Here is a 56,478-nt window from a genome sequence, read left to right as displayed (position 1 = left end):
CAGGAAGCGGATCGATGCCGCCGGGCTGCCCGCGCGGGGGGCCGAGCGTGCCCGGGTGCCGGGGTTGGTGCGGGAGGCGGTGCCGGGTCCCGGCGGGGGTGTGATCCGGTTCGGCCGGTCCGATCTGCGGATCACGGTCGCGGTGAACGGCGCGGTCTTCTGGGGCTGGGACGGGGCCGGTCCCGAGCCGTCCTACGCACTCGGGGAGCGCTGTCCGGAGCCGGACCCGCGGGCGGTTCTCGAACCCGACACGGACGGCGGCTGGCGGGTGGTCGCGGAGCGGGTGAAGGTCAGCGTCTCGCGGCACGGCGCGGTGGAGGTGTGCACCCCGGGCGGGGCGATGCTGCGGCGGGATCTGCCGCCCCGCTGGTGGGAGCCGGCGGACGGGGGGCCGGCGCGGTGGGTGCAGCGGTCGGAGGTAGCCGCCGACGCCCGGTTCTTCGGTCTGGGAGGGCGGGCTTCGGGTCCTCGGCTGCGTGACGGCACGTACCGGCTGTGGAACACGGATCCCGGGCGTCCCTTCGGGCCGGGCGACGATCCGCTCTACGTCACGATGCCGGTGCAGCTGGTGGTGGCGGACTCGGCCACGCACCTGGTGTTCCACGACACCTCGTGGGACGGCACGGTGACCCTCAGGGAGGGTGAGGAGGGCGCTGGTTCGGGCCATGACCGGACCGGGCGGAGCGAGGTGCGGATGGACGGCGGTCCGCTGCGTTGCTGGGTGATGGCGGGCACGCCCGCGCGCGTGCTGCACACCTGGGCCTCACTGACGGGTGCTCCGGCGCTGCCGCCCGCCTGGGCGCTCGGGCATCACCACGCGCGCTGGGGGTTCGGCGGCGAGCAGGAGGTCCGGCGGATCGTCGGCGGCTACCAGGAACGCGGTCTGCCGCTGGACGCCGTCCACCTGGACATCGACCACTTCGACGCGCACCAGGTGTTCACCGTCGACCACGAGGCCTTCCCGAAGCTGCCGACGCTGGCGGAGGAGCTGCGGCGGGACGGGATCCGGCTGGTGTCGATCGTCGATCCGGCGGTGAAGGCCGCGCCGGGCAACGCGGTCTACGACAGCGGGACGGAAGTGGACGCGTTCGTCCGCGATCCCGCGGGGCGGCTGGTGGAGGGCGTGGTGTGGCCCGGCGAGGCGGTCTATCCGGACTTCACGCACGCGCGTGTGCGCAAGTGGTGGGGCGGACTGTACGAGGAGCGTCTGGCTCAGGGCTTCGCCGGGTTCTGGCACGACATGAACGAGCCGACGTCCTTCACGGCCTTCGGGGAGTCCACGCTGCCGCGCGCGTCACGGCATGCCCTGGAGGGGCGGGGCGGCGATCACCGGGAGGCGCACAACGTCTACGCGCTGTGCATGGCGCGGGCGGCCTGGGAGGGGTTGCGCGAACTGGCGCCCCAGGAGCGGCCGTTCCTGTTCTCCCGGGCCGGCTGGGCGGGCATGCAGCGGTACGGGGGTGCCTGGTCCGGTGACGTCGCCACCGGCTGGCCGGGGCTGCGGGCGTCCCTGTCGCTCGTCCTGGGGCTCGGGCTGTGCGGGGTGCCGTACTCCGGGCCGGACGTCGGCGGTTTCGACGGCAGTCCGTCGCCCGAGCTGTTCCTGCGCTGGTTCCAGCTGGGCGCCTACCTGCCGCTGTTCCGCACGCACGCGAGCATGCGGGCGGGGCGCAGGGAGCCGTGGGAGTTCGGGGCCGAGGTGCTCGAGCACGCGCGCGTGGCGCTCGTGGAGCGGCGGCGCCTGCTGCCGTACTTCATGACACTGGCGCATCTGGCCCGGCGTACCGGCGCGCCGTACGTGCGGCCCCTGTGGTGGGGTGCGCCGGAGGACCGGGCGCTGCGTGACTGCGAGGACGCGTTCCTGCTGGGCGACTCCCTGCTGGTCGCTCCGGTGCTGGATCCGGGGGCGGACCGGCGTGCGGTGCAGCTGCCTCGGGGCCGCTGGTACGACACGCTGACGGAGCGGGCGTACGAGGGGCCGGGGCAGGTGCTCGTGGACGCCCCGTTGTCGCGGATCCCGGTGCTCGCGCGCGCGGGTGCCGTGCTTCCCGTTCGGGACGAGGACGGCGGGATACGGCTGGAGGTGTGGGCTCCCGCGCGGGGACGGTCCGGGGGCGGGATGTTCGTGCCGGACGCGGGCGACGGCCGGGACGAGCCGGAGGTCGAGCGTTTCGTCGCCCGCTGGGAGGGCCGGCGGGTGGTGGTGAGGCGGCAGGGGGACAGTGGCGTGAGCGAGGCGCCCTATCCGGTGCGTGTCCGGGGGCTGGAGTGAGCCGGAGGGCTCAGTAGCGGCCCTCGAACCAGGCGCGTACGGCCACGCTGTGCAGGGGGAAGGCGAGTTCCTCGGGCCTGCGCAGCAGGTGCCATCCCTCCGTCTCGTCCGTGGCGTCGGAGGGCGGGAGTCCCTCGGCCGGGCGCTCCGGGAGGAGTCCGAACAGCAGCAGGTGCCCGTCGGGTGAGCTCATGGCGTCGACGAGCCGTACGTCCCGTACGGCGGCGTCGATGCCGGTCTCCTCCTTGAGTTCGCGCACGACCGCGTGGCGCCAGTCCTCGCGGTCGTCCACGTAGCCGCCGGGCAGCGCGGTGCCTCCGCGGGCGGGGGCGACGGTCCGGGTGATGACGACCAGGGCGGTGCCCTTGGTGTCGTACACGGGCTGGAGGGCGATCGCCACCGGCAGGGGGTTGCGGTAGGCGACATGGCCGCAGGCCGGGCAGGTGCGCGGCCAGCCGGAGACTCCCGCTCCGTAGGGCGTTCCGCAACTCGAACAATGCGAGTCAGGAGCGGAGTTGGCGATTGGGTGCTGATTTTCGGACACGCGCGGACTTTATCCGATCACAGGAGCGACGTCTCACGGTCACGGGAACGCCTCGTTCCGGAAGTGAACCGGCGCGGGCGGCGGGACGGGGTCGCCGTCCGCGGCCCGGGCGCGGCCTGCCCAATCGCGACGAGCCGTGGCACACTTCTGACGTTCCGTCAGATCCCTTGCCCTGGAGGAGTTTTGTCGCGTACACGCACACCTGTGGTCGAGGGCTGGTTCACGGGCGAGGGTGAGGGGTTCCGGCTCCTGGGCACCCGATGCGCGGCCTGCGCCTCGGTCTTCTTCCCTCGCGAGGACGCCCACTGCCGCAATCCCGGGTGCGCCGGCGGCGACCTGGAGGAGGTACCGCTCTCCCCGCGCGGGCGGATCTGGTCGTACACCGACAGCCGTTACCGCCCGCCGTCACCCTATGTGAGCGATCCGGAACGTCCGTGGGTGCCGTACGCGTTGATCGCCGTGGAGCTGGAGTCCGAGCGGATCGTGGTGCTGGGCCAGGCGGTCGCCGGGATCACCGTCGCCGACCTAGCGGTGGGCATGGAGGTCGAGGTCGTCCCCGGAGTGCTGGGCGAGGACCCGGAGGCGGCCTGTGCCACCTGGCACTGGCGGCCGGTGGAGGTGACGGCATGACGGCGGACGTGGCGGTCCTCGGCGCGGGCATGCACCCCTGGGGCAAGTGGGGGCGCGGCTTCGTCGAGTACGGGGCGGCGGCGGCCCGTGCGGCCCTCGCGGACGCGGGTCTGCGCTGGCAGGACGTCGGCTCCATAGTGGGCGCGGACACGGTGCGTGGCGGGTATCCCGGCTATGTCGCGGGCGCGACCTTCGCCAAGGCGCTGGGCTGGCAGGGGGCGCGCGTCACGAGCGTCTACGCGGCGTGCGCGTCCGGGGCACAGGCCATCGCCGCGGCGCGGGCACAGATCCTCGCGGAACTCGCCGACGTGGTGCTCGTGGTGGGTGCGGACGCGGCGCCCAAGGGCTTCTTCCGCCCCGCGGGCGGAGACCGCCCCGACGACCCCGACTGGCTGCGCTTCCGGCTGCTGGGCGCGACCAACCCCACGTACTTCGGGCTGTACGCGCGCCGGCGGATGGCCGTGTTCGGGGACACTCCGGAGGACTTCGCGCTGGTCAAGGTGAAGAACGCGGCCCAGGGCGCGCTGAATCCGTACGCCCGCTACCGGGATCGGGTCACCGCCGAGCAGGTCGCCGCCTCCCAGGTGGTCGCCGATCCGCTGCGGCTGCTGGACATCTGCGCGACCTCCGACGGCGGAGCCGCGCTCGTGCTGTCCAGCCTGGAGTTCGCGCGCCGGCACGGAACCGCCCGGCCGGTACGGATCCGTGCGGTGTCCACGGTCACCCCGCGCTATCCCAACACGGTGCTGGACCTCCCGGACATCGCCACGGACTCGGCGGTCGCGGTCGGCCCCGCGGCGGAGTCCTTCCGGGCGTCGATCGCGCGGGCAGCCTACGAGGAGGCGGGCGTCGGCCCCGAGGAGCTCTCTCTCGCGGAGGTGTACGACCTGTCCACCGCACTGGAGTTGCAGTGGTACGAGGATCTCGGCCTGTGCGCCGAGGGGGAGGCGGCCAAGCTGCTGCGCGAGGGGGCGACGGCCCTCGGCGGCCGCGTACCCGTCAACGCCAGCGGCGGGCTAGCCTCCTTCGGAGAGGCGGTGCCCGCCCAGGCGATCGCCCAGGTCTGCGAGCTGACCTGGCAGTTGAGGGACGCGGCCGGCGACCGCCAGGTGGCACGCGCGCGCGTGGGGATCACGGCCAACCAGGGGCTGTTCGGTCACGGCTCGTCCGTGATAGCGGTGCGCTGACGGGGCGGGTGTGACAGCAGGGTTCGCACACACAGTGTGATCACCCCGAAATGGTGCGTGAACGTCTTATGAACTGCCCCAGGGCGTACGCCGATGGCGCCATCATGCTCCCGTGCGCTCCTGGACGGATGCTCTCCGTTTCGCCTTCCAGCCCGTGGTCAATCTGACGACCGGCGGGATCGCCGCACTGGAGATCCTCGCCCGCCCCGAGACCGGTGACATCCTCGCCGAAGCCCGCCGCAACCCGGAACTGGACGGCAGGCTCGCCGTGCTGGCCCTGCGCGCGGCGGCCCGCCAGGAGACCCTGCTGCCGCTGCACATCAACGTGTTCGCGGCCACGCTCGCCGACCTCGGCGGCATCGGCGCGCTGCCCGGAGCCATCCGCGAAGCCGGACGGATGCCCTGGGAGGTGACCCTGGACGTCGTGCCGCCGTACACGCACGTGCCGCACCGGGCCCTGCTGGAGGCGGTGGCGACGCTGCGCGGCCAGGGGTTCCGGATCAGCGCCGACGGCATCGGCGACGGGGACGTGCCGCTGCGGCTGCTCACCGACCTCTCCCCCGACCTGATCAAGCTGGACGCCTCGCTGCTCGGCCGGCCGGCCGCGGTCCGGGCGATGCGGACCCTGTGCGAGGAACTGGGCGCCCTGCTGGCCGTCGAGGGCGTGGAGACCGAGAGCCAGTACGCGGCCGCGTTCTCCGCCGGGGCCCGGCTGGCGCAGGGCGAGCTCTTCGCGCCCCCGGCCAGGATCCCGGTGGCGGACGTGTACGTGCCGCCGCGTCTGGCCGCCGCCGCGCCCCCGCCGCACTCCGGGCCCTCCGTGCGGGAGTTCATCCGGCCCGCCGCACTGCTGCCGGTCACCGCTTCGGCGTTGCAGGTGCGGGCGCTGCTGACCGGCTCCCCCGAGGTGTCCGGTGTCCTCCTGGTGGACCAGGCGGGCGCGCCCGTCCGCTCGGTGCACCGCTCCCGCTTCCTGCTGTCGATGTCCGGCCGCTACGGGCACGCCCTGTACGCCGACCGCCCGGCGTTCAAGCTGGGCGACGCGCCACGCACGGTCGGCGTCGACGCGACCGCGTGGGAGGTGCTGGACGTGGTGGCCGTCGGCGGTCCGGACCGCACCTCGGACGACGTGGCGGTGGTCGACCGGCTCGGACGCTGCGTGGGCGTCGTACGCCTCGCCGACCTGGTACGGGCCCTCGCCGAGACCCGCGTCGAGGAGGCGGCCGGGCTCAATCCGCTGACCCGGCTGCCCGGTTCGGACGCGATCACCGGGGAGACCGACCGGTGGATCGCGGAAGGCCGGGTGTTCGCCCTGAGCTGGCTGGACATCGACCACTTCAAACAGGTCAACGACGGCGCCGGGTTCGCGGCCGGCGACGAACTGATCCGCGCGGTGGGACAGGCGCTCCAGCAGGCCGTCGCCGGGCACGCGCGCGTGGGGCACATCGGCGGGGACGACTTCCTGGTGCTCGCCGACGAGGAGGGGCTGGGCCGGCTGGTGACCGACGTGCTCGACGCGCCCTGGTCCGCGGGCGGCCGTCCCGTCACGCTGTCCCTGGCCACGGTGGTGTGCGGCCCCGGCGGTGTGGCCGACCACAGGGAGGCGGCCGCCTCCCTGGCACCGCTCAAGAAGGCGGCCAAGGCCCTGCGGGGGGCGAGCTGGGTGCTGGGGCGGGCGGGACTGCCCGGGTACGAGATCCGGCGCGGCTCGGGCGCCTGTCCGGCGCAGGCCGGCTACGCGACGGCGGAGCCGTGAGGAGCGCCTCCCGGCAACTCGCCTGTCATCGTTCCCGTCGGCGACCTTGACGCTCCCTGGGTGCCGGTGAAAACTTCCGGTGTCGGTCGACATCGCCGTACATTCTCGGCGTAATCAGGCACTGCGCCACGGGCCGCTCCTGTCCTCGTGCCCGCTCCCCCATGGGCGATTCGGCTGCTACGGCACGCTCGTCACTGACGCCGGGCGGGGCGCGGGACCTTCCCTGCCTTCGGCTGACGTCGGCAAGGGAACCGTTCCCGCTCTTTGCGCCGGGGTAGACCCTCCGGCCAGCGCCCTAGGAGCCGCCATGAGCAACGGAGACATATTCGTCGGCGAAGTCATCGGCACGGCCATCCTCATCCTCTTCGGCGCCGGTGTGTGCGCCGCCGTCACCCTCAGACACTCCAAGGCGAGAGCGGCGGGCTGGGTGGTGATCGCGTTCGGCTGGGGGTTCGGCGTCCTGGCCGGCGCCTACACCGCCGCTCCCCTCTCCGGGGGCCAGCTCAACCCCGCGGTCACCATCGGCATCGCCGTGGACACCGGCGAGTGGGGCAAGGTCTGGGTCTACCTGCTCGGCCAGTTCGTCGGAGCGGTCCTGGGCGCCGTCCTCACGTACCTGGTCTACCTGGCCCAGTTCCAGGCCAACCTGCCCGACCAGGACACCGGGGAGGAGCCGACTCCCACGCTCGGCATCTTCTCCACCATCCCCGAGATCCGGAACCCGGTGGCCAACCTCGTCACCGAGATCATCGCGACGATCGCGCTGGTCCTGCCGATCCTCGCGTTCGGGCTGACCAAGGGGCTCGGCGAGTCCGGCACCACCGTACTGATCGTCTCACTGCTCGTCGTCGGCATCGGGCTGTCCCTGGGCGGGCCCACCGGCTATGCGATCAACCCGACGCGCGACCTGGGCCCCCGGATCGTGCACACCTTCCTGCCGATCCCGAACAAGGGCACCTCCGACTGGGGTTACGCCTGGATCCCGGTCGTCGGCCCCCTGATCGGCGGGGCGCTCGCGGGCCTCATCTACAACGTGGCCTTCTGAAACGGCCTTCCGCATCACGGACGTCGCGTCACGGACGTCGAACCGCGGACGCCGAACCGCGGCCCCCCGATCCCACGCAGCCTCCGGACCCACGCAGCCTTCCGATCCCACGCAGCCTTCCGACCCAGCGACCAAGGGGTAGCCATGCCGGACACCGCCGAGAGGTACGTCGCCGCAATCGACCAGGGCACCACGTCGAGCCGCTGCATCATCTTCGACCACGCCGGCGCGATCGTCGCCGTGGACCAGCGCGAGCACCGCCAGATCTTCCCCAAGCCGGGCTGGGTGGAGCACGACGCCACCGAGATCTGGTCCAAGGTGCAGGCCGTGGTCGCCGGGGCGCTCGCCGGCGCGGGGCTGCGCGCGGACCAGCTGAGCGCGCTCGGCATCACCAACCAGCGCGAGACGACGGTCCTGTGGGACCGCGCCACCGGCAAGCCCGTGCACAACGCGATCGTCTGGCAGGACACCCGTACCGCGGCCCTGTGCAACGAACTCGGCGGCCGCGACGGCCAGGACCGCTTCCGCGACCAGACCGGGCTACCCCTGGCCAGCTACTTCTCCGGTCCCAAGGCGGCCTGGCTGCTGGACAACGTGCCCGGGCTCCGGGACCGCGCCGAGCGCGGCGAGATCGCCTTCGGCACCATCGACTCCTGGCTGATCTGGAACCTCACCGGCGGCACCGAGGGGGGCCGTCACGTCACCGACGTCACCAACGCCGGCCGGACCATGCTGATGAACCTGGAGACCCTCCAGTGGGACCGCTCCATCCTGTCCGCGATGAACATCCCCGAGGCGGTGCTGCCCGAGATCAGGTCCTCCGCCGAGGTGTACGGCACCGCCGTCGGCCAGCTCGCCGGAGTGCCGGTGGCCTCCGCGCTGGGCGACCAGCAGGCGGCGGTCTTCGGACAGGCCTGCTACGACGTCGGCACGGCGAAGAACACCTACGGGACGGGCAGTTTCCTGCTGCTCAACACCGGCGACCGGCCGGTGCCGTCCAAGAACGGACTGCTGACGACGATGGGCTACAAGATCGGCGGTGAGGCGCCGGTGTACTGCCTGGAGGGCTCCATCGCCATCACGGGCGCGCTCGTCCAGTGGTTCCGGGACCAGCTCGGCATCATCCGGTCCGCCGACGAGATCGAGACCCTGGCCGCGAGCGTCGACGACAACGGCGGCGCCTACATCGTGCCCGCCTTCTCCGGCCTGTTCGCGCCCTACTGGCGCTCGGACGCGCGCGGGGTCGTCACCGGCCTCACCCGGTACGTCACCAAGGGACACCTGGCGCGAGCGGTCCTGGAGGCGACCAGCTGGCAGACGCGGGAGGTCGTGGACGCCATGTACCAGGACTCCGGGGTACAGATCACGACCCTGAAGGTGGACGGCGGCATGACCCGGAACAACCTCCTGATGCAGCACCAGGCCGACGTCCTCGGGGTGCCGGTCATCCGGCCCCGGGTCTCCGAGACGACCTGTCTGGGCGCCGCCTACGCGGCCGGTCTCGCCACCGGCGTGTGGAACGACCTGGACGAGCTCAAGTCGCACTGGCAGAGGGACGCGGAGTGGACGCCCGCCATGGAGGCGCCGGTGCGTGAGCGGGAGTACGCGAACTGGCGCAAGGCCGTGGAGAAGAGCTTCGGCTGGCTGGAGGACGGCGAGTAGCCGGCCGCCCCGACCACGGCCCGTACCCCGGTCGGCGGGGGTGCGGGCCGTGCCGGCCGTGCCGGCCGTCAGGTGGTGACGGTCTGGCGCCGGCCCGCGGCGTACGCCATCGCGTGCTGGACCACGCCGATGAGCACCTGCTTGACCGACTCGCGGTCCCGGGCGTCGCACAGCAGGACCGGTACGTCCGCGTCGAGGTCGAGGGCCTTGCGGACGTCCTCGGCCGGGTACCGGTCGGCGTCCTCGAAGCAGTTGACGCCGACCAGGAACGGTATGGAGCGCCGCTCGAAGTAGTCGACGGCCGCGAAGCAGTCCTCCAGGCGGCGCGTGTCGGCGAGCACGACGGCGCCCAGAGCGCCCTCGGACAGTTCGTCCCACATGAACCAGAACCGCTCCTGCCCGGGCGTCCCGAACAGGTACAGCACCAGGTCCTCGCGCAGGGTGATACGGCCGAAGTCCATGGCGACGGTGGTGGTGTGCTTGGCCTCGACACCGTTGGTGTCGTCGACCGGCCGTCCGGCCTCGGTCAGCACCTCCTCGGTACGCAGCGGCCTGATCTCGCTCACCGCGCCGACCATGGTCGTCTTGCCCACGCCGAAGCCGCCGGCCACGAGGATCTTGAGCGTGACGGGCTCGATCGGGGGCTTGCCGCGCTCAGATCGCCCGAAGATCATCGGTCTCTTCTCCTGCTCGATCAAGGTCGTTCTTGACGGGGGTCACTCTGGATAAGGTCACTTTGTGTGGCGTCAGTCTGTGTGCGGGGACTCTGTGTGGGGTCATTCTGTGTGCGGTCGCTCTGTGTGGGGATCGTTCTCGACGGGGTCGGGGGACGGGTGTCCGTATCCGCCGCCGCCCGGGGTCTCGATGACGAGTACGTCGTCGGCGCCGACGTCCGTGGTGTCACTGCCGCCCAGTTCGGTGACCGTGCCGTCGGCCCGCTCCACCCGGTTGGCGCCCAGGGCGCCGGGCGCGCCGCCGGCCATGCCGTACGGCGGGACGCGGCGGTGCTGCGACAGGGTGGACACGGTCATGGGCTCCAGGAAGCGGATGCGGCGCACCGCGCCGTCCCCGCCGCGCCGGCGGCCCGCTCCGCCACTGCCCCGCCGTACGGCGAACTCGTCCAGGCGCACGGGCAGTCGCCACTCCAGGACCTCCGGATCGGTGAGCCGGGAGTTGGTCATGTGGGTCTGGACGACGTCCGCGCCGGGGAAGCAGTCGCCCGCTCCGGATCCGGAGGCGACCGTCTCGTAGTACTGGTGACGATCGTTGCCGAAGGTGACGTTGTTCATGGTGCCTGACCCCTCGGCCTGGACGCCGAGCGCCGCGTAGAGGGCACCGGTGATGGCCTGGGAGGTCTCGACGTTGCCCGCGACGACGGCGGCCGGCGGCTCCGGGGCGAGCATGGATCCGCGCGGTACGACGATGTCCAGGGGGCGCAGGCATCCGTCGTTGAGCGGGATGTCGTCGGCGACCAGGGTGCGGAAGACGTACAGCACGGCCGCGGCGACGACGGCGGACGGAGCGTTGAAGTTGCTGTCCAGCTGCGCCGACGTGCCCGTGAAGTCGACGGTCGCGCGCCGGTTGTCGCGGTCCAGGCGCACGCGTACGCGGATGACGGCGCCGGAGTCGGTCTCGTAGGCGTACGCGCCGTCCTCCAGGGCGTCGATGACGCGGCGGACCGCCTCCTCGGCGTTGTCCTGGACGTGCCGCATGTAGGCCTGGACGACGTCGAGGCCGAACTCGGCGATCATGCGTCCGACTTCGTCGACTCCCTTGCGGTTGGCGGCGATCTGGGCGCGCAGGTCGGCGAGGTTGGTGCGGATGTTGCGGGAGGGGTAGGGGGCCTCGGCGAGCAGCCGACGGGTCTCGTCCTCGCGGAACCGGCCGTTCTCGGCGAGCAGCCAGTTGTCGAAGAGGACGCCCTCCTCGTCGATGGTGCTGCTGTCGGCGGGCATCGAGCCGGGGGCGATGCCGCCGATCTCGGCGTGGTGGCCGCGGGAGGCCACGTAGAAGAGGATCCGCTCACCCTGCGTGTCGAAGACGGGGGTGATCACGGTGACGTCGGGCAGGTGCGTGCCCCCGTGGTACGGGTCGTTGACGGCGTAGGTGTCACCTGGGTTCATCGAGGCGCCGCGGCGGCGGACGACCTCTTTCACGCTGGTCCCCATGGAGCCCAGGTGGACGGGGATGTGCGGGGCGTTGGCCACCAGGTTCCCGTCCGGGTCGAACAGCGCGCAGGAGAAGTCCAGGCGTTCCTTGATGTTGACGGACTGGGCCGTCGACTCCAGCCGGGCGCCCATCTGTTCGGCGATCGACATGAACAGGCTGTTGAAGACCTCCAGCAGGACCGGATCGACTTCCGTGTCGAGATCGGAACTCTGCGTGACCGTCGCGCGTTCCATGACCAGATGCCCGTCGTCGGTGGCCGCGGCCCGCCAGCCGTCGTCCACGACCGTCGTGGCGCCGGCCTCGGTGATGATCGCGGGGCCGGTGACGGACTCGCCGGGGGGAAGCCCCTCGCGGCGGTGGAGGGGCACGTCGTGCCAGGCGCCGCCGGTGTGCAGGCGGACGGTTTCCGGAGCGGTGGGACGGCCCTCGTACGGGGCGAGGGCGGAGAGATCGGGGGGACGGGTGATTCCGGTGGCTTCCACGGAGAGCGCCTCGACGACGACCGGGCGGTCGAGCGTGAAGGAGTACGTGGCGCGATGACGTTCTTCGAAGGCGTGTCTCATCTCGTCGGGCTCGGTGAGTTCGACGGTGAGGGTGGTGTCGGTGCCGTCGTAGCGGAGCTGGGCGCGGCGGGTGACGTCGATACGGTCCTCCGGGACGTCCTCGGCGAGGAGTTCGGAGCGGGCCGCGGCCTCCAGGCCGTCCGCGGTCTCGCGGACGCCGGGCATGGCTTCGGCGGTCAGGGGTGCCTCGACGGACTGTTCGCGCATGGCGGTGGTGTCGGCGAGACCGATGCCGAGCGCGGACAGGAGGCCGGCCATGGGCGGCACCAGGACGGTGCGGATGCCCAGGGAGTCGGCGACCATGCACGCGTGCTGTCCGCCGGCGCCGCCGAAGGTGGTGAGGGCGTAGCGGGTGACGTCGTGGCCCTTCTGGACGGAGATCCGCTTCACGGCGTTGGCGATGTTGGCGACGGCGATGCTCAGGTAGCCCTCGGCGACCTGTTCGGGGGTCCGGTCGTCGCCGGTCCGGTCGCGGATCTCCCGCGCGAGGCCGGTGAAGTGCTCCCCGACGACACCGGCGTCGAGAGGCCGGTCGCCGTCGGGGCCGAACACGTGGGGGAAGTGGGCGGGCTGGATCCGGCCGAGCATGACGTTGGCGTCGGTGACGGTGAGCGGGCCGCCGCCCCGGTAGCAGGCGGGGCCGGGCTCGGCGCCCGCGGAGTCGGGCCCGACGCGGTAGCGGGAGCCGTCGAAGTGCAGCACCGAACCGCCGCCCGCGGCGACGGTGTGGATGTCCAGCATGGGGGCGCGCAGTCGCACGCCGGCGATCTGGGTGGTGAAGACCCGTTCGTACTCGCCGGCGAAATGGGATACGTCGGTGGATGTGCCGCCCATGTCGAAGCCGATGACCCGGTCGAACCCGGCGAGCTGGGACATCCGGGCCATGCCGACGATCCCACCGGCCGGCCCGGAGAGGACGGCGTCCTTGCCGCGGAACTGCCCGGCCTCGGCGAGCCCGCCGTTGGACTGCATGAACATCAGCCGGACGCCTTCGAGCTCGTCGGCGACGTGGCGGACGTAGCGGCGCAGGACCGGCGACAGGTAGGCGTCGACCACGGCGGTGTCGCCGCGCGGCACCAGCTTCATCAGCGGGCTGACCTCGCTGGACAGCGAGATCTGCGGGAAGCCGGTGCGGGCGGCCAGCTCACCGATCGCCTGTTCGTGGGCCGGGTGGAGGTGGCTGTGCATGCAGACCACGGCGACGGCGCGGATCCCGTCGTCGTAGGCCTCCTGGAGCGGGCCCGCCAGGGCGTCCAGGTCGGGTGCGCGCAGGACGGTGCCGTCGGCCGCGATGCGCTCGTCGGCCTCGACGACCCGTTCGTAGAGCAGCTCGGGAAGCTCGATGCGACGGGCGAAGATGCCGGGGCGGTTCTGGTAGGCGATGCGCAGGGCGTCGCGGAAGCCGCGGGTGATGACGAGCAGGGTGCGCTCGCCCTTGCGTTCCAGCAGCGCGTTGGTGGCGACCGTGGTGCCCATCCGGACGGTGTCGACCCGGTCGGCCGGTCCTTCGAGCAGTTCCCGCACGCCTGCCACCGCGGCGTCGGCGTACCGCGCGGGACGGTCGGAGAGAAGTTTGTGGGTGAGCAGCCGCCCGTCCGGCCGCCGCGCGACGACGTCGGTGAACGTACCGCCGCGGTCGACCCAGAACTGCCAGCCTGTCACGTCACCACTCCGTATCCGCGCCGGTCACAGCGCCCGGAGGCCGTTGATCACGTCGCGCAGGATACTCTCGTCCACCAGCTCGGCCGGGGGAACCGGCCGGTTGACGTGCACGAGTTCGCCGGCGACGAGGTCGCCGACGAGGACCCGGACCACTCCGATGGGCAGATCGAGTCCGGAAGCCAGCTCGGCGACCGACTGCGGGGTGTCTCGGCAGAGCTCGACGATGTCCACGTGCTCCGGGGACAGCATCCGGTCGTCCTCGGGGTCGTCCGCGTGCGGCTCCGTGACGACCACCGCGATCAGATCGAGGCGGTGCTGGGCCGCGCTGGTGGTGCGGCCCCGCGTCATGGCGTACGGACGGACGACCGGTCCGGCCTCGTCGTCGAACCAGTGACTTCTTCCCTGACCGTCTCCGCTCATGTCATCCCACTACCCGCCCGAGGGCAGATCGGTGCGTGGAGCGGACACCAGATGTGCGCCGACCCGCTTGACCAGGAGCGTCATCTCGTACGCGACCTGGCCGACGTCGGAGTCGGCGTCGGAGAGGACGGCCAGGCAGCTGCCGTCGCCGGCCGCGGTGACGAACAGGAAGGCGTCGTCGAGCTCGACCACGGTCTGCCGGACGCTGCCCGCCTCGAAGTGGCGGCCCACCCCCTTGGCGAGGCTGTGGAAGCCCGAGGCCACGGCCGCCAGGTGCTCGCCGTCCTCCCTTGTCAGGTCCTTGGAGACGCCGGTGGCCAGGCCGTCTCCGGAGAGCACGACGGCCTTGCGGATGCTGGCCACCCGGTCGACCAGGTCGTCCAGGAGCCAGTTCAGCTCGCTCTTGATCGTCGCCGTGTGGCCGGTCGCCTTCGGATCGGTCATCGACCGTCCCCCTTAGTCGTTCCTTGTGCTGTCCCGTCCCCGGACCCGTCGCCCGCGGTGTTCTCCGCCCGGCCGCGCTGCCAGCCGCGCTGGAGCGAGGCCATGCGGCTGCGGACCTCGTCGGCGTCACGCTCGACGGGTTCCGGCTCGTGCCCGGCGGGCCGGGCGGGTTCCTGTCGCAGCTGCGGGGCCAGGTTGGCCTGCCGTACCCGCCGGGGCAGCGGCCGGGCGCCGGGTGCGGCGTCCGGGGGTGTGCTGCCGAGGGGCGGGACGGAGTCTTCGGGGCCGCGGCCCGGGCTGGTCGCCGGGCGGCGGGTACGGCGGGGCAGGGCGGGCGGTCCGGCGGGTTCGGCCGGGCCGCCGGCCTCGGGCGCCGTGCGCGGCTCGTCGCGGTCGGCCGGGCCGGGGCGCCGTGAGCGCTGCTCGGTGACGGGCCTGCCGTGCGAGCTGACCAGCTTGGGGGTGCTCCGGCGGGGCGGTGCCACCGGGGCGACGGGACGCTCGTCGCGGAGGCCGTCCGCGGGGTCCGGGGCGGGCTGATGCAGCTCGCTCACGACGGGAGTGATGTCGTCGTCGGCGCGGGCCAGGGAGCGGTGGGGGCGGAACAGACCGCCGCGCTCGCTCTCCTCGTCGGTGAGGGCGCCCGGGTAGCCGTCGAGCGCGTCCAGGTCGACGGGGGCCTCCAGCTCGACCGGTCGGCCGGGGAGGGCGGTCGGCAGCCCGGGGCGCTGCGCCGACCTCGGGGTCAGCGTGGTGGCGCCGCTCTCCTCGGGTCCTGTCTCGGCCGCGGGCCCGGTGCGGTCGAGGCGGAAGCCCACCCCGTTGGTGTCGGGGACGTCGTCGGTCAGCAGCAGGTCGGGGATGAAGACGACGGCGGTGGTGCCTCCGTAGGGGGACGGCTGGAGCGAGACGCGGACGTTCTGGCGCTGCGCGAGGCGGCTGACCACGAACAGGCCGAGCCGGTCGGTGTCGGAGAGCTCGAACTCGGGGGTTTCGGCGAGCCGCAGGTTGGCGTCGAGCAGTGCCTCGGCGGCCATGCCGAGACCGCGGTCGTGGATCTCCAGGGTGAACCCGTTGGCGACCCGCTCGCCGAGGACCTGGACGGCGGTGTGCGGCGGCGAGAAGACCGTGGAGTTCTCGAGGAGTTCGGCCACGAGGTGGGTGAGGTCGGCGACGGCGGGGCCGGTGACGGCGACCCGGGGCAGCCGGCGGACCTCGATCCGTTCGTAGTCCTCGACCTCGGCGACCGCGGCTCGCACCACGTCCATCAGCCGGACGGGTCGGCGCCACTGCCGCGAGGGGGCGGCGCCGGAGAGGATCACCAGGCCCTCGGCGTGCCTGCGCATGCGCGTGGTGAGGTGGTCGAGGCGGAAGAGGTCGGCGAGTTCGTCGGTGTCCTCGGTCCTGCGCTCCATGGTGTCGAGCAGGGTGAGCTGCTTGTGCAGCAGTACCTGGCTGCGGCGGGCGAGGTTGACGAAGACCTCGGAGACGCCGGAGCGCAGTTCGGCCTGCTTGACGGCGGCCTCGACGGCGGCGCGCTGCAGGGTGTTGAGGGCCTGGCCGACCTCGCCGATCTCGTTCCTGTCGTACTCCAGGCGCGGGACCTCGGTCTCCACGTCGACCTGTTCGCCCGCGGACAGCCGGCGCATCACGCTCGGCAGCCGGATCCCGGAGGCCTCGTGGGCATCCTGGCGCAGCAGCCGCAGGTCCCGGATGAGGCTTCGGCCGACCCGGACCGACACCACCAGCGAGAAGAGCACCGCTACCAGTCCGAGGACGCCGACGACGGCGGCCTGGACGATCACGCCGACGGCGACGGGCCGGATGCGGTCCTGGTAGCGGTCACCGACCTGGTCGTCGAGGGTGCGCAGTTCGTCGAGCACGGTGCCGGCGGAGGTGTCCCAGCTCTGGGCGCTGACGTCGCTCGGCACATCGGATCCGGCGTCGGTCACGGACTTCTCCGCGGTCCGCAGCGGGGCGGTGGTGGCGTTCTTCCAGAAGCGGTCGAAGCGGTCGCGTTCCGAGGACGGCAGCAGCGGCAGGCTGATGTCGTACAGCAGGGTGCGCTGGGCGACGAGGTCCGAGATCTCCCGGGTCTCGGTGCGGGAGATCCGTCCGACCACGAGGGCGGAGCCGAGCAGGGCGTCCTCGCGGGAGAGGAGTTCGCGGGCCCGGGTGATGTTGACGAGGGCGCGGCCCTGCTTGTCCATGTCCACGTCGTCCGTCCCGCCGAGGGAGGCGAGCAGCGTGTAGCAGGGGTCGACCACGCGGTTGTAGAGGTCGAGGGCCTGGGCGCGGCTGACGGTGCCCTGTTCGACGCTGTGGCGCAGGGCGTCGATGCCCTCGAACGCGTCGAGCACGGCGGTGAGCCGTTCGGCGTCGTCGGCGCTCAGGCCCTCGCGGGCGCTCTGCTCACGGGCGTTCTTCCGCAGTTCGGCGACGGCGCCGTCGGTTGCGGTGCGGGTGCGGTGCAGGGCGGCGAGCGCGTCGGCCGCGCGTGGGTCGGCGAGGTAGACGAGGGTCTGCCGGCGTTCCTGCTGGAGGACCCGGGCCGTGTCCTCGGTCGGGTAGCCGATCTCCTCGACGACGTGCGACACGTGGAACATCCGGGTGACCTCGCGCCCCGTGAGCACGGCCGCGAAGCCCCAGACGGCGGTCAGGGACACCAGCGGCACGAGAAGCAGCGCCACGATCTTCCGGCGGATCGACTTCCCGCGAAAGCGCATGGCCTCCCCCAGCTCGACCCCCACCGGCCGGGGGTACACGTGTACGTCAACAAACGGCGCGAGCCTACTACCGCCACAGGGATAACTCGAAGGCGCGTCCGGACGGCGAACCTCCGCCCCGGGGCCGGGACATGGGGGAGGTCCGGGGAGAGATGTCCGGGCATTGCGGGAGATTGCCACCGCGATCGCGTCGACTTCGCGTCTGTGAGGGCGCGAACGGCACGAAGGATCAGTTGGCCGGAAATTTTCACCGACGGGGAATCATCCGGTGGGTTCGTTCGTCCTTGTTGGTGGGAGATGGATGCGAAATCGGCCACAGGATCCGTATCCCGCATCCGGGCGGCGTAATACAGCGCAAGCCGGGCAGCCAATGGGGAGCCGGGGTCGTCGGACACCGGCACGAGGGGGTCTGTCGGCGGTGGGGAGTGACACCTTGATGGGGACGGCTCAGCGGCGTTCTGCGCCCGAGGACGGCACGGCGGAGCGCGCGAAGGCGCGTCCGGGGTCCGGGGAACCGGACGGCGGCCTCACGCCGCGTCCGCGCGGCGGCGACGAGCAACCGCTCACCTCACGGACGCGCACGCAACAGCAGGCGCAGTACCGGCCGTTGTGGATCGAGGAGCCGGCCAAGCGGTATCGGATGCCGGATCCGGTGCGCAGGTCGGCGGTGCGGGCACTGATCATCATCGCCGTCACGCTGATCCAGGCCATGGTGGCGTTCTTCTGCACGATGGCGGAGTCCTGGCTGGCATTCCCGATGGTGATCAGCAGCGTGGTGAGCACGGTGGCGGCCACCTGGGGCGCGGTGGACGTCCTGGTGACCCGCCAGGTGTGGAACCAGCGTTACGGCGTGGTCTCCGAACCGAGCAGTACGGCACGCGCGTTGCGTCGCGAGAAGCGTGCGGCCCGGCGGCGGCAGCGCGCCGCCGAGCGCGAACAGGAGCGGATACGGCGGCGGGGTGGCAGCGCCGGGCAGCTGTCCCACCCCTGAGACCGGGGCTTCAGTCCGACGGCTTCTTGTACATGCGGGTCGCCGTGATCTCACTGTGCCCGGCCTCCTCCGCCTGCTGCTGCGGCAGCCCGGGGCGCAGGTGCTCCTCCACGCTGATGTACTTCAGCCCGGCCCTGAGGTCGGCGTCGTTCCGCAATCGGATGACCAGCGGGAACTCGGCCAGCGCGGTGGTGTCGAAGAGTCCGGTCGTGTAGAGCAGCTGCACACCCAACGCGTCCGACACGGCCCGCTGGAGCTCCAGCAGGTAGGTCGCGTTGGCCCGGCCGATGGGGTTGTCGAGGAAGAGCGTCCCCGCGTGGCGGTGCTTGTCGCGCCCGCGGTCGTTGGACCGTAGCGCGGCCATGGTGCAGTACAGGGCGATGGCGGCGGTGAGCAGCTGTCCGCCGGAGAACACGTCCCCCATCTGTCCGACCGGCACCCGCTCGGCGCGCAGCACGGCGTCCGGCTTGAGGATCTCGACGGCCACCCCCTTGGGCTGCAGGGCCGCCGCGACTCCCCTGAGCAGCAGGGACATTCCGTCCCGCCGCAGATCGGAGTTCTTCTTCACGGCGGCCCGGGTCGCCTCGTCGACGACCTCGCCGAGCCGCTCGGAGAGTGTGGCCTGGTCGGGCTCCTCGAAGCGGATCCGGAGGAACTCCTGTCCGGACCACTCGCCGAGGCCGTCGGGGAGCCGGGACAGCCGCTGGGCGGACCGCAGGGTCGCGAGGGCCGACTCGACGAGCCCCCGCAGCCGGTCCACGATCGAGTCGCGGTTGCGCTCCAGCTGGGCCAGTTCGTCGGTCAGTACCCGCAGCCGGGGTGCGAAGGCGTCCGCCCACTTCTGGGCGTGCTCGGGCAGCGCCGAGGCGGGCAGCTCCCGGATCTGCTGCCGGGCCGGCGTGCGGACCGCCTCGTACCGGGTGGAGTTGGCGTGCCGCACCAGCACGTCGCTCGCCTCGCGTACGGCGGACTCCGCGGCGGAGAGGTCTCCGGCGCAGCCGCGCAGCGACCGGCGGGCCTCGGCGGCGGACTGCCGGGCCTCCTCCAGGGAGCCGGGGTAGGGCTCGGGCTCCTCCTGCTCCTCGTCGGCGGCGTGTTCGCGCAGCAGGTCGCGGAGCATGGCGGCGATCTCGTCGAAGCCGCCGGCCGCGTCCTCGGCCGCGCGGTGGGCGTCCTGGAGCTCGGCGTGCGCCTCGCGGGCCTGGTTCAGGGCCTCGACGCGGGTGGCGAGTTCGGCGGTCGCGGTGCGCAGCAGGGCCTGCGCGTGCTCGGCGTCGCGCGGCCGGAGTTCCTCGGGCAGCTCGGTGTGCGCCTCGCCGTCCTCGGGGGCGTGCCGTTCGGCCTCGCCGCGCAGCCGGCCGAGTTGCTCGCTGGCGGTGGACATGCGGGTCTCCAGGAGCTGCACCAGCTCTTCCGCGCGGGCGGCGGCGGCCTGCCGGGACGGTCCGTCGGAGCCGTCGGGCGCCTGGAGCAGCTGCTCCGCCCGGGTGCGGACCTTGTTGGTGAGCCGTTCCAGCTCGGCGAGGGCGGCGCTCTCGTCGCTCTCCGAACGGGCCTGCTCGGCACGGAGGTCGGCGCCGACGCCGACCTTCTCGTACACCTGCGAGGCGGCCCGGTAGGCCTCCCGCAGTGCGGGCAGTGAGGACTTCGGGGTGTCCTCGTCGGCTTCCGGTACGTCGTCGGGGGCGCCGGCGATCTCGGCGCGTTCGGCGCGCAGCGCGCGAGCGGTGCGGCGGGCGTCGTCGGCGGCGCGCTGGGCCCCGCGGCGGTCCTCGTCCGCGACGCGGGCGCGCTCCAGGCAGGACTGGGCGCGGACCTCCGACTCGGCGGCCTCGTCGGCGAGTTCGCGGAGCTTGACCTGCCAGCCGGCCCGCTCGCGCAGCCGGAACGCGAGCCCGGCGAGGGCGTCGGCGGCGCGCCGCGCCTTCTGGGCGGCCTCCTGCCGTTCGTCGCGCACCCGGGCGGTCTCGGCGGCCGTCTCCTCGGTCTCGGCCCGAACGGTCCGTGCCTCGGTCAGTTCGGTCTCGGACTCCTCGGCGAAGGCGCGGGCCTCCCGCGCGGCCCGGGCCAGTTCGACGAGCCGTCCGGCCGGGCAGCCGGTGCGCCAGGAGGCGAGCCGCGCGGCCAGCTCACGGTCCTTGCCGAGCCGGGCGGCCAGGCCGCGGATCTCGTCGTCCCGTTCGGTGGCCCGGGCGCGCAGTGCCTGCCGTTCCTCGTCGGCGGCGTGCTCGTCGTGCATGGCCGGGTTCGGCGGGACGAGGAACACGTCGCCCGCGCCGGCGCCGGTGGCCGGGGTCGGTGCGAGCAGGGCGGCGGCCGTACCGACGGCGACGGCGGAGCGCGGCAGCAGGGCCGCCTCGCCGAGCGCCTCGCGGGCACGGGCGTGGGTGTCCGGGTCGGTGATGACGACGCCGTCGACGAGTTCGGGGCGGGCGGCGAGCACGCGCGCGTGGTCGGCCGGGTCGACGGCCTGGGCGAGATAGCGCCAGCCGGGCAGGGCGGGGATGCCGTGCTCTCCGAGGTACTCCACGGTGGCGAGCACGTCGGGGCCGGGCGGCAGCAGTCCGCCGTCGCCGAGGGCGCCGAGGATCCGGGAGTCGTCGGCGGCAGCGGTGCGCAGTTCGAACAGGTGCCGTTCGGCGGAGCCGACGGCGTCGTCGAGCAGTTCACGCAACTCGTCGGCGAACCGGTCGAGTTCCTCCGCGCCGAGGGCCTCGTCGGTGCCCTCGCCCCGCGGTCGCGGAATGGTCGTACGGGAGCCGGTGAGACCCAGCAGTTCGGCGAGCCGGTCCTCCGCCGCCAGGGCCTCGGCCAGGCGCTTCTCGGCGTCGTGGGTCCGCTCGGCGGCGGTCGCCGCGTCGGCCGCGCGCGCGGCCGTGAGCTCGGCGCGGGACTCGGCGGAGGCCGCCTCGCGGGCGAGCTCGGACGCCTTTCGGGAGGCCTCGCGTGCGGTGTCCCAGGCGGCCACGGCGGACTTCTCGGCGTCGCTGGCCGCGAGGGCGGCGCGGGCCGGGTCGGCGTCCGGGGCGCTGTCGTCGAGCCAGCCCGCGCGGACCGCCTCGGCGGTCTCCTGCTCGACCTCGCCGAGGCGCTGGCGCAGATGCCCGACCTCGCTGCGGGCGCGCTGGGCCTCGGTCGCGGCCGAGGTGGAGTCCCGGTAGGCCGCGTCGCTGACCTCCTGGAGGGCGGCGGACCGCTCCTCCTCCTCGTTGGCGAGTCGCTCGGCGCTCTGGGCGGCCATGTGCAGGGCCCGGACGAGATCGACGGCTGCCCTGGCGCGGGCGGCGAGCGCGGGGGCCGCGTCCCGCTCGGCCTCCTGGATGGCGGTGGCCACGCGTGCGACGCGGTCGGCGGCGGCCCGGTGGCGCAGCACGGCCTCGGCCGCCTGCCAGGCCGAGTGCAGGGTGCGGGCGTCGGCCAGCTCGCGCTTCTGCGCGGCGGCGGACTTCTCGCCCACGGCCAGGGCCAGTGAGGCGTGCCGGTAGGCGAGTTCGGCGGCGATCAGCGCGCTGCGCTCGCGGGCGCCCTCCGAGTGCGTGACGGCGTAGGCGGCGGCCGTGACGCGCTGGGCGAGGTCGGCGGCGCGTACGCGCTCCTGCACGCCCCGCGCGGAGAGCCGACGCGCGAGGGTACGGGTGCGGCGCTCGGCGCTCGCGTGGATGTCACGCGCGCGTGAGCGTGCCTCCGCGGCCTCCACGATCCGGCCGAGCAGGTCCACCGACCCGGCGGTGAAGTCCCGTTCGGCGATCAGCTCGGCGCGGCGCCCGAGCTTGTTGCCGAAGCCGCCGACCAGGTCGGCGAGTCCGTCGGTGTCCCGGGTGTCGGTCACCGCCCGCAGCAGCAGGTCGGTGAAGTCGGAGTCCTTCTTGACCGCGAAGAGGCCGGCGGCCTCGCCCTCGTCCGCGTTCATCTCCCGCTGGTAGCGGAAGAGTTCGGGGTCGAGGCCGAGGTCGCCGAGGTGCTCGATCCAGCGGTCGTGGATCTCCTCCCAGTACACCTCCAGATGCGGATACGCCTTGCCGGCCTCGGTGATGGCGTCCCGGAAGCCCTTCATGGTGCGCCGCCGCCCCTGCGCCCCGGAGGCGCCCTCGACGGGCGGCCGTACGGAGGTGGACTCGGCGACCGGCAGGTTGTCCAGGGCGAGCCCGGGCCCGGGCCGGAACGAGTACCAGGCCTCGGCGAACTTCCGCGGGTCGTTGGAGACCTGGCGTCCCCGCCACTCGCTCACCTTGCCCACGACCACGCACTCACCGGTGAGCGTGTGCTGCCACTCCAGGGCGACGTGCCCGCAGTCGTCGGCGAGCAGGAACTTGCGCAGCACGCCGGAGCTGGCGCCGCCGAGGGTGTTGCGGTGACCGGGCAGCATCACCGAGAAGATCAGCTTGAGGAGTACCGACTTGCCGCCGCCGTTCTCCAGGAAGAGCACGCCGGCGGGGGCGGGGCGGCGCGGCGGGCCGACCGGCTCCTCCTCGAAGAACTCCGCCTGGGTGGGGGCCGGGTCGGGCACGGGCCGCCCGACGCCCCGCAGGTCCAGCACGGTGTCGGCGTAGCGCGCACCGGCGGGCCCGATGGAGTAGAGGCGGACCCGGGACAGCTCGTACATGGCGGACTCTCGTAAGTCTGGGGAAGGTGCGGTGGTTCCGGACGGTCAGGTCAGAGGTCAGGAGGTGCAGAAGGTCAGGAGGTGCAGAAGGTCAGGAGGTGCAGGCGGTCAGGTGGTCAGGTGGTGCAGGCGGTCAGGAGTGGAACGGCAGGCCGGCGTCGGCGACCAGGTCGTCGCCGTCGTCGGCGGGCAGCAGGCTGGCCGTGCCGTCGGTGACCGGGACGACGCCCAGTTCCAGCAGTTCGGCCATGGCGGCGCTGCCGGCCATGTCCCGCACCTGGAGCTGGTAGCGGGCCGTCGTGCGGTAGGTGCCGCCCTGGTCGTCGCCGGTGCGCTGGAGGAACCCCGAGTCGGTGAGGAAGACGACCGCCTTGCCGATGATGCCGGTGGTGGATCCGGCGAGCCGGCGGGCGTCCTTGGTGGCGCCGGTCGCGCTGCGTCTGGCCCAGATCCGCCAGGCGGCCTCCAGGCCGGGCGCGTCGGTGGCCGGGTCGGTGTTCTCCCCCAGTTCGTCGGCCCGCTCCTCCAGGCGGCGGCAGGCCTGCCGGACGAAGGTGTCGACGCCGTTGACCGTGATCCGTCCGATGTAGCCGTCGTCGGCGAGGTCCTCGGGGCGCGGGAACGCCAGGGCGGCGACGGCGAGGTGGGCCAGTCCGTGCAGGAACCGGTCGCCGCCGTCGGCGGAGGTACGGCGCGCGTAGTCGCCCATGCGGACGGCGAACACCGAGTCCTCGGCGGCGGTCACGGCCATGCCGGCGCGGGGCGACACCTCCAGCACCACCAGTCCGAGCCCGGCGGCCACGGCGTCCGCGAGCCGCGCGAACGGCGGGTCCTCCCGGTAGCGGCGGAGCAGTTCGGTGTACTCCTGGTCCCGCGCGGGCTGCAGCTTGGGCTGCAGCCCGAAGGCGACCAGCCGGGCGGCGTCGGCGGCGTCGGCGGGCGTGACGGCAGTGTTGGCCGGCGCGGGGGGCGCGTCGGCCTCGACGTACTCGTTCACGGGGACATCTCCTTGGGCTTGGGAACGGGGGCCGGCGCGAGCGCCCCGTCAGGGGTCCTGGGCGGTGTCGGATGCGCGGCCGCCGGCGCCGCGTGGGCGCGGCCGGTCACCGACGGCCCGCACCCGGTGTCCGGCATCACGCGGCCTCGGTCCGGTCCGCGGCCATCCCCGCCGCGTCCAGCAGGGCGGTGCCCACGATCAGGTCGGCGCCGCCGAAGCCGGGGTCGTCCAGCTCCGTGCCGTCGTCCACCGCGAACAGCAGCTTCTCCTCGCCCTGCCGGTAGGCCGTGCCCACGGCCGGGCTGGCGGCGTGCACGGCGAGCAGCGCGACCAGGTAGGCGAGATCCTCGCCGCCCGCCCGCCGCGCCTCGGCGAGCAGCCCCGACAGCCGTCGCGGCGCGTCGGCCGGGAGGTCCAGCAGCCGCATGGCGTCGGCCAGCTGCTCCTCGCTGAACCGGCTGTCGTCGGGCGTGGCGATCAGGTCGGGCTCGGGCATCTCCGCGCCCAGGTGCTCGCGCTCCACGGGCGGGGTCAGCAGTATGTCGACGAGGTCGCCCACCCGCACCGACACCGGTGTCCGCAGCCCGGTACCGCGGGCGAAGAACGCCCCGGTGACCCGGCTCGCCTGGTCCAGCGGCAGCGGCAGCAGCGGTGCGAGCAGGTGTCCGTACAGGTCGGTGCCGGAGGTCGTCATCGGTGTCGCGAAGGCCTGCCGGTCCTGTTCCGCGCGGAACAGCGGTCCGGCCTCCAGCAGCCGGGACTGCAACTGCGTGTGGCGTCGGATGCAGTCCTTGACGATGTCGACCAGCTCGGCGGCGCGCCGCTTGTTCTCCGGCTCCTCGGTCTCGTCGCGGGCCTTGCGGATGTTGGTGAGGATCGCGTTCTCGTGCCGGTAGCGGTCGGCGACGTGGTCCAGTGCCTCGGCGATCATGTCGGGGACGGCGTTGAGCCAGTCCACCGCGCGGACGTTGCGGCGGGTGGCGTCCAGGGCGCGGCGCAGGGTCTCCGAGTACTGCACGGTCCGGTAGCGGGCCTGCTCGGCGGCGAGCTGGGCGTCGGCGAGCCGGCCGCGGTTGACCAGCACCTCCAGCTTGACCTCGGCGGCGATCTGGGCGCTGGTGACGTCGGTGTCGAGCGCGCCGACCAGGACGTTGACCGCCTCGTCGGTGGTCCGGAGGTACACCGTGCCGCCGGGGCCCGGGACCTCCTCGATCAGTTTGAAGTCGTAGTCCCGGCGGACGTAGGACCCGTCGGGGGCGAAGGTGCCGTACACCGCGCGGAAGCCGCGGTCGACGCTGCCGACGTTGATCAGGTTCTCCAGGACCCAGCGGGCCACGCGCTCGTGCTCGGCGACGGGGCGGTGCGGGGTCTGGGCGGAGATCCGCGGGATCAGCCGGGCGACGATCTGCTCGTGGTCGGCGCCGGTGTCGAAGTCCATGTTGAGCGTGACCAGGTCGATGGCGGACAGGGCCACCTCGGCCATGCCGTACACCGAGTACTCGCCCGCGAGGTTCGCCTTGCGCGTGTCCAGGTCGTGCAGCGGCGCGGTGCAGGCGAGCGCGCGCAGCCGCCGCGCCAGCCCCTCGTCGGCGGCCGGGCCCGGCGCCGGGCGCGGCCCCGCGCTGAGCTGGGGCGGAGCGCTGTCCGTCGTCGCAGGCGAAGTCACGGTGCACAGACTAGGTCCTTGGTCTGACAACGGCCCAAACGGTACGCCTCCGCCGGTCGCCCCCGGGGCCGGTTCCTCGGGTGCCGGCCGGCGGGGGCCGGCCGCGTGGTTCCCCGCGCTCCTCGCCGGGTGCGGCCCTTACGGAGTGAGGTCCTCGCCCACCCGGCGGCGGTACACCTCGACCACTCGTTCCAGGGAGTCCGTGAGGTAGGTCTCAAGGAGTCGTTCCGCCCCGCGCCTGTCGCCCTTCTCCAGCGCGTTCAGGATCTCCCGGTTCCGGGCCAGGTACGGCTCGTGCAGGGCGTGCGGGTCGTCGACCACGTGGAAGGCGAGGCGGAGTTCGGCGAAGACGCTGCGCATCAGTTCGTCCGTGCGTTCGCTGCCGGCCAGGGCGACCAGTTCGCGGTGGAAGTGGATATTGGCCGTACCCACCGCTTTCCAGTCATCTCCGGCCGCCGCCCGCAGGCCTTCGGTGACCGCCGCGGAGAGTGCGTCCAGGGCGTACGGGGGCTCGCCGAGGCCGCGTACGACGGCGCATTCGACCAGGGCGCGGGTGCGGTAGATGTCCTCGACGTCCTCGACGGTCAGGACCCGGACGAAGACGCCCCGGTTGAGTTCGTGGACCAGCAGACGTTCGTGGGTGAGCAGCCGGAACGCCTCGCGCAGGGTGTTGCGGGAGACACCGAGGGCGCCGCCGATGCCGTCCTCGGACAGGCGGGTGCCCGGCGGGAAGTAGCCGTCGGCGATGCGGCTCCTGAGGATGTCGGAGACCCGTTCGGCGGTGCTGGTGCGCCCGAGGAGGGCCCGGTCGTCGGCAAGTCCCGACAGCTGCTCTGCCATGCCCGGAATTCAACCGCAGACAACGGAACGAGACAACGTAGGTATTGAAGGATCGTTGAACGATCCCCTACGGTGCTCAGCACGCCCACCCGGACACGGCACCGCACGACGCCATCGCGACGCCATCGCGGCATCCCGGCACCGCACCGCACCGCACCGCACCGCACCGAATCGCGCCGCACCGCGCCGCTCAGCCCCGCCCGCACCGCTCAGTCCCGCACCCTCCGTCCCCCTCCTTCCTGCGAGGTGCCCATGAGCACGACTCCCCCACCCAAGGCCATGACCTCCGGCGCACACCCCGTCGAGGGTGAACACACCGCCGAGGACGGCGCGTTCGGCTGGCTGCGCGCGCTCGGTCCGCGTGGCCGGCACGCGTTCGCCGGTGCTTTCGGCGGCTATGCCTTGGATTCGTACGACTACTTCACCCTGCCGCTGAGCATGGTCGCGCTCGCCGCCCACTTCGGCCTGGACAGCGGCCAGACCGGCCTGTTCACCACCGTCACCCTGGTGGTCTCCGCGGTCGGCGGGGCCGCGGCGGGCGTGGTCGCCGACCGGGTCGGCCGGGTCCGCGCCCTGATGATCACGGTCATCACCTACGCCGTCTTCACGGTCGCCTGCGGCTTCGCGCCCGACTACGAGACCCTGCTGGTGTTCCGGGCCCTCCAGGGTCTCGGCTTCGGCGGCGAATGGGCGGTCGGCGCGATCCTGGTCGCCGAGTACGCGAGCGCCCGGCACCGCGGCCGCACGCTCGGCGCGATCCAGAGCTCGTGGGCCGTCGGCTGGGCGCTCGCCGTGGTCGTCTACACACTCGTCTTCTCCTTCGCCGGCGACGACTTCGCCTGGCGGGTGATGTTCTGGACCGGGGCGCTGCCCGCCCTGCTGGTGGTGTGGCTGCGCCGCCGCGTGCACGACGCCCCGCAGGCGGTCGCGGTACGCGAACGGAGCCCCGGACGCGGGTCGTTCGCGGTGATATTCCGTCCGGGCACGGCCGAGGCCCCGGGCCTGCTGCGCACCACGGTCTTCGCGGGCCTGCTGTCCACGGGTGTCCAGGGCGGCTACTACACGCTGGCGACCTGGGTCCCGACGTACCTGAAGACCGAGCGCGGTCTGTCGGTGGTCGGGACCGGCGGCTATCTGACCTTCCTGATCTCGGGCGCCTTCCTCGGCTACCTGACCGGCGGCTACCTCACCGACCGGCTGGGCCGGCGTCGCAACATCTGGCTCTTCGCCCTGCTGTCGGCGGTCTGCGTGCTGGCGTACGCGAACATCCCGGACGGCGCCAACACCACGCTCCTGGTACTCGGTTTCCCGCTCGGGTTCTGCATGTCGGCGATCTTCAGCGGGTTCGGTTCCTATCTCAGCGAGCTGTATCCGACGGCGGTGCGCGGCACCGGGCAGGGCTTCACCTACAACGCGGGCCGCGCGGTGGGCGCGGTCTTCCCGACCCTGGTGGGCTTCCTGGCCGACAGCTGGGGTGTGGGCGGCGCGCTGGTCTTCGGCGCGGCCGGCTACGGGCTCGCCGCACTGGCCCTGTTCGGGCTTCCGGAGACCCGCGGGAAGGAACTCGCGTGAACCGTACGGCGGATCTCCCCGTCACCCTCGTCGACGAGCACGCGCACGCGTGGCGCCCGGAAGCGGCCCGTGCCCGGTTCCGCCGGGGCCTCACGGGCCCCACGGCCGGGGTCGCGGCCGGCCACACCCAGGCCAACCTGATCTCGGTGCCCGCCGACTGGGCCTACGAGATGCTGCTGTTCTGCCAGCGCAATCCCAAGCCCTGCCCGGTGCTCGACGTCACCGACGCGGGCGCGACGGCCACCGTGCTCGCCGAGGGCGCGGACCTGCGCACCGACCTGCCGCGCTACCGCGTCTGGCGGGACGGGGAGTTGGTGGACGAGCCGACCGACGCGACGGCCTACTGGCGGGACGACCTGGTGTCGTTCCTGCTGGGTTGCAGCTTCACGTTCGAGTGGGCGCTGGCCGGGGCGGGCGTACCGATCCGCCATGTCGAGCAGGGCCGGAACGTGCCGATGTACGTGACCGGCCGCCCGTGCCGTCCGGCGGGGCGGCTGAGCGGGCCGATGGTGGTGTCGATGCGCCCGGTCCCGCCGCAGCACCTGTCGGCCGCGATCCGCGAGAGCAGCCGGCTCCCGGCGGTGCACGGCGGCCCCGTGCACTGCGGCGACCCCGCGGCCCTCGGCATCCGCGATCTCGGCCGGCCCGACTTCGGCGACCCGGTGGACGCCGACCCCGACGACATCCCGGTGTTCTGGGCCTGCGGGGTGACCCCGCAGGCCGCCGTGATGGCCTCCCGGCCGCCGTTCGCCATCACGCACGCGCCGGGCCAGATGTTCATCAGCGACGCCCGCGACGAGCAGTACCGCGTCGCCTGACAGGAAAGACGGCTTGTCCATGACCTCGATCGACCTGAACGCCGACCTCGGCGAGGGCTTCGGCCGCTGGCGGCTGACCGACGACGAGCGGTTGCTGTCCGTCGTCACCAGCGCCAACGTCGCCTGCGGCTTCCACGCGGGGGACGCGGCCACCATGCGGCGCGTCTGCGAACTGGCGGTGGCGCGCGGGGTGACCATCGGCGCCCAGGTGTCCTACCGGGACCTGGCCGGGTTCGGGCGGCGCGCGATGGACGTGCCGCCCGCCGAGCTGGCGGCCGAGGTGGCCTACCAGATCGGCGCGCTGGAGGTCTTCGCCCGCGCCGCCGGTGCACGCGTGGCTTACGTGAAGCCGCACGGCGCGCTCTACAACCGGGTCGTGCACGACGAGGAGCAGGCCGCAGCGGTGGTCGACGGCGTGCTCCTCGCGAGTCCCGCCGTGTCCCTCCTCGGGCTGCCCGGTTCCCGGCTGCTGGAGCGGGCCGGCGAGGCGGGACTGCCCGCGGTCACCGAGGCGTTCGCGGACCGCGCGTACACCGACGAGGGGACGCTCGTCCCGCGCGGGAGCGAGGGCGCGGTGCTGAGCGATCCGGAGACCGTGGCGCAGCGCTCGGTGGAGCTGGCGCGCTCCGGCGCGGTCACCGCCCGCTCCGGCGCGCGCATCAACGTGCGCGCCCGGTCGCTCTGCCTGCACGGTGACACCCCGGGCGCCGTGGAGCTGGCGCGCCTGGTGCGCACCCGGCTCACGGAGGCGGGCGTGACCGTCGCGGCCTTCGCATGAGCACGGCACCGGAGGCCACGACACGCGTGACGACCCACCTCGTCGGTGACGACGCCCTCCTGATCGAGGTCGGCTCCGGCCCGCAGGCCCAGGCCCTGCACGCCGAGCTCTCGCGACGGCGCGCGGAGGGCTCGTTGCGGGCCCGCGAGATCGTGCCGGCCGCCCGCACCGTCCTGCTCGACGGCCTCGACGACCCGGTCCGCCTCGCCGCCGAACTGGCCCTCGCCGAGATCCCGTCGACCGCGCCTCAGGCACGGGGCACCGTCGAACTGCCCGTGCGCTACGACGGCCCGGACCTGGCCGGGGTCGCCGCCCACTGGGGGGTGTCCGAACAGGAGGTGGGCCGGATCCACGCGGACACCGAGTTCACGGTCGCCTTCTGCGGTTTCGCGCCCGGCTTCGGCTACCTCACCGGACTGCCCGCCCGCTACGACGTGCCGCGCCGGGCCACTCCGCGCACCGCGGTACCCGCCGGCGCGGTGGCGCTGGCCGGGCCGTACACCGGCGTGTACCCGCGCTCCTCGCCGGGCGGCTGGCAGTTGATCGGGACGACGGAGGCGGTGCTGTGGGACCACGCGCGCGTGCCGGCCGCGCTGCTGACGCCGGGTGCGCGGGTGCGGTTCGTGCCGGTGGGGGGAGCATGAGCGACCGTGCGCTCGTCGTCGTACGGGCGGGGGCGCTGACCACCGTGCAGGACCGCGGACGCCCCGGGTACGCGCATCTCGGGGTGCCTCGTTCGGGGGCGCTGGACGCGCCGGCCGCGGCGCTCGTGAACCGGCTGGTCGGCAACTCACCGGACGCGGCCGTCCTGGAGACGACCCTGAACGGCTGTGCCGTGCGGCCCCGGTCGACGGTGGTGGCCGCGGTCGCGGGTGCGCCGGGGCCGGTCGCGGTGGGCGGGCGCCCGGCCGCGTGGGGCGCGCCCGTGGTGGTCCCGGCCGGGGAGCTGCTGGAGGTGGGGGCGGCCCGGTCCGGCGTGCGGAGCTACGTGGCCGTCTCGGGCGGGATCGCCGTGGAGCCGGTGCTGGGCAGCCGGGCCACGGATCTGCTCTCCGGGCTCGGGCCGCCCCCGCTGGCGGACGGCATGGTGCTTCCCCTGGGCGCACCGGTGGGCCCGCCCGCGCGCGTGGACGTCGCACCGCAGCCGTCCCCGCCCGCGGAGCTGGTGCTGCGGGTCACGCTCGGACCGCGCGCCGACTGGTTCACCCCCGCGGCCGTCCGCGTCCTCACCTCGCGCGCGTTCCGCGTGTCGTCGGCGGGCAACCGGATCGGGCTGCGCACGGAAGGGCCCGTCCTGGAACGGGCCCTTCCCGGTGAACTCCCCAGCGAGGGCATGGTCCTCGGCGCCGTCCAGGTGCCGCCGGACGGCCGTCCGGTGGTGTTCCTGGCCGACCATCCGACCACCGGCGGCTATCCGGTGATCGCGGTGGTCCGCGCCGCCGACCTCCCGGCCGCGGCCCAGGCGGTCCCCGGCATCCCGGTCCGCTTCACGGAGGTGAGCCGCCACTGACCCTCGAACCGCACGGCGGTGAGCCGCCGCCAGCCCTGGAACCGCCTGGCGGTGAGCCGCCGCCGACCCCCGAACCGCACGGCGGTCGGCCGCCGCCGCTCCTCGAACCGCCGCCGCCCCTGGGCCGAGCCGCCCCGGCGGTCGCACCGGGCATCCGCGTGGGACGTCGTCGTCCTCACGCGGCGTCGGCGGGCCGCTCCGGCGCCTGGAGGGCGGCCAGCGCGGCGGAGACGGCGGCGGACGCGCTCAGGTCCAGGCGTGCGCTGGTGCCCCTGCGGCGGTGCCGCATCTCGTCGACGGCCAGCCGCAGCAGCTGGGGCAGCAGGTCGCGGCAGCGCCTGATCACCCAGGCGGTCCCGGCCGTGGCCAGCCAGAAGAGGCTCGCCTTCTTCGTCGGCGGCGGGAACTCGGGCTCGGGGGACGGCGCCGTCCCCGTGGCCATGCCCAGCGGGGCGAGCAGGGCGTGGAAGCGGACGGCGAGCTGCCGGTGCCCGCGCTCGCACGGGTGCAGCCGGTCCGCGCTCCACATGTCGCGGTCGGTGAGCCAGGCACCCTCCGACGCGTGCAGGTGGACCGCCCCGTACCGCTCGGACAGCGCGTGCACCACCGCGTTGACCGCACGCCCCCGGCGGGCCAGCGGACGCGCCAGGGCGCCCGGCAGTCCCCACATCGCACCGGGGTCGGGCAGGCACGCCGTGAGCAGGGTGGCGCCCTGCGCGGTCAGGGTCGCGTAGACCTTGTCCAGCCGCTCGGCCACCGCGTGGATGTCGAAGGTGCAGCGCAGGGTGTCGTTGACGCCGATGACGACGGCGACGATGTCGGGGCGCAGGTCCAGTGCGGCCGGGGTCTGGCGTTCCAGCACGTCCCGGGTCTGCGCCCCGCTGACCGCGAGGTTGGTGAAATCCACGTCCTTCGCGGCGAGTCCGCCGGCGAGCAGCGCGGCCCAGCCGCGCCACCCGTCGCCCGCGGGGTCGCCCACGCCCTCGGTCAGCGAGTCACCCAGCGCCACGAACCGAACCGTTCTCATGCCACGCCCTCCGGCACGACACGACGGATCGGTTCCGTCGCTCCGTTCTCGTCACGACGGCACAGCACCGGCGCGTCGTGCGCGGCGAGGAAGGCCTCCACGGCCGTACCCCAGCCGAAGCACTCCGCACGCGCGCGTGCCACTGCCCGGCGCTCGGGAGCGGGCCGCTCCAGCAGCATCTCCACCGCGTCGGCGAAGGCGTCGCCGCGGTCGGCCGCGGTGGCCCCCGCGGAGCCGATCACCTCGGGCAGCGCGGAGGAGGCGCTGGCGACCACGGGCGTCCCGCAGGCCATGGCCTCCAGGGCGGCGAGCCCGAAGGTCTCGGCCGGGCCGGGCGCCATGGCCACGTCGGCGGACGCCTGCAGCGCGCCCAGGGTGTCCCGGTCGGAGACGTGCCCCAGGAAGGTCACCGGCAGTCTGCGCTCCCGCGCGCGCTGTTCCAGCCGCGCCCGCAGCGGCCCGTCGCCGGCGACGACCAGGACCACCCGTCGGCCGCGTCTGACGAGCGCCTCCACGGCGTCCAGGGCGGTTCCGGGCCGCTTCTCCACGGACAGCCGCGAGCACATGACGAGCAGCGCCTCGTCCTCGCTCGCGTACCGGGCCCGCAGGTCCAGGTCGCGCATCGAGGGGTGGCGGCCCGTGAGGTCGACGCCCAGCGGGGCGCGTACGACGTTGCGGGCGCCGATGCGGATGAACTCGCGCTCGGCGAACTCGGTGGTGCACACCACGCGCGCGTAGGTGTGCGCGGTGCGGATGTTGAGGGCGTCGGCGGTGCGCCGGGACATGTTCTCGGACATGCCCCAGGTGCGCAGGACGCCGTCGGCGGTCTCGTGGGAGACCATCACGGCGGGTATCCGGGCGCGCCGGGCCCAGCGGCCGGTCCAGCGCAGGGTGGTCCGGTCGGACACCTCCAGGCGGTCCGGGGCGAGGTGCTCCAGGAGCGTCTGGACGCGGGTCTTGTCGACGAGGACACGGTAGCCGCCGGTGCCGGGCAGCACCGGGCCGGGCAGCGTGATGACCCGGCCCTGCTCCTCGACCCGGTCCGAGTAGCGCTCGCCGGGCACGATCAGGACCGACTCGTGGCCGGCGGCCACGAAGCCCTTCCCGAGTTCGCGCAGGGCGGTGCGCAGCCCGCCGGAGGAGGGCGCGACGAAGTTGGCGAGCCTGACGATGCGCAGGGGCGCCGACGAGGAGACGCTCATGCCGCCACCACCGGCCGGCGCGCCGCGAGCACGTCCTCGTAGTGCTGGATCAGCTGGTCGCCGACCGCGGCCCAGGTGCGGCCCTCGACGGTCTCGCGGGCGGCGGCGCCGAAGCCGGCCCGCATCGCGGGGTCGGCCACCAGGGAGGCGACCGCCTCCCGGACGGCGCCCGCGTCGCGCGGCGGTACCAGGAACCCGGTGCGGCCGTGGTCGACCAGGTCGATCGGGCCGCCGGCGGCGGGCGCGACGACCGGGACACCGCTGGCCATGGCCTCCTGGACGGTCTGGCAGAACGTCTCGAAGGGGCCGGTGTGCGCGAACACGTCGAACGAGGCGAAGATCCGGGCCAGGTCGTGGCCGGTACGGCGGCCGAGGAAGACCGCGCCGGGCAGCGCCTCGGTGAGGTGGGGCTGGCTGGGGCCGTCGCCCACGATCACGACCTTGACGCCGTCCAGGCCGCAGACCCCGGCGAGGAGTTCGATCTGCTTCTCGGGCGCGAGGCGGCCGACGTAGCCGACGATGACCTCGCCGTTCGGGGCGATCTCGCGGCGCAGCGTCTCGTCGCGGAACTCGGGGCGGAAGCGGACGGTGTCCACTCCGCGCTGCCACAACTGGATCCGGGGCACCCCGTGCGACTCCAGGTCGCTGATGGAGGCGGTGGACGGGGCGAGGGTGCGGTCGGCGGCGCCGTGGACGGAGCGGATCCGCCGCCAGGCGGCCGCCTCGCCGGCGCCCACGTAGGTGCGGGCATATCCGGCCAGGTCCGTCTGGTAGACGGCGACGGCGGGGATGCCGAGCCGGGCCGCGGCGGCCATGCCGCGGACTCCGAGGATGAAGGGGCTGGCCAGGTGGACGACGTCCGCGCGGTGCTCGATCAGCGCGGCGGCGAGCTTGCGGCTGGGGAGGGCCACGCGGACCTGGGGATAGCCCGGGAGCGGGAGGGAGGGGACGTGGACGACAGGGCACGGCGCGGCAGCCGCCGCGAGCCTGTTTCCGGGGGCGGGAGCCGGAGCGACGACGAGGGGCGCGTGACCGCGATCGACGAGGTGTCGGGCGGTCTGGAGCGCGCAGTGGGCCACGCCGTTCACATCGGGGGGAAAGGATTCGGTCACGATGACGACACGCATACCCGTGTTGTCGCCGCGCTGGACGTGGCCGCGTCAAAGTGGATCTTTCCGAATGTTAAACGTCCCATGAGCGTTGCCCTGCACACCAGAGCGGGCCAGCCGGCGGCCATGCCCGACTGGTCTGCCGGTCACCGCCCGTTCACCTGGCGGGCCGACGTCCGCGAAAAGAACGTATGCGGGACCCCCCGTGGTTCCCGAGATGAAGCCGTGGTCCCCCGTGGCGATGTCTCACACGGCGGGCGTGTCCGGTCCGATGCGGCTGCGGACGGCCGTCTGGACCTCGTCCTCCTCGGCGGGGTCGGCGGCGAGCCGGCGGAGCTGTTCGACGACCCGGACGTCACCGGTCTCGGCGTGCCGGGCGGCGATCTCGCGGGTGGTCTCCTCACAGTCCCACAGGCATTCGACGGCGAAGCCGGCGGGGAAGGAGGGATCGGTGGCGGCCAGGGCGCGGGCGGCGCGGCCGCGGAGGTGGGACGAGGCGGTCTCGCGGTAGACGTGGCGCAGGACGGGCGCGGCGCAGGCGATGCCGAGGCGTCCGGTGCCGTCGACGAGGGTCCACAGGGTCGGCGCGTCCGGGCCTTCGCCGCGGACGGCCTCCCGCAGGGCCGTGAGGACCAGTTCGCTGTCCTGGGCACCGCCCTGGCAGGCGAGCATCCGTCCGGCGGCGGCGCCGAGGGCGTCGGGCCGCCGGGCCCAGCCCCGGGCGCGGTCGACGGCGGCGGCACCGCGCATGCGTTCGAAGGCGTCGACGGCCGCTTCCACGACGGCTGCGGTGCCGTCGACCACGGCGGCCTCGATCAGGTTCAGGGCGTCGGGGTCGTCGCTGTCGGCGAGGTAGCGCAACGCGGTGCAGCGGGCGCCGTCGGTGCCGTCCTTGGCCGCCTGGAGGATCTCCGGGCGGTCCTCGGGACCGGCCACGGCGACCAGGCAGCGGGCGGCGGGCACATGGAGGGCGGCGCCCCGCTCGACGCCCTGCTGGGCCCACTCGAAGACCGCGCGCACGCTCCACCCCGGACGGGGTCCGGTAGGTCGCATCTGGCGCTGCCAGCGGTCGAAACAGCCGGCTTCCTGTGCGGCGCGCACGCGGGTGCCGATCGATTCGCGGGGGTCGTCGGCCCACAGCCGCCAGGGCCGTGGCTCGAAGGCGTCCCGCACGGCGGCGGCCAGCTCGGCCTCGCCCTCGGCGTCCGTGGTGAAGCGCGCGAGCACCGGGGCGGCCAGGGCGCTCAGGCCCGCGTCGTCGTCGCGGAGCGCCAGCTCGTCCAGGGCCCAGGCCCAGTTGGTGCCGGTGGCGGCGTACCGGCGCAGCAGCGCGAGCGCGTCCCGCCTGCCGTAGGAGGCGAGGTGCCCGAGCACGGCCAGCGCGAGGCCGGTGCGGGACTCCTCGGTGTCGAGGACGTCGTCGGGGTCGAAGAGGTGCGCCTCGATGGCGTCCAGCTCGCCGTTCAGGTCGAGATACAGGCGGGCGTAGTACAGGGAGCGGTTCTCCACCTGCCAGTCGTGGCGGGGGTCGCGGAGCACGCAGTGGTTCAGTGCCGCGAGCGCTTCGGCGCGCGGGGCGGTGAGCGCGTGCAGCGTGCCGTCGCCACGGCCCCTCTGGAGCAGGCCGAGCAGCGTACCGCTGGGCGCTATGACCGGATCGAACATGGGAAACAGCCTCACATCAAGCGTCGACGCAACCGGAGAACACGCACTACCTGGCCGCGTGACACAACGTCGGAGCGCCCGCCGTCTCTTGCTTGCTGTAGACCATCTCTCTCTGCCTCTCGTCAGTGGCCCATGCGGGCCGCGTCACGGCCCGCGCGGTGCGGCATCACCTGCCCAGCCATCGCGTCCATGAATCACGACGTCATGATGACCCGGCACTTCGACCTGCCGCGACCGAAATTTCGGCGGCCCTGTACCGCCTCCCCCGTTATGTGTGTTTTCGCTGGTGGGATGGGACGGTTCAGCCGATACCGAACAACTCGAGAAGATCCGCCTTGCCGAACATCCGGGCGGTGTCGACCGCCGACGGGGTGCCCGCGGCCGGATCCGCGCCGGCCTCCATGAGCACCTTGACGACCTCCGTCTCGCCCTTGAAGACGGCTCCGGCGAGCGGGGTCTGGCCCCTGTCGTTGATCCGGTCCGCCTCGGCGCCCCGCGCGAGCAGCTCGCGCACCGCCTCGGCGTGCCCGTGGTAGGCGGCGAGCATCACGAGGGAGTCACCGCGGTCGTTGGTGAGGTTGGCCGGAACGCCCGCGTCGAGGTACGCCACGAGCGCCTCGCTCCGCCCCTGCCGGGCCAGATCGAAGATCTTGGTCGCCAGCTCCACGACCTCGGGGTCGGGGGCTTCGCTCATCGAACGGACCGCCTCTCCTGTGTGCTGCGGGACTTGCGTGGACGGTGGGAGCGTACGGCAACGGGCGGGCCGCGCGGCCGTACGAGTGAATCGCCAGCGTACTGGCTCCAGGGTGCTCGTGACCGGGACCGCCCGGGGCGAGGATCACGGCGGTTGCGCCGAATGATCACCCGCGTCGCGCCGGCCGGTGTCCCGCCTGGTCAGCGCGGGTCGGGAACGATCCGCCAAGCGGGTGAAATATGCCGAAATTCACCCGTTCGCACCTTTAATCGTATGGATACCTGCTGTGATGCTGGAAGAACTCATGGTGACTGTCCCCCCTCGACACCAGGAGATCTCAAATGATCCTCTCCATCTCAGGCGTCATCGTGCTCGGCATCATCGTCTTCCTCTTCTTCCGCAAGGACGGGCTGAAGCCGTCGCACGCCACGTGCTCGGCGCTCTTCGGCTTCTATCTCGCCAGCACCGCCATCGCGCCGAGCATCAAGGCCGGCGGCGAGAGCCTGGCGAGCCTGCTCGGCGGCATCAAGTTCTGACCTCCCCTCCCGTCCCTACGCACCTTCAGGAGACAGCAGTGGTCCGGCGCCCTCTCCCCCGCATTCTGAGCAACGGCACCGCGCAGCTCGCCCGGAGCAGGGAGCTGGCCCGGACGGCTGCCGACAACGCCACCGACGTGCTCCACCCGCTCATCACCGTCACCCGCGGACTGCGCAGGCTGGCCGCGGCAGGACGGCACAAGTGGTCGGAGACCCCCAAGGACAAGCGGGGCCCGCTGCTGTTCCTGGTGGCCTCGGTCGTCCTGGTCGTGGCCCTGCTGCCGTACGGACCGCTGCTCGCCGTCATCACCCTGATGGCGGCGAGTGCCTGGCACGGCCGCGACCGCACCCCGCCCCCGCCGGAGGGCCCCGACGAGTCGCAGACCCAGCGGCTCCAGTCCCTGTACGAGGCCCTGGTGCCGTACTTCTCGGCCGCCGGGGACCCGGCACCGCTGTACGCGCACGGCGGGGAGTGGGAGAAGGCCTTCCTGTCCCACGAGTTCGACGACGCCGGCCGCATCGGCCAACTGCTCATCCACTACCCCGCGTACTTCCCGGACGGCGAGCCCTCGGCCCGCGCGCGGATCGAGTACCTGCTCACCGCGAAGTCCGGGCGCGGCCGCGAGTACCACTTCTCCTGGGACGAGGAGGGCAACCGGCTCACGGTGACCGCCCTCGCCCCGCTGCCGACCGACATCGCCGCCCAGCGGTTCGTCACCGCGCCGGGCGAGACGGTCCTCGGCTTCACCGACCCCAGCGAGGTCCAGCGCACGCTCCCGCTCACCTACGGCGACGAGCAGCGGGACGTCCCCCCGGTCGTCTGGCGCACGGGAGCGCGCTCGACCGAACCCCATCTGCTCGTGCTGGGCCGTCCGGGCAGCGGCACCTCGACCCTGCTGCGGTCCGTCGCCCTGCAGGCCCTGCTCCACGGCGACGTGCTGGTCGTCGAGGGCGGCGGCACCGGCGAGTACGCGTGCCTCTCCGGCCGGGACGGGGTCCTGGCCGTGGAGTGCGGTCTCGCCGGGGCCCTGGCCAGCCTCGAATGGGCCGCGCACGAGACGGAACGCCGGCTCATCGCCCTCAACCGCGCCCGGCAGGCCGGACATCCCCCGCCGGACGACTGCCGGCGCCCGCTGTGGATCCTGCTGGACCGTCCGGGGTCCTTCGCGCACCTGGCCGCCGCGAACGGGCAGCAGGACCCGCAGGTTCTGCTCCAGACCCCGCTCCGGCACGGCCGCGCGGCGAACGTCACCGTGGTGGTCGCCGAGCACCTCGACAGCACGGACTCGGTCAGCGAGGCGCTGCGCCGGCACACGCGCGCGCGGGTCGTGCTCGGGCCCGCGCTGCCGGACGAACTGGAGACGGCGCTGGGGGCCCCGCCGCAGACGACGCCGTTGGCCCACATGCCGCCGGGCCGGGGCTACGCGCGGCTGGGCGACGGCCCGGTGCTGCGGCTCCAGGTGCCGTCCACACCGGATCCGTACGACGACGCGACGGCCGACACGGACCGGCAGGCGGTGCTGGAACTCCTGCCGCCGCGGAACGAGCCGGCGGAGCGGGCGGTACCGGTGGAGGCGGCGGTCGCCGAGGGCTGAGGTGCGGGTGCCCGTTCGACCGCGGCCGAGTGGGGGCTGTCGCGCAGTTCCCCGCGCCCCTTCAGGGGCGATCCCGTCACGCCGTGCGAAAGGCTGCGCCAGACGGAGGCAAGAGGCAGTCGTTCGACCGCGGCCGCGTGGAGGCTTGTCGCGCAGTTCCCCGCGCCCCTTCACTCGGCCGGGGAGCCCCCGTGACCGGTGCTATGCCACGAACGTCCTCGGTGACTCGCCGCCGCCGGAGGCGCCGGCCTCCACCAGTCGTGCCGCCGCGGCCAGCCGGGTCGCCGCCTCCTCCGCCACCGCCCCGCCCACGGTGAACGGAAGCCGCACGTACCCCTCGAAGGCGCCGTCCACCCCGAACCGCGGTCCGGACGGGACGCGCACCCCCACCCGCTCCCCCACCTCCGCCAGACGTGATCCGGACAGGCCGCCCGCCCGGACCCACAACGTGAGCCCGCCCCGGGGGACCTCGAACTCCCAGCCCGGCAGCTCCCGCCGTACCGCGGCCAGCAGATCGTCCCGGTTCTGCCGGGCCTGGGCGCGGCGCACCTCGACCGCCTGCTCCCAGCCCCCCGTGCCGAACAGCCAGTTCACCGCCAGCTGCTCCACCACCGGCGTGCCGAGGTCCGCGTAGGCGCGCGCGGCGACCAGGCTGCGGATGACGTCCGGCGCCGCGCGCACCCATCCGATGCGCATGCCCGCCCAGAACGCCTTGCTGGCGGAGCCGACGGTGACCACGGTCGAGCCGGCCGGGTCGAAGCCGCAGACCGGACGGGGCATCTCCACCCCCTCGTCCAGCCACAGCTCGCTCATCGTCTCGTCGACGACGAGCACCGTGCCCGCCGAACGGGCCGCGTCGACCAGCCGTCGGCGCTGGTCCTCGTCGGCGAGCGCCCCGGTGGGGTTGTGGAAGTCGGCGACCACGTACGCGATCCGCGGCGCCGCCTCCCGCAGCACCTGGCGCCAGCGGTCCATGTCCCAGCCCGTGAGGCCCTCCGCCATCGCCACCGGGACCAGCCGGGCACCCGCCTCCCGCATCAGCTGGAGGATGTTGGCGTACGAGGGTGACTCGACGGCGATCCGTTCGCCGCGCCCGCCGAAGAGGTGGCAGATCGCGTCGATCGCGCCCATCGCCCCGGTGGTGACCATGATCTGCTCGGGCATGGTGGGGATACCGCGCGCCGTGTAGCGCTCCGCGATCATCGCGCGCAGGACAGGGAGCCCGGCCGGGTAGTCGCCGTGCGTGCGGGCGTACGGCGGGAGTTCCTCCAGGGCGCCCTGGACCGCGCGGGTCAGCCACGGCTCGGGCGCGGGCAGGGCGGCGGTGCCCAGGTCGATCAGGGAGCCGAGCGCCTCGGGCGGCAGCGGTTCGAGGCCGCGGGCGGGCAACGGGTTGCCGGCCGGGACGGCGGTCCAGCTGCCGGCGCCCCGCCGGGACTCGAGGAACCCCTCCGCGCGCAGCGCCTCGTACGCCGCCGCCACCGTCGTACGGCTGACGGACAGGGCGAGGGCCAGTTCGCGTTCGGCGGGCAGCCGGGCGGCGACCGGGACGCGTCCCTCCAGGACCAGCAGGCGCACCCCGTCGGCGAGCGCGCGGTAGGCGGGCGGACGCCGGGTGCCGGGGCCGGCCGGGCGTTCCTGCTGCGAGTTGAGCAGCCGGGCGAGCTGTGCGGCACCCACTGCCGAGGTCCACTGCGCCACGAGAATCAGTCCACCTTCCCCGAATTGGCCATGGATGGCTTTTCCTCTCAAGCCACAGAGTGACACGGAGCAGTCCACCACCACCAGCAGGGGGTACCTCTTGTCCACGCCAGGCCGGCTCGGGCGACGGCTGATCCAGCTCTACGCGGGGCTCACCCTGTACGGCGTGAGTTCCGGGCTCCTCGTCGAGGCGGGCCTGGGCCTGGAACCCTGGGGAGTGCTCCACCAGGGGCTCGCCGAGCACGTCGGGATGAGCATCGGCACCGTGTCGATCATCGTGGGCGCGGCCGTGCTGCTGCTGTGGATCCCGCTGCGTCAGCGTCCGGGCCTCGGCACCGTCTCCAACGTCTTCGTCGTCGGCCTCGCGATGAACGCCACGCTCGCGGTCGTCCCCGGCGCGCACGCCCTCGCCGTGCGGATTCCGCTGATGGCGGCGGGGATCGTGCTCAACGGCGCGGCGACCGGGCTGTACATCGCGGCGAGCTTCGGACCGGGGCCACGGGACGGTCTGATGACGGGGCTGCACCGGCGTACCGGGCGCTCGATCCGGCTGATCCGGACGGCGATCGAGATCGCGGTGGTCGCCACGGGCTTCGCGCTGGGCGGGACCGTCGGCGTCGGGACCGTGCTCTACGCCGTGTCCATCGGGCCGCTCGCCCAGCTGTTCCTCAAGGTGTTCGCCGTTCCGGCGGCATCCGCAGGCAGCACGGTCGTTGCCAAGGGGTCATCGGAGCAGGCCATACTTCGCCCGTGAGCACGCTGATACGCCACCCGTACCTGGACCACCCCGGCCCGATCGCCTTCGCCCACCGCGGCGGGGCCGCGGACGGCCTGGAGAACACCGTGGCGCAGTTCCGGCGCGCCGTCGAACTCGGTTACCGGTACATCGAGACCGATGTGCACGCGACGGCCGACGGCAGGCTGGTCGCCTTCCACGACGACACCCTGGACAGGGTCACCGACGGCGCGGGCCGGATCGGCGACCTGCCGTGGGAGGACGTACGGCAGGCGCGCGTGGCGGGCCGCGAGCCGCTCCCCCTCTTCGAGGACCTCCTGGAGGAGTTCCCGGACGTCCGCTGGAACGTGGACGCCAAGGCGGAACCCGCGCTGCGGCCGTTGCTGGACCTGATCGACCGGACGGACTCCTACGACCGGGTGTGCGTGGGCTCGTTCTCGGAGGCGCGGGTGCTGCGCGCACAGCGCATCGCCGGTCCCCGGCTGGCCACCTCGTTCGGCACCCGCGGTGTGGTGGGGCTGCGGCTGCGGTCCTGGGGGCTGCCCGCCTCGGTGCGCCGGTCGGCGGTGGCCGCGCAGGTCCCCGAGTCGCAGTCGGGGGTCCCGGTCGTCGACCGGCGCTTCGTCCGAGCCGCCCACGCGCGCGGGCTGCACGTGCACGTGTGGACCATCAACGAACCCGAGCGGATGCACCGGCTCCTGGACCTGGGAGTCGATGGCATCATGACCGATCACATCGACACGTTGCGTGAGGTCATGCAGGACCGCGGCGTCTGGGTCTGAGACGCGCGACGGCACTGCCACGGAAAGGGCGAGGGCACGGGTGGGCACCGAAACCGTGCGGACGGAGACCTCGGACGAGGCCGCCGGACTGCGGCGCGAACAGCGCGGCTGGTACTTCTACGACTGGGCGTGCTCGGTCTACTCGGCGAGCGTGCTCACCGTGTTCCTCGGCCCGTACCTCACGTCGGTCGCCGACCACGCGGCCGACGCGGACGGCTATGTGCACCCGCTCGGCATCCCGGTGCGCTCGGGTTCCTTCTTCGCCTACTCGGTGTCCCTGTCGGTGATCCTGGCGGTCGTGCTGATGCCGCTGGTGGGCAGCGCCGCCGACCGTACCGGCCGCAAGAAGCGGCTGCTCGGCGCGGCCGCCTACACCGGGGCCCTCGCGACCACGGGCATGTTCTTCCTCGACGGCGACCGCTATCTGCTGGGCGGGGCGCTGCTGGTCGTGGCGAACGCGGCCCAGTCGGTCGCCCTGATGCTCTACAACTCCTACCTCCCCCAGATCGCCCCGCCCGAGGACCGCGACCGGGTCTCCTCCCGGGGCTGGGCGTTCGGCTACGGGTCGGGGGCGCTGGTACTGATAGCCGACCTGGTCCTGTTCTCCGCCCACGACTCCTTCGGCCTGTCGGAGACGGACGCGGTCCGCATCTGCCTGTCCGCGGCGGGTCTGTGGTGGGGCGTCTTCACCCTCGTACCGCTGCGGCGGCTGCGCGACCGTGGTGGCAGGGCGGCCGGGGCGACGGCACCCGGGCTGCGTCAACTCGCCGCCACCGCCCGGGACATGCGCCGCCATCCGCTGACGCTCTCCTTCCTGCTGGCCTACCTCGTCTACAACGACGGCATCCAGACCGTGATCTCCCAGGCCTCGGTCTACGGCTCCGAGGAACTCGGGCTCGGCCAGTCGACGCTCATCGGCGCGGTCCTGATGGTGCAGGTGCTGGCGGTGGCCGGCGCCCTCGCGATGGGGCGCCTGGCCAGGGCGTACGGGGCGAAGCGCACGATCCTCGGGTCGCTGGTGGCGTGGACCGTGACGCTGGCCGCCGGGTACTTCCTGCCGGCCAAGGCACCCGTGTGGTTCTTCCTGCTCGCCGGCGGCATCGGGCTCGTCCTCGGCGGCAGCCAGGCGCTGTCCCGCTCCCTGTTCTCGCATCTGGTGCCGCCCGGCAAAGAAGCCGAGTACTTCGCGGCGTACGAGATGAGCGATCGGGGGATGAGCTGGCTGGGACCGCTGTTGTTCGGCATCACCTTCCAGCTCACCGGAAGCTACCGCTCGGCGATCATCTCGCTGGTGGTCTTCTTCGTCGTCGGGTTCGCGCTGCTCGCCCGGGTTCCGGTGCGACGGGCGATCGGTGAGGCCGGCAACCCGGTTCCGCGGAAGATCTAGAAGGTCCGGAAGATTTAGCGTTCAACGCGGAAGAGCGGTAGTGTACGCGTTTGGCCTGCCGGGCGGACCGTTACTGCGCGTCAAAGATGCAGAAACGGTGGGTGACATCTGTTAGCAGATGTGACAAACCGGGCGCCGGTGGGTACAACAAGGGGCGGCTACGACGGCGACGCATGACCCGGAACGGGAATCTTTACCGCCGACCGGACGTTGACCGGATGACGACGACAGCGACACCTGTCCTGTGGGCGACAAGCCCGGGAGGCACGATTCATGAGTGAGCGAGCTCTTCGCGGTACGCGCCTCGTAGTGACCAGCTACGAGACGGACCGCGGTATCGACCTGGCCCCGCGCCAGGCCGTGGAGTACGCATGCGAGAAGGGGCACCGCTTCGAGATGCCCTTCTCGGTCGAGGCGGAGATCCCGCCGGAGTGGGAGTGCAAGGTCTGCGGGGCCCAGGCACTCCTCGTCGACGGCGACGGCCCTGAGGAGAAGAAGGCCAAGCCCGCGCGTACCCACTGGGACATGCTGATGGAGCGGCGCACCCGTGAGGAGCTCGAAGAGGTCCTCGAGGAGCGTCTTGCGGTTCTGCGCTCCGGTGCGATGAACATCGCGATTCATCCGAGGGACAGCCGCAAGTCTGCATAGTCCCGAGTAACGGGAAGCCGACACAACAGACCGAGGGCGCCGTACGTTCAGTGAACGTACGGCGCCCTCGTTTTCGCGGTCCGCGGGCCTCAGCGCGTCAGCGGCGGCCGCTCCCCCGCCGGCTCGCCGCCGGGCTCCGGGCGGTCGTCCCGGACGATGACCTCGCCCTGCACCACCTTGCCGTCGGGACGGTGCATGCGGGCCTGCTGGAAGGCACTGCCCAGACTGCCGGGGACGGCGGTGCGCAGCCGCCGGTCGAGGGTGCGCTCGGCGAGGCGGGAGACCGCCTTCTGGACCGGCGGCACCAGGAGCAGCAGGCCGAGGACGTCGGAGACCAGGCCGGGGATCATGAGGAGCAGGCCGCCCAGCATCATCAGGCCGTTGCCGCCGCCGCGCTCCGGTGAGCCGCCGCGCTGGATCGCTTCGTTGAGGCTGCGGAAGGCACGGCGCCCGGCCCGCTTGATGACCACCGCCCCGGCGGCGAAGCCCGCCACCAGCAGCAGGAGCACGGTCACACCGCCCGCCGCGCCCGCGACCACCGTCAGCAGCCAGATCTCCAGCACCAGCCACGCGGCGATGCCCAGCGGCAGGTATCTGCCGAGCCGGGAACGCCGGGGCCGGGTGGTGGTCTGCGGCGGGATCTGCGCACCAGTCGTCATGCCCCCAGTGTGCCTGGGCCCGGCTCAGTGCGGGATAAGCGGGTGACCGGCCGGGACAACGGGACGAACCGGCCGGAACCGCCGGGCTACGCGGACGGCTTGCCCTTGCCGGTGATCCTGCCCATCCGCTCGGTGAGACCCCAGGACGTGACCCGCCACAGGGCCTCCACCATGATGTCGCGGCTCATCTTCGAGTCGCCCAGCTCACGCTCGACGAAGGTGATGGGCACCTCGACGACGTGGAAGCCGGCCTTGATCGCACGGCGGGCCAGGTCCACCTGGAAGCAGTAGCCCTGCGACGCCACCTCGTCGAGCCCCAGGCCTTCCAGGGTCTCGCGTCGGAAGGCGCGGTAGCCGCCGGTGATGTCCCGCAGCGGGAGGTCGAGGGCGAGACGGGAGTAGAGGGAGCCGCCCCGGGAGATGAACTCGCGGGACTTGGGCCAGTTCACCACCCGGCCGCCGGGCACCCAGCGGGAGCCCAGCACCAGGTCCGCGCCCTTCAGGGCGGTCAGCAGGCGGGGCAGTTCCTCCGGCTGGTGGGAGCCGTCGGCGTCCATCTCGATGAGCACGCCGTAGCCGTTGTCCATGCCCCAGCGGAAGCCCGCGAGGTAGGCGGCCCCCAGGCCCTCCTTGCCCTTGCGGTGCAGCACCTGGACGTGGTCGTCCTCGGCGGCCAGTTCGTCGGCGAGCTTGCCGGTGCCGTCGGGGCTGTTGTCGTCCGCCACCAGCACGTGCGCCTCGGGGACGGCCCGGCGCACCCGGCCGACGATGGCCTTGATGTTCTCCGCCTCGTTGTACGTGGGAATGATCACCAAGGCCGTGCCGAGCGGGCCGAACCGCCTCTCCTGGGCTTGTGCCGCGAGGGTCCCGTCGCCGTCGTTCACTGCTGCCCCTTCGTGTCGTACGCAGGGGACCACCATAATGGCCACAGCCTGCACTGACGTGACAGCTCGGGCGTGTGGTGGTGTCGATTCCGAAAGAACGGGGTAAGGATGCCCGTTTCGGGTGCCGTTCACCCGTGATTCCGTCAGCCCGTTCGGCTGCGGATGGGGGCCCGGCGCCCTTCGGGCCGGCCTGGGACCCGCTGGCTGCGGGTCGACCGAGAGCCGTTGTCTACTGAGCGTCCGGGCCCCACCCGGGTCACACCTCCCGACCGGCCGGAACGTTCCCTCGTCGGCGCGGGCGCTGAGCCTGGCTCCCAGTGGCGGTACCCCGGTGCGGGGCTCCGTCCCTGACCCAGCGGCGCTGCGACGAGTGCGCGAACTGCTCCCCGGTCGGGCGTCCGGTGGTGGACTCGGCCGAACCTACCGGCCCGCTGCCGCAGGCTGTCAACAGTCGTTCGACCTGCGCAAACGGCATCAAACCCCTGGTCAGCGCCGAGGATGCGCAGGTCGCGCGACGGAGCGGCGGTCACCGATCACGGCCGCGCCACCCCGGGAGATCACTCGCCCGGCCGGTACGAATGCGGCCGGGTCACTCGCCCGGCCGTACGAACACGGTCCGGCCGCCCACCACGGTGCGCAGACAGACGGGCAGCTCACGGCCGGGCGTCAGGTCGGGCAGGCCGGGAGTGCCGGAGCGGGGGTCGGTGGACCAGCGGGCGACCCGGTCGTCCGGGGCCTGCACCACCAGTTCCTCGGTGCGCCAGACCGCGTAGTCGGCGGGCGCGCCCGGCACCAGGACGCCCGCGTCGTCCCGGCCGGTCGCCCGCCAGCCGCCCCTGGTGTGGGCGGTGAACGCGGCGCGCGCCGAGACCCGGTGCTCGGGCGTCTGGTGGAAGGCGGCGGCGCGGACGGTCCCCCAGGGATCGAGCGGGGTGACCGGGCTGTCGGAGCCGAAGGCCAGCGGCACCCCGGCCCTGAGCAGCGCCGCGTAGGGGTTGAGGGCGCGGGCCCGCCCGGCGCCGAGCCGTTGGGCGTACATGCCGTCCGCGCCGCCCCACAGCGCGTCGAAGGCGGGCTGCACGGAGGCGATCAGACCGAACTCGGCGAAGGCCGCGATGTGCTCGGGGCTGAGCATCTCGGCGTGCTCGACGCGGTGCCGGGCGGCCCGGACGCGGGCCGGCCCGAGCTTCTCCGCGGCGGCGCGGACGCCTTCCACCACGGCGCTCACCGCGGCGTCCCCGATGGCGTGGAAGCCGGCCTGGAGCCCCGTCTCCGTGCAGGCGACGACGTGGGCGGCGACGGCGGCCGCGTCCAGGTAGGCGGATCCGGTGGTGTGGCCGGCGTCGGCGTAGGGCTCGTGCAGGCAGGCGGTGTGCGAGCCGAGGGCCCCGTCGACGAAGAGGTCGCCGGCGGCGCCGAGCGCGCCCAGCTCCCGCGCCCGGTCGATGCCTTCGTCGCCCGCCTCCGCCCAGTAGCCGACGACCCGGGGTCCGGGCACCTCGGCGGCGAGCCGCAGCAGGGCGGCGAAGTCGTCCTCGGAGGAGATCTTCGGCCCGCCGCACTCGTGGACCGTCCCGATGCCGAGGGAGGCCGCGTGGGCGAGGGCGGTGCGCTGGGCCTCGGCACGCTGGGCGGGCGTCACGGCCGCGAACGCGGCGGCGCGTACGGCGTGGTGGTCGTCGCCGGTGAGCGGGGCGTCCCCGCGCGGGGCCACACCGGCGACCAGGTCCAGCAGGGCCGTGCTGACGATCGCCGAGTGGACGTCGATACGGGAGAGATACAGGGGACGCCCGCCGGTGGCCGCGTCCAGCTCGGCGCGGGCCGGCAGCCGTCCGCCGGGCCAGCGGGAGGCGTCCCAGCCGTGGCCGAGCAGGACCCGGTCGTCCGGGCGGGCGGCGGCGAAGTCGCGTACCAGCGCGAGTGCGGCGTCCGGCGAACCGGCCCCGGACAGGTCGAGGCCGGTCAGGGCGAGCCCGGTCGAGGTGGTGTGGACGTGGGCGTCGGTGAAGGCCGGGGTGACCAGGGACCCGTCCAGGTCGACGATCTCGTCGACCCCGTCCGCGAAGGCGTCGGCGGCCCCCTCGGACCCGACCCAGGCGACCTGCCCGTGTTCCACGACCATCGCGGTGGCGAACGGGTCCGCGGGACTGTGCACCTCGCCGCGGCGCAGGAGGACGGTCTTGGGCTGGTCGGTGCGATCACTCATGGGAGACAGTCTCGCGCCTCACACCGATCACCTCGAACCTGGGGCGACCCGAACGCGTCCCGAGGGGCCGCGGGGAACTGCGCGACCGACCCCCGCTCACCCGCAGCGGACGGACGACCGGCACCGGGCCGCGTTCAGATCCTCGGCGGCCGGGCCTCGTACGGCGTGGACAGCACCACCGTCGTCCGCGTCGACACCCCGGCGAGCCCGCGCAGCCGCGCCAGCAGCTCCTCCAGCTCGTGCGGGGTCGCCACCCGCACCTTGAGGATGTAGTTCTCGTCGCCGGCGACGCTGTGGCACGCCTCGATCTCGGGGACGCCGGCCAGCCGGTCCGCGATGTCGTCGGGTGCGCTCGGGTCGAACGGTTTCACCGAGATGAACGCCGTCATGGGCAGCCCGACGGCCTCCGGGTCGACGACCGCGGCATAGCCGCGGATGACGCCCCGCTGTTCCAGCCGGCGCACCCGCTGGTGCACGGCCGACGTGGAAAGGCCCGTGGCCTTGCCCAGGTCCGTGTAGCTCATCCGCCCGTCCTTGACGAGCAGCTGCACGATTTGACGGTCCAGCTCCTCCATGGCGCAAAAACTACAGTGCGCCTGATCTCCCGGGATACCTCGGCGGCCCAGGTCATGGCCGGTTCGTGATGTCCGGGAGGGCGGGTTGCGGTCCTGTGGAGGGGACAAAACCGCCGCACCGGGCACCTGCGAGCGGCATGTGACGAACGCCACAGCTCTTCGGCGGGCTCCGTGATGGTCTCGTGATTACCTCCGAGACCGGACGGGAAGTGCTTGCTGTGGTCGAGGCCGCAGCGCCGTCACGGCCCAGCCCGAGGGGGAGTTACCCATGCAGAGTCTTAAGCGCCCTGGTCGCAGCACGTCCAAGCGCCCGCACCTGGTCGTCGAACCCGAGCCGGAGGGCGTCGAACCCGACGCCTACGAGGCCGATGAGCTCGACGCCTACGACACGTTCGAGATGTACCGGGTGATCTGCCCGGACTGCGCGCAGCCGATCGCCCTGCTGGCGGACGAGGAGTTCCTGCCGGAGCACGCGCTGTGCGCCTCGCCGTGGAACCCGTTCGGCCTCACCGTGTGCGCCGGCACCGGCCGCGCCGCGGCCGAGGCCCCGTCCGCGGACGAGTCGGTCGAGCCGCAGGAGCAGGACACCGCCCTCCTGCTGACCCTCCCGCAGGGTCTGAACTGGCGGACGCAGCCCTTCTCGCACGTCGGCGGCCCGGGTTCGCGCCCGATGCGCATGCCGACGATGCGCATCGGCGGCCGTGCGGTCGGCCGTCAGGCCGCCTGACTCACCGCACCGCGTCCCAGTAGCTGCCCTGCACCATGGCGCGCAGACTGCCGTGGTGCAGGATCAGTGTGTCCGGATCCGCCGGGACGGCGACCTCGCCGAAGTACACCTGCCGGTAGGCGATGCGCAGCATGACGATCGCGTGCCGCAGTGCGGCGTACAGGGTGTAGAAGTCCATGTCCCGCGGGGTGTGCCCGGTCAGCCGGGCGTAGCGGGCCTCGACGCGCTCGCGGCGCAGGAACCCGGGCAGTCCCGGCTGCCCGGTGGCGGCCGTGAGGTCCTGGAAGAAGCGGTGCAGGTAGACGGTCCAGCCGAGGTCCACCTCGCGCGGAGCCGGTGCCGCCATCTCCCAGTCGAGGACGGCGACGGGGTCGAAGCCGTCGTAGACGACGTTCCCGATGCGCGCGTCGCCCCAGTTGAGCACCGGCGGGCCGGGTTCGGCCGGCCACAGGTCGGCCAGTCGGTCGAACGCCGTCTCGATCAGGGGTGAGCGGGCGAGCCCGTCCACCACCCAGTCGTAGTAGACGAGTTGGGAGTCGACGTGGCGGCGCAGGGCGTCGCCGTCTCCAGGGAGGTCGAGGAACTCGGTTTCCGCGAGCGGGACTTGGTCGTGCAGTCGGGCCAGGAGGCCGACCGAGGCCGCTTCGAGCCGGCCGCGTTCGGCGTCGCTCGCCGCGTGCAGCCAGTTCCCCTCGTACGTATAGGGCATGACGTCGGGCGGGACGCGGCCCTCGGCCCTCTCCATGACGAAGAAGGGCGCGCCGAGCGGTCCGGGGTCCTCCTCCAGCCACAGGACGCGGGGCACCGGCACGTCCGTGCGGTCGGCGACCAGTCGCATGGTGCGGTACTGGCGGGTGAGGTCGTACGACGGGAAGACGGTGTACGCCGAGGGGTCGGCCGCCAGTCTCAACGCGCAGCCGCGCAGCGGTGGATGAGGGTGCTCGATGTCGAACAGGAGGGTCTCGCTGGACATGCCGTTGGAGGCGGGCACCGTCACCCCGACGGCCTTGGCGCCGGGGAGCCGGCCGTCCAGCCAGGCGGTCAGCCGGCGGGTGAGGTCCTCCGGGTCGCGTGTGGTGGTGCGCGGGCGCGGTTTCGTCGCCATCCCGGCCTCCTTCCTCAGGGCGCCACCGAGTCGAAGCCGGTGAAGCCGCTCGGATCGTGTCTGCCGAACGAGCCGTGCTCGAAGATGCCGTGGCCGACCCGGCCGTCCAGCCGGAAGCGGGCGGAGTGGTCGGTGACGCCGTAGGCCGCGCGGGGGTGCGGCGCGGTCATGTCGTAGGTGCGGCGGTCCGTCCAGCCACGGCCCTGCCAGGTGCCGTGCTGCCAGTCGTCGGCCGGCGGGTAGCCGGCGCCGATCGCGAGCGGCGAGGAGGCGAGGATCTCCGCCTCCAGCTCCTGGGGGTCCCGCGCGCCGCCGAGGTGGACGACGGCGTGCTCCGGGTGGCGGGTGCCGGAGCGGTAGGTGATCTCGGCCTGCGGCCAGCCCAGTTGGCGGTCGGGGTGACCGGGGCGGACCAGGGTGGCGTCGTTCAGGGTGCGGTAGCCGTCGGCGTCCTCCTGGACGACGACCATCAGGAAGCGGTCCTCGAAGCGGACCGGGCACCAGATCCAGTGGAAGCCGTCGGTCGGGTTCTCCTCGGCGAGCCGCCCGGCCTCCTCCCCCGGTACCGGGCGGACGCCCCAGCTGCGGTCCCGGGTGCCGGTCCAGCCGGCCGGGTCGGCGCGGAACTCCTCGCCGCCGGCCCGGATCACCCCAGACACTCCCCCGGCCTGCACGAACCTGCGGCCCTCCAGTGTCAGCCGGCCGCCGCGGCGCTGCAGATGGTGCGGCTCCCACAGGGCCGGGAAGTCCGCGGTCCAGGTGAGGTCGTACGCGAGCGAGTCCTCGCAGGTCAGGCGGAAGCGCCGGAGCGGCTCCTCGACCTCGATGCGCAGCGGACCGACCGCGAGCCGCGTCCGGTCGTCACCGAGGGCGTCCGAGGCGCGCACCGCGTGCAGGGTGTCCCCGGTGCGCAGGGTGGCGTAGGCGTCGATCACTCCGAGGTTCGGGTAGACGCCGAGGCCGAGGATGAGCAGGGCGCGGCCGTCGTGGTCGAAGACGTGGAAGATGCAGCGGTCGTAGGCGTTCCGGTCCCCGGTGGCGACGTGCTTCATGGAGAGCGGGACCTGGTGGACCGGGTACTCGTCGAGCGGTACGGGACGGTCGTCGGCCATGGCGGGCCTCCCCGGCGGCTGGAGACGGTCCGGCTGACGGTACGTCAGAAAACCGGGAGTGGCCAGATCCGGGACCGGACGCCCACGAACTCACGCCCGATTCGGGGGATCGGTGACCAGGGCGGCGGCCCCCGCGTTGGCCGGACATGACGACCACCTACACCGCTCTCGGCCGTCAGCGCCGCATCTTCGTGCCCCCGCCCGCCGTACCGGCCCCGCCGCCCGCACCGCCCGCACCGCCCGCACCGCCCGCACCGCCCGCGCCGCAGGATCCGCCGATCTACCGCGACCTGCTGCGGACCTGGGCCGACCGGGGCCGCACCCTGCCGAGCCGCCACGACCCGGAGTGGGTCAGGCTGGCGGCCCCGACGGTCTCACGCGGGCAGTTCAGCGGCTTTCCGGCCCCGCCACATGACGAGCGATGACCATCCGCTGGATCTGGTTGGTGCCCTCGACGATCTGCAGGACCTTCGCCTCGCGCATGTAGCGCTCGACCGGGAAGTCGGCGGTGTAGCCGTAGCCGCCGAGGATCTGCACGGCGTCGGTGGTCACCTTCATCGCGGTGTCGGTGCAGTGCAGCTTGGCCATGGCGGCCTGCTTGGCGAACGGCCGGCCCGCGTCGCGCAGCCGGGCCGCCGCCAGGTAGAGGGCCCGGCCGGCCTCGATCTGGGTCGCCATGTCGGCGATCATGAAACGCAGGCCCTGGAAGTCGGAGATGGGGTGGCCGAACTGCCGCCGTCCGGTGGCGTAGGCGACGGCCTCGTCCAGGGCGGCCTGGGCGAGCCCGATGGCGCAGGCGGCGATGCCGAGCCGGCCGGAGTCGAGCGCGGACAGGGCGATGGCGAAGCCCTGGCCCTCGTCGCCGAGCCGCCGCTCGTCCGGGACCCGGACGTCGTCGAAGTGGACCTGGGCGGTTGGCGAGCCCTTCATGCCCATCTTCTTCTCGGGCGCGGCACCGCTCAGGCCCTCGGCGTCACCGGGGACGAGGAAGGCGGTGATCCCGTGCGAGCCCTCGCCGCCGGTGCGGGCCATGACCGTGTAGAAGTCGGCGATGCCGCCGTGCGTGATCCAGGCCTTGGTGCCGTTGATCACCCAGCCGTCGCCGTCCCTGACCGCCTTCGTGGTCAGCGAGGCCGCGTCCGAGCCGGAGGCCGGCTCGGAGAGGCAGTAGGCGCCGAGCAGGCCACCGCCGAGTATCGCGGACAGGTGCTCGACCTGCTGCTGCTTGGTGCCGTAGGCGGCGAGCGCGTAGCTCGCGAGGGTGTGCACGCTCACTCCGAGGCCGACGGTGAGACGGGCAGCGGCCAGCTCCTCCAGGACCTGGAGGTAGACCTCGTAGGGCTGCTCCCCGCCGCCGTACTCGGCGTCGTAGGGCAGACCGAGCAGGCCTGAGGCGGAGAGCAGGGTGAAGACCTCGCGCGGAAAGCGTCCGGCGTCCTCCTCCTCGGCCGCCCGGGGCGCGATCTCACGCTGGGCGATCTCCCGGACGAGCGAGATCAGGTCCCTCGCCTCTTCCGTGGGCAGTTGACGCTCCACCGGCTGCGGGTCGCGGTCGGACATGGCGTCGGTCTCCTCCCTGTCGGGCACCGGCGGTCACGGCCCGTCGGGTAGGGGCGGCTCCGCCTGTCGTTCGAGTGCGGCCGAGGTGGGCGTTCCGGGTCACGGAAGCTGCTGACCAGCGGCTGCGCAGTGAGTATGCCCGATCGGGGACCTTCCGTCACCAGTTAACGACCGCTTACTTCGCCGATTCCAGGACAACATCCGGCCGTCCCGGGATTGGTACGAACCATTGACCCGACTGGTCTAGTCCTCCTAAGGTTCATGACCAACGCTTTACCGCGTTCATGCCAATCGGCGCGCGTTCCCCTCTCCCCCAGGAGGAGACACCCGATGCACACCTCCCACCGCTCCCGGCTGCGGGCGCTGCTCTCCGCGGCCTGTTGCGCCGTCCTCGGCGCCGGGCTGCTGGCCGGCGCGGGCACCGCGTCCGCGGCCGCCCGGTCCGCCCCGCCCACTCCCTCCGCCTCCCAGGTGCAGGCCGGCTCCAAGGTCGTCGGCTACTTCACGGAATGGGGCGTCTACGACCGCAAGTACCTGGTCAAGAACGTCGAGACCTCGGGCTCGGCGGCGAAGCTCACCCACATCAACTACGCGTTCGGGAACGTCACCGGCGGCAAGTGCGCGATGGGCGACTCGTACGCCGCGACCGACCGCGCCCACACCGCCGCCGAGTCGGTGGACGGGGTCGCGGACACCTGGGACCAGCCGCTGCGCGGCAACTTCAACCAGCTGCTGAAGCTGAAGAAGAAGCACCCGAACCTCAGGATCCTGTGGTCCTTCGGCGGCTGGACCTGGTCGAGCGGGTTCGGCGAGGCCGCCAGGAACCCGGCCGCCTTCGCCCAGTCCTGCTACGACCTGGTGAAGAACTCCAAGTGGGCCGGTGTCTTCGACGGCATCGACATCGACTGGGAGTACCCGAACGCCTGCGGCAACACCTGCGACACCAGTGGCCGGGACGCGTTCCGGAAACTGATGGCGGCACTGCGCTCGAAGTTCGGCAGCGGCTCGCTGGTGACGGCCGCGATCACCGCCGACGCGACCGGCGGCGGCAAGATCGACGCGGCGGACTACGCCGGCGCGGCGCAGTACGTCGACTGGTACAACCCGATGACGTACGACTATTTCGGGGCCTGGGACGCGACCGGTCCGACGGCCCCGCACTCGCCGCTGAACTCCTACTCGGGGATCCCCAAGGCGGACTTCCACACCTCGGCGACCATCGCCAAGCTGAAGGGCCTCGGCATCCCGGCGTCCAAGCTGCTGCTCGGCATCGGCTTCTACGGCCGCGGCTGGACCGGCGTCACCCAGGCCGCGCCCGGCGGATCGGCCACCGGCCCGGCGGCGGGGACCTACGAGGCCGGCATCGAGGACTACAAGGTGCTGAAGACCAAGTGCCCGGCGACCGGCACCGTGGGCGGCACCGCGTACGCCAAGTGCGGCAGCAACTGGTGGAGTTACGACACCCCGGCGACCATCGCGACCAAGATGGCCTACAAGAACCAGCAGGGCCTCGGCGGCACCTTCCTCTGGGAGCTGAGCGGCGACACCGCGAACGGCGAGTTGGTCAAGGCCGTCAACTGACCCCGGTCACGGGGGCTCGGGGCGGGGGTTCCACGAGACCTCCGCCCCTGGTGTCCGTCAGGTGTCCCGGCGGGCCGGGGCCGGGGCGCGGTAGGCGGGGTCCAGTTCCTCGATGGCGCGCATGGTGCCGCCGAGCGTCTTGACCAGCAGCTCGCACATGGTGTCACGGGAGAGTTCGGGGCGGTCGATCCAGCTGAGGGTCGCGCCCTCCACACTGCACAGCCAGGCGAGCAGGCCCATCTTGGCGAGCGGGGCTATGTCGCCGCGGCCGTAGGCGCCCTGGGCGATGGTCCCGATGATCGCCTCGCGCACGCCGTCCCGGATGGAGTGCACCTCGGTGTCGAAGCCGACGCCGCCGCTGACGATCGTGCGGTACGCGGCCTGGTGGTGCTCGGCGTAGCGCAGATAGCTGTCGATGGTGCGGTGCACGCGGTCCACCTGGGGCAGCTCCAGGCCGCTCGCGGCATAGGTGACCAGGTCGGCGACCGAGTCCTGGATGATCGCCAGGTAGTAACCGCGCTTGGACTGGAAGTAGTAGTAGATCAGCCCTTTGGCGACATGCGCCTGCCTGGCGATGTCGTCCATGGAGAGCGCGTCGTAGGAAGTGTCGGCGAACAACTTCCGCCCGATGGCGATGAGTTCGGCACGACGAGCCACTGAGCGCTCGGTGCCGCGCGCCCGGGGACGGGTAACGGCACGCTGTTGACTAATATTCAATTTAGACCCTGGTCTCAGCAGGCTGCGGGACATCCGCAGTATGCCAGGTCGGGTGGTGGGTCAGGTCACAGCAGCCCGAGTTGGGTCACCAGCATGGCGATGACCACCACCAGGGCCCAGCCCATGACGTGTTCCAGGACCTTGGGGCCGTCTTCCCCGGGGCCGCCGGTACGGGCGCGGGCGACGGTGGCGTGGTTCGTGGTCATACGTTCCACCATGCCACCGATCGCGGCGGTTGCGGCGGAGAGGTCGGTCACAGGAAAGCGGCCCCCGGGTCTCCCCGAGGGCCGCCGTCGCGCCTGGTCAGCGCACTCCCACCGCCGCGAGCGCCCTGAGCTGGCGCGGGGTCGGGCAGGCCGGGAAGTACAGGTAGCAGACGCCGCCGGTGCCGGAGCTGACGTTGCCGGAGGCGTTGTACCGCTTGGTCCTCAACCAGATGTTCTCGAATTCCCGCCGGGCGTAGACCCGGCGGACCGCGTCGTCGTCGGCCGAGCACGGGTCGTTGGCGATCACGTCGCCGTCCGCGGTGAAGCCGATCACGGTCATGAGGTGCCCCGAGGTGCCGTAACCGGCACCCGTCAGCTCGCTCGACAGGAAGGACTGGGACGTTATGGCCGGGATGCCGGCCGCGATCAGCGTCTCCAGGTCGGCGAGCGAGGCGAGTCGCGTCACCACGCCCTGGAGGTCCTGGTAGGTGGACGCGTAGGCGGCGTTGAACGGCCAGTTGCCGCAGCCCGCGTACTGGTAGTCGTAGGTGTGGCGGGCCGCGTGGCAGACCTGGGGGTCCGCGTACGCCGGGTCGACCCAGGCCAGCTGCGCGGGGGTGAGCCGGCCGCCCCAGTACTCGACGATCATCTGGGACGAGGTGGGGCTGCACCAGGCCTCGCCGCCGTTGTCGTACTCGGGGTACTGGCCCTTGTGGATCTCCTGCGAGTAGCGCGGCACCGTCAGCTCCCGGGCGAGCCCCGGGGTGGAGGCCGGGACCGTGAAGCGGTCCGGGATGTCGGAGCCCATGGCACCGAGCCGCCAGACGGTCGGGGTGAGCCCGGTGCCGGGCCTGCGGTAGAGGGTCAGCCGAAGCCGGTACGAGGTCAGGCGCAGGCCGGTGCCGGCGTCGTCGATGGCGAAGGTGTCCGTCCAGACGGTGCTCCTGCCGTCCGTCTGGCCGTCCACCGACGTCCGCCGGATGTCCTGGTCACCGGCGGCCCAGCGGCCCATCACGTACCAGGGGGTCGTGGTGCCGTCGGAGTAGGTGCCGTGCAGTTCGACCTGGATCCAGGTGCCGGCCGGGGTGTCCGCGTTCCAGGAGGCGATGGCCTCGGTGGCGGGCGTGGTGAGCCGGTGCACCGGGCCGGTCCAGGTGGCGTACTCCCAGTCGGCGGTGGTGCCGGTGTGCGGGTCGGTGTACGAGGTGG

At 73.0% G+C, this 56,478-nt stretch carries 47 protein-coding genes (2 of these 47 cut by a window edge); 21 read left to right on the top strand and 26 right to left on the bottom strand.

Translation table 11 applies throughout. The annotated features are described in order from the left end of the window. On the top strand, positions 1 to 2,272 hold the 3' portion of the coding sequence (locus ACFY3I_RS22535; protein WP_390862150.1) for a glycoside hydrolase family 31 protein. Its footprint begins 89 nt before the window's first position; only the last 2,272 of its 2,361 coding nucleotides appear in the window; the start codon falls outside the window, past its left edge; the stop codon is at positions 2,270 to 2,272. 10 nt (positions 2,273 to 2,282) lie between these two features. Here the strand turns inward: ACFY3I_RS22535 and ACFY3I_RS22530 are convergent, their stop codons facing one another. Continuing rightward, positions 2,283 to 2,816: an NUDIX domain-containing protein gene (locus ACFY3I_RS22530; protein ID WP_390862148.1), complete on the bottom strand. Its 534-nt coding sequence runs from the start codon at positions 2,814 to 2,816 to the stop codon at positions 2,283 to 2,285. Between the two features lie 204 nt (positions 2,817 to 3,020). On the opposite strand from ACFY3I_RS22530, the gene ACFY3I_RS22525 reads away from it, so the two are divergent. The 5 genes from ACFY3I_RS22525 to glpK all read left to right on the top strand — a co-directional run bounded on the left by ACFY3I_RS22525 (position 3,021) and on the right by glpK (position 9,096). Then, positions 3,021 to 3,446 (top strand): Zn-ribbon domain-containing OB-fold protein, encoded by a 426-nt coding sequence (locus ACFY3I_RS22525; protein WP_390862181.1) that lies wholly within the window; start codon positions 3,021 to 3,023, stop codon positions 3,444 to 3,446. Beyond that, positions 3,443 to 4,633 (top strand): lipid-transfer protein, encoded by a 1,191-nt coding sequence (locus tag ACFY3I_RS22520; protein WP_390862146.1) that lies wholly within the window; start codon positions 3,443 to 3,445, stop codon positions 4,631 to 4,633. Before ACFY3I_RS22525 ends, ACFY3I_RS22520 begins: the two co-directional genes overlap by 4 nt. 112 nt (positions 4,634 to 4,745) lie before the next feature. After that, positions 4,746 to 6,389, top strand: a complete 1,644-nt coding sequence (locus ACFY3I_RS22515) for a GGDEF domain-containing protein (RefSeq protein WP_390862144.1) — start codon at positions 4,746 to 4,748, stop codon at positions 6,387 to 6,389. 307 nt (positions 6,390 to 6,696) lie between these two features. Then, positions 6,697 to 7,434 carry an MIP/aquaporin family protein gene (locus ACFY3I_RS22510; protein ID WP_365294267.1) on the top strand — a complete coding sequence of 246 codons (738 nt, stop codon included), beginning with the start codon at positions 6,697 to 6,699 and terminating at the stop codon, positions 7,432 to 7,434. A 144-nt stretch (positions 7,435 to 7,578) separates the two neighbouring features. Beyond that, a complete protein-coding gene (glpK, locus tag ACFY3I_RS22505) occupies positions 7,579 to 9,096 on the top strand; it encodes a glycerol kinase GlpK (protein ID WP_390862142.1) in 1,518 nt (505 codons plus the stop codon). 68 nt (positions 9,097 to 9,164) lie between these two features. On the opposite strand, the gene ACFY3I_RS22500 is transcribed toward glpK, so the two are convergent. The 5 genes from ACFY3I_RS22500 to ACFY3I_RS22480 all read right to left on the bottom strand — a co-directional run bounded on the left by ACFY3I_RS22500 (position 9,165) and on the right by ACFY3I_RS22480 (position 17,080). Further along, positions 9,165 to 9,770 (bottom strand): ATP/GTP-binding protein, encoded by a 606-nt coding sequence (locus ACFY3I_RS22500; protein ID WP_365294271.1) that lies wholly within the window; start codon positions 9,768 to 9,770, stop codon positions 9,165 to 9,167. 102 nt (positions 9,771 to 9,872) lie between these two features. Then, the gene (locus ACFY3I_RS22495; RefSeq protein ID WP_390862140.1) at positions 9,873 to 13,490 is read right to left on the bottom strand and encodes a hydantoinase B/oxoprolinase family protein; all 3,618 of its coding nucleotides are present in this window, start codon (positions 13,488 to 13,490) and stop codon (positions 9,873 to 9,875) included. Between the two features lie 24 nt (positions 13,491 to 13,514). Then, positions 13,515 to 13,910 carry a DUF742 domain-containing protein gene (locus ACFY3I_RS22490; RefSeq protein WP_362726792.1) on the bottom strand — a complete coding sequence of 132 codons (396 nt, stop codon included), beginning with the start codon at positions 13,908 to 13,910 and terminating at the stop codon, positions 13,515 to 13,517. 9 nt (positions 13,911 to 13,919) lie between these two features. Beyond that, positions 13,920 to 14,354 (bottom strand): roadblock/LC7 domain-containing protein, encoded by a 435-nt coding sequence (locus ACFY3I_RS22485; protein ID WP_365294277.1) that lies wholly within the window; start codon positions 14,352 to 14,354, stop codon positions 13,920 to 13,922. Next, positions 14,351 to 17,080, bottom strand: a complete 2,730-nt coding sequence (locus ACFY3I_RS22480; protein WP_390862139.1) for a nitrate- and nitrite sensing domain-containing protein — start codon at positions 17,078 to 17,080, stop codon at positions 14,351 to 14,353. The genes ACFY3I_RS22485 and ACFY3I_RS22480 overlap by 4 nt, the downstream gene beginning before the upstream one ends. A 436-nt stretch (positions 17,081 to 17,516) precedes the next feature. Here ACFY3I_RS22480 and ACFY3I_RS22475 point away from each other — a divergent pair, with 436 nt between their 5' ends. Further along, positions 17,517 to 18,071 carry a hypothetical protein gene (locus ACFY3I_RS22475; protein ID WP_390862137.1) on the top strand — a complete coding sequence of 185 codons (555 nt, stop codon included), beginning with the start codon at positions 17,517 to 17,519 and terminating at the stop codon, positions 18,069 to 18,071. A gap of 10 nt (positions 18,072 to 18,081) precedes the next feature. On the opposite strand, the gene ACFY3I_RS22470 is transcribed toward ACFY3I_RS22475, so the two are convergent. The 4 genes from ACFY3I_RS22470 to ACFY3I_RS22455 all read right to left on the bottom strand — a co-directional run bounded on the left by ACFY3I_RS22470 (position 18,082) and on the right by ACFY3I_RS22455 (position 26,177). Further along, positions 18,082 to 22,674 (bottom strand): hypothetical protein, encoded by a 4,593-nt coding sequence (locus tag ACFY3I_RS22470; protein WP_390862135.1) that lies wholly within the window; start codon positions 22,672 to 22,674, stop codon positions 18,082 to 18,084. Positions 22,675 to 22,807: 133 nt separating this feature from the next. Continuing rightward, positions 22,808 to 23,671, bottom strand: coding sequence for a hypothetical protein (locus tag ACFY3I_RS22465; protein WP_365294284.1), 864 nt, complete (start codon positions 23,669 to 23,671; stop codon positions 22,808 to 22,810). Between the two features lie 136 nt (positions 23,672 to 23,807). Further along, the gene (locus ACFY3I_RS22460) at positions 23,808 to 25,337 is read right to left on the bottom strand and encodes a hypothetical protein (RefSeq protein ID WP_365294287.1); all 1,530 of its coding nucleotides are present in this window, start codon (positions 25,335 to 25,337) and stop codon (positions 23,808 to 23,810) included. A 138-nt stretch (positions 25,338 to 25,475) separates the two neighbouring features. Continuing rightward, entirely contained in the window at positions 25,476 to 26,177 is a 702-nt protein-coding gene (locus ACFY3I_RS22455) for a GntR family transcriptional regulator (protein WP_390862133.1), read from the bottom strand. 252 nt (positions 26,178 to 26,429) lie between these two features. Between ACFY3I_RS22455 and ACFY3I_RS22450 the strand changes: the two genes are divergently transcribed. From ACFY3I_RS22450 to ACFY3I_RS22430, 5 genes are read left to right on the top strand one after another with little or no spacing between them, the layout of a single operon-like run. Continuing rightward, on the top strand, positions 26,430 to 27,749 hold the full coding sequence (locus ACFY3I_RS22450) for an MFS transporter (RefSeq protein WP_390862132.1): 1,320 nt from the start codon (positions 26,430 to 26,432) through the stop codon (positions 27,747 to 27,749). After that, positions 27,746 to 28,567 carry a putative hydro-lyase gene (locus tag ACFY3I_RS22445; protein ID WP_390862130.1) on the top strand — a complete coding sequence of 274 codons (822 nt, stop codon included), beginning with the start codon at positions 27,746 to 27,748 and terminating at the stop codon, positions 28,565 to 28,567. The genes ACFY3I_RS22450 and ACFY3I_RS22445 overlap by 4 nt, the downstream gene beginning before the upstream one ends. Before the next feature lie 19 nt (positions 28,568 to 28,586). Then, positions 28,587 to 29,345, top strand: coding sequence for a LamB/YcsF family protein (locus tag ACFY3I_RS22440; RefSeq protein WP_390862128.1), 759 nt, complete (start codon positions 28,587 to 28,589; stop codon positions 29,343 to 29,345). Further along, a complete protein-coding gene (locus tag ACFY3I_RS22435; RefSeq protein ID WP_390862126.1) occupies positions 29,342 to 29,989 on the top strand; it encodes an allophanate hydrolase subunit 1 in 648 nt (215 codons plus the stop codon). Before ACFY3I_RS22440 ends, ACFY3I_RS22435 begins: the two co-directional genes overlap by 4 nt. Beyond that, positions 29,986 to 30,855, top strand: coding sequence for a biotin-dependent carboxyltransferase family protein (locus ACFY3I_RS22430; RefSeq protein WP_390862124.1), 870 nt, complete (start codon positions 29,986 to 29,988; stop codon positions 30,853 to 30,855). Before ACFY3I_RS22435 ends, ACFY3I_RS22430 begins: the two co-directional genes overlap by 4 nt. A gap of 175 nt (positions 30,856 to 31,030) precedes the next feature. Here the strand turns inward: ACFY3I_RS22430 and ACFY3I_RS22425 are convergent, their stop codons facing one another. The 5 genes from ACFY3I_RS22425 to ACFY3I_RS22405 form a co-directional block, all read right to left on the bottom strand. Next, on the bottom strand, positions 31,031 to 31,882 hold the full coding sequence (locus ACFY3I_RS22425) for an SGNH/GDSL hydrolase family protein (RefSeq protein WP_390862122.1): 852 nt from the start codon (positions 31,880 to 31,882) through the stop codon (positions 31,031 to 31,033). Beyond that, entirely contained in the window at positions 31,879 to 33,084 is a 1,206-nt protein-coding gene (locus tag ACFY3I_RS22420) for a glycosyltransferase (protein WP_365294303.1), read from the bottom strand. The genes ACFY3I_RS22425 and ACFY3I_RS22420 overlap by 4 nt, the downstream gene beginning before the upstream one ends. Then, a complete protein-coding gene (locus ACFY3I_RS22415) occupies positions 33,081 to 34,211 on the bottom strand; it encodes a glycosyltransferase family 1 protein (RefSeq protein ID WP_365294305.1) in 1,131 nt (376 codons plus the stop codon). Before ACFY3I_RS22415 ends, ACFY3I_RS22420 begins: the two co-directional genes overlap by 4 nt. A gap of 228 nt (positions 34,212 to 34,439) precedes the next feature. Next, the gene (locus tag ACFY3I_RS22410) at positions 34,440 to 35,858 is read right to left on the bottom strand and encodes a HEAT repeat domain-containing protein (RefSeq protein WP_390862120.1); all 1,419 of its coding nucleotides are present in this window, start codon (positions 35,856 to 35,858) and stop codon (positions 34,440 to 34,442) included. Positions 35,859 to 36,159: 301 nt separating this feature from the next. After that, positions 36,160 to 36,552, bottom strand: coding sequence for an ankyrin repeat domain-containing protein (locus tag ACFY3I_RS22405; protein ID WP_390862118.1), 393 nt, complete (start codon positions 36,550 to 36,552; stop codon positions 36,160 to 36,162). A gap of 341 nt (positions 36,553 to 36,893) precedes the next feature. Here ACFY3I_RS22405 and ACFY3I_RS22400 point away from each other — a divergent pair, with 341 nt between their 5' ends. Further along, the gene (locus ACFY3I_RS22400) at positions 36,894 to 37,088 is read left to right on the top strand and encodes a hypothetical protein (protein WP_351706957.1); all 195 of its coding nucleotides are present in this window, start codon (positions 36,894 to 36,896) and stop codon (positions 37,086 to 37,088) included. Between the two features lie 38 nt (positions 37,089 to 37,126). Next, entirely contained in the window at positions 37,127 to 38,683 is a 1,557-nt protein-coding gene (locus ACFY3I_RS22395) for an ATP-binding protein (protein WP_390862116.1), read from the top strand. Between the two features lie 201 nt (positions 38,684 to 38,884). Here ACFY3I_RS22395 and ACFY3I_RS22390 read toward each other — a convergent pair whose 3' ends face one another. Next, positions 38,885 to 40,384, bottom strand: coding sequence for a PLP-dependent aminotransferase family protein (locus ACFY3I_RS22390; protein ID WP_365294314.1), 1,500 nt, complete (start codon positions 40,382 to 40,384; stop codon positions 38,885 to 38,887). Positions 40,385 to 40,484: 100 nt separating this feature from the next. Between ACFY3I_RS22390 and ACFY3I_RS22385 the strand changes: the two genes are divergently transcribed. The 4 genes from ACFY3I_RS22385 (at position 40,485) to ACFY3I_RS22370 (ending at position 43,937) form a co-directional block, all read left to right on the top strand. Beyond that, the gene (locus ACFY3I_RS22385; RefSeq protein ID WP_390862114.1) at positions 40,485 to 41,138 is read left to right on the top strand and encodes a YitT family protein; all 654 of its coding nucleotides are present in this window, start codon (positions 40,485 to 40,487) and stop codon (positions 41,136 to 41,138) included. Next, complete coding sequence (locus ACFY3I_RS22380; RefSeq protein WP_390862112.1) at positions 41,135 to 41,902, top strand: glycerophosphodiester phosphodiesterase; 768 nt, start codon at positions 41,135 to 41,137, stop codon at positions 41,900 to 41,902. Before ACFY3I_RS22385 ends, ACFY3I_RS22380 begins: the two co-directional genes overlap by 4 nt. Positions 41,903 to 41,942: 40 nt before the next feature. Beyond that, on the top strand, positions 41,943 to 43,289 hold the full coding sequence (locus tag ACFY3I_RS22375) for an MFS transporter (RefSeq protein ID WP_390862110.1): 1,347 nt from the start codon (positions 41,943 to 41,945) through the stop codon (positions 43,287 to 43,289). 273 nt (positions 43,290 to 43,562) lie between these two features. Next, positions 43,563 to 43,937 carry an RNA polymerase-binding protein RbpA gene (locus ACFY3I_RS22370; RefSeq protein ID WP_010046329.1) on the top strand — a complete coding sequence of 125 codons (375 nt, stop codon included), beginning with the start codon at positions 43,563 to 43,565 and terminating at the stop codon, positions 43,935 to 43,937. 89 nt (positions 43,938 to 44,026) lie between these two features. On the opposite strand, the gene fxsA is transcribed toward ACFY3I_RS22370, so the two are convergent. The 4 genes from fxsA to ACFY3I_RS22350 form a co-directional block, all read right to left on the bottom strand. Next, positions 44,027 to 44,596, bottom strand: coding sequence for an FxsA family membrane protein (gene fxsA / locus ACFY3I_RS22365; RefSeq protein WP_390862108.1), 570 nt, complete (start codon positions 44,594 to 44,596; stop codon positions 44,027 to 44,029). Between the two features lie 86 nt (positions 44,597 to 44,682). Continuing rightward, positions 44,683 to 45,480, bottom strand: a complete 798-nt coding sequence (locus tag ACFY3I_RS22360; protein WP_365294324.1) for a polyprenol monophosphomannose synthase — start codon at positions 45,478 to 45,480, stop codon at positions 44,683 to 44,685. Between the two features lie 589 nt (positions 45,481 to 46,069). After that, positions 46,070 to 47,686, bottom strand: a complete 1,617-nt coding sequence (locus tag ACFY3I_RS22355) for an amidohydrolase (protein ID WP_390862106.1) — start codon at positions 47,684 to 47,686, stop codon at positions 46,070 to 46,072. 134 nt (positions 47,687 to 47,820) lie between these two features. Beyond that, positions 47,821 to 48,261 carry an Lrp/AsnC family transcriptional regulator gene (locus ACFY3I_RS22350; protein ID WP_053759891.1) on the bottom strand — a complete coding sequence of 147 codons (441 nt, stop codon included), beginning with the start codon at positions 48,259 to 48,261 and terminating at the stop codon, positions 47,821 to 47,823. A 268-nt stretch (positions 48,262 to 48,529) separates the two neighbouring features. Here ACFY3I_RS22350 and ACFY3I_RS22345 point away from each other — a divergent pair, with 268 nt between their 5' ends. Further along, positions 48,530 to 48,988, top strand: a complete 459-nt coding sequence (locus ACFY3I_RS22345; RefSeq protein WP_390862105.1) for a hypothetical protein — start codon at positions 48,530 to 48,532, stop codon at positions 48,986 to 48,988. A 1-nt stretch (position 48,989) separates the two neighbouring features. On the opposite strand, the gene ACFY3I_RS22340 is transcribed toward ACFY3I_RS22345, so the two are convergent. After that, positions 48,990 to 50,093, bottom strand: coding sequence for a phosphotransferase family protein (locus ACFY3I_RS22340; protein WP_390862103.1), 1,104 nt, complete (start codon positions 50,091 to 50,093; stop codon positions 48,990 to 48,992). A 14-nt stretch (positions 50,094 to 50,107) separates the two neighbouring features. Further along, positions 50,108 to 51,205 carry a hypothetical protein gene (locus tag ACFY3I_RS22335; RefSeq protein ID WP_390862101.1) on the bottom strand — a complete coding sequence of 366 codons (1,098 nt, stop codon included), beginning with the start codon at positions 51,203 to 51,205 and terminating at the stop codon, positions 50,108 to 50,110. A gap of 146 nt (positions 51,206 to 51,351) precedes the next feature. On the opposite strand from ACFY3I_RS22335, the gene ACFY3I_RS22330 reads away from it, so the two are divergent. Next, positions 51,352 to 51,630, top strand: a complete 279-nt coding sequence (locus ACFY3I_RS22330) for a hypothetical protein (RefSeq protein ID WP_390862100.1) — start codon at positions 51,352 to 51,354, stop codon at positions 51,628 to 51,630. On the opposite strand, the gene ACFY3I_RS22325 is transcribed toward ACFY3I_RS22330, so the two are convergent. After that, positions 51,593 to 52,765, bottom strand: a complete 1,173-nt coding sequence (locus ACFY3I_RS22325; RefSeq protein WP_390862098.1) for an acyl-CoA dehydrogenase family protein — start codon at positions 52,763 to 52,765, stop codon at positions 51,593 to 51,595. The genes ACFY3I_RS22330 and ACFY3I_RS22325 overlap by 38 nt on opposite strands. Positions 52,766 to 53,095: 330 nt before the next feature. On the opposite strand from ACFY3I_RS22325, the gene ACFY3I_RS22320 reads away from it, so the two are divergent. Further along, positions 53,096 to 54,346: a glycoside hydrolase family 18 protein gene (locus ACFY3I_RS22320; protein ID WP_390862096.1), complete on the top strand. Its 1,251-nt coding sequence runs from the start codon at positions 53,096 to 53,098 to the stop codon at positions 54,344 to 54,346. A 57-nt stretch (positions 54,347 to 54,403) separates the two neighbouring features. Here the strand turns inward: ACFY3I_RS22320 and ACFY3I_RS22315 are convergent, their stop codons facing one another. The 3 genes from ACFY3I_RS22315 to ACFY3I_RS22305 all read right to left on the bottom strand — a co-directional run. Next, positions 54,404 to 55,063, bottom strand: a complete 660-nt coding sequence (locus ACFY3I_RS22315; RefSeq protein WP_390862095.1) for a TetR/AcrR family transcriptional regulator — start codon at positions 55,061 to 55,063, stop codon at positions 54,404 to 54,406. Between the two features lie 65 nt (positions 55,064 to 55,128). Then, positions 55,129 to 55,269 carry an SCO1431 family membrane protein gene (locus ACFY3I_RS22310; protein WP_390862093.1) on the bottom strand — a complete coding sequence of 47 codons (141 nt, stop codon included), beginning with the start codon at positions 55,267 to 55,269 and terminating at the stop codon, positions 55,129 to 55,131. Between the two features lie 97 nt (positions 55,270 to 55,366). Next, positions 55,367 to 56,478: the 3' portion of a peptidase C39 family protein gene (locus ACFY3I_RS22305; RefSeq protein WP_390862092.1), read on the bottom strand. It continues 268 nt past the right edge of the window; the window shows 1,112 of its 1,380 coding nt (coding positions 269–1,380); its start codon lies beyond the right edge, outside the window; it ends in the stop codon at positions 55,367 to 55,369.

The sequence above is a fragment of the Streptomyces sp. NPDC001068 genome (genome assembly GCF_042897315.1).
GTDB lineage: Bacteria > Actinomycetota > Actinomycetes > Streptomycetales > Streptomycetaceae > Streptomyces.
The sequence above is the reverse complement of the archived record's forward strand: the minus strand, read 5'-3'. Positions and strand labels throughout refer to the sequence as shown.

What these genes read in the sequence shown, in the direction of transcription:
- ACFY3I_RS22430 (WP_390862124.1), top strand. Translation starts at nt 29,986, where the DNA reads ATGAGCGACCGTGCGCTCGTCGTCGTACGGGCGGGGGCGCTGACCACC.
- ACFY3I_RS22325 (WP_390862098.1), bottom strand. Translation starts at nt 52,765, where the DNA reads ATGTCCGACCGCGACCCGCAGCCGGTGGAGCGTCAACTGCCCACGGAA.
- ACFY3I_RS22415 (WP_365294305.1), bottom strand. Translation starts at nt 34,211, where the DNA reads ATGCGTGTCGTCATCGTGACCGAATCCTTTCCCCCCGATGTGAACGGC.
- ACFY3I_RS22310 (WP_390862093.1), bottom strand. Translation starts at nt 55,269, where the DNA reads ATGACCACGAACCACGCCACCGTCGCCCGCGCCCGTACCGGCGGCCCC.
- ACFY3I_RS22450 (WP_390862132.1), top strand. Translation starts at nt 26,430, where the DNA reads ATGAGCACGACTCCCCCACCCAAGGCCATGACCTCCGGCGCACACCCC.
- ACFY3I_RS22480 (WP_390862139.1), bottom strand. Translation starts at nt 17,080, where the DNA reads ATGCGCTTTCGCGGGAAGTCGATCCGCCGGAAGATCGTGGCGCTGCTT.
- ACFY3I_RS22340 (WP_390862103.1), bottom strand. Translation starts at nt 50,093, where the DNA reads ATGGCGACGAAACCGCGCCCGCGCACCACCACACGCGACCCGGAGGAC.
- ACFY3I_RS22520 (WP_390862146.1), top strand. Translation starts at nt 3,443, where the DNA reads ATGACGGCGGACGTGGCGGTCCTCGGCGCGGGCATGCACCCCTGGGGC.
- ACFY3I_RS22490 (WP_362726792.1), bottom strand. Translation starts at nt 13,910, where the DNA reads ATGAGCGGAGACGGTCAGGGAAGAAGTCACTGGTTCGACGACGAGGCC.
- ACFY3I_RS22500 (WP_365294271.1), bottom strand. Translation starts at nt 9,770, where the DNA reads ATGATCTTCGGGCGATCTGAGCGCGGCAAGCCCCCGATCGAGCCCGTC.
- fxsA (WP_390862108.1), bottom strand. Translation starts at nt 44,596, where the DNA reads ATGACGACTGGTGCGCAGATCCCGCCGCAGACCACCACCCGGCCCCGG.
- ACFY3I_RS22345 (WP_390862105.1), top strand. Translation starts at nt 48,530, where the DNA reads ATGCAGAGTCTTAAGCGCCCTGGTCGCAGCACGTCCAAGCGCCCGCAC.
- ACFY3I_RS22435 (WP_390862126.1), top strand. Translation starts at nt 29,342, where the DNA reads ATGAGCACGGCACCGGAGGCCACGACACGCGTGACGACCCACCTCGTC.
- ACFY3I_RS22320 (WP_390862096.1), top strand. Translation starts at nt 53,096, where the DNA reads ATGCACACCTCCCACCGCTCCCGGCTGCGGGCGCTGCTCTCCGCGGCC.
- ACFY3I_RS22485 (WP_365294277.1), bottom strand. Translation starts at nt 14,354, where the DNA reads ATGACCGATCCGAAGGCGACCGGCCACACGGCGACGATCAAGAGCGAG.
- ACFY3I_RS22455 (WP_390862133.1), bottom strand. Translation starts at nt 26,177, where the DNA reads ATGGCAGAGCAGCTGTCGGGACTTGCCGACGACCGGGCCCTCCTCGGG.
- ACFY3I_RS22410 (WP_390862120.1), bottom strand. Translation starts at nt 35,858, where the DNA reads ATGTTCGATCCGGTCATAGCGCCCAGCGGTACGCTGCTCGGCCTGCTC.
- ACFY3I_RS22350 (WP_053759891.1), bottom strand. Translation starts at nt 48,261, where the DNA reads ATGGAGGAGCTGGACCGTCAAATCGTGCAGCTGCTCGTCAAGGACGGG.
- ACFY3I_RS22400 (WP_351706957.1), top strand. Translation starts at nt 36,894, where the DNA reads ATGATCCTCTCCATCTCAGGCGTCATCGTGCTCGGCATCATCGTCTTC.
- ACFY3I_RS22510 (WP_365294267.1), top strand. Translation starts at nt 6,697, where the DNA reads ATGAGCAACGGAGACATATTCGTCGGCGAAGTCATCGGCACGGCCATC.
- ACFY3I_RS22470 (WP_390862135.1), bottom strand. Translation starts at nt 22,674, where the DNA reads ATGTACGAGCTGTCCCGGGTCCGCCTCTACTCCATCGGGCCCGCCGGT.
- ACFY3I_RS22475 (WP_390862137.1), top strand. Translation starts at nt 17,517, where the DNA reads ATGGGGACGGCTCAGCGGCGTTCTGCGCCCGAGGACGGCACGGCGGAG.
- ACFY3I_RS22405 (WP_390862118.1), bottom strand. Translation starts at nt 36,552, where the DNA reads ATGAGCGAAGCCCCCGACCCCGAGGTCGTGGAGCTGGCGACCAAGATC.
- glpK (WP_390862142.1), top strand. Translation starts at nt 7,579, where the DNA reads ATGCCGGACACCGCCGAGAGGTACGTCGCCGCAATCGACCAGGGCACC.
- ACFY3I_RS22330 (WP_390862100.1), top strand. Translation starts at nt 51,352, where the DNA reads ATGACGACCACCTACACCGCTCTCGGCCGTCAGCGCCGCATCTTCGTG.
- ACFY3I_RS22335 (WP_390862101.1), bottom strand. Translation starts at nt 51,205, where the DNA reads ATGGCCGACGACCGTCCCGTACCGCTCGACGAGTACCCGGTCCACCAG.
- ACFY3I_RS22440 (WP_390862128.1), top strand. Translation starts at nt 28,587, where the DNA reads ATGACCTCGATCGACCTGAACGCCGACCTCGGCGAGGGCTTCGGCCGC.
- ACFY3I_RS22355 (WP_390862106.1), bottom strand. Translation starts at nt 47,686, where the DNA reads ATGAGTGATCGCACCGACCAGCCCAAGACCGTCCTCCTGCGCCGCGGC.
- ACFY3I_RS22425 (WP_390862122.1), bottom strand. Translation starts at nt 31,882, where the DNA reads ATGAGAACGGTTCGGTTCGTGGCGCTGGGTGACTCGCTGACCGAGGGC.
- ACFY3I_RS22420 (WP_365294303.1), bottom strand. Translation starts at nt 33,084, where the DNA reads ATGAGCGTCTCCTCGTCGGCGCCCCTGCGCATCGTCAGGCTCGCCAAC.
- ACFY3I_RS22370 (WP_010046329.1), top strand. Translation starts at nt 43,563, where the DNA reads ATGAGTGAGCGAGCTCTTCGCGGTACGCGCCTCGTAGTGACCAGCTAC.